The sequence below is a fragment of the Amycolatopsis kentuckyensis genome, from assembly GCF_041679295.1.
Taxonomy (GTDB): Bacteria; Actinomycetota; Actinomycetes; order Mycobacteriales; family Pseudonocardiaceae; genus Amycolatopsis; species Amycolatopsis kentuckyensis_A.
The window spans coordinates 280,422-335,677 of sequence record NZ_JBGDMD010000009.1 but is presented as its reverse complement, the minus strand read 5'-3'; the positions used below and the strand labels follow the sequence as shown (position 1 = coordinate 335,677).

The following is a 55,256-nucleotide window of genomic DNA, read 5'->3' as shown; positions in this document are numbered from 1 at the left end:
TCACGACGGCGGCCTCGAAGGCCCGCGACACCGGATCCCAGCTGGCCATGATCGGCATCCTGCCGACGTTGAAGCACGACCACTTCGACCAGAAGTGGCTGACCAACAAGGCCCGCTACACGACGCTGAACGACCAGATCTTCGCCGCGCGCGGCGAACGCACGGTGCTCGCGATGGAAGGCGCGGCGCTGCCGGGCCGGCAGCCTGAACGCCTGCGCAGCTACGCGGAGTCGATCCTGCCGGAGGCCGCCTGCACCAGCGTGCAGCTGCACCTCCAGGTCGCGCCCGAGGAGTTCGCGGCGCACTGGAACGCGGCGCAGTGCCTGGCCGGGCCGCAGATCGCGCTCGCGACGAACTCGCCGTTCCTGCTGGGCAAGGCACTTTGGCACGAAACGCGCATCCCGCTGTTCCTGCAGGCGACCGACACCCGGCCCGAGGAGCTGAAGAACCAGGGCGTGCGGCCGCGCGTCTGGTTCGGCGAGCGCTGGATCACGTCGATCTTCGACCTGTTCGAGGAGAACGTCCGCTACTTCCCCGGCCTGCTCCCGGAAACCGACGCCGAAGACCCGATCGAGGCGCTCGACGCGGGACAGGCGCCGAAGCTCACCGAGCTGCGCATGCACAACGGGACGATCTGGCGCTGGAACCGCCCGGTGTACGACGTCGTCGACGGCCTGCCGCACCTGCGCGTGGAGAACCGGGTGCTGCCCGCCGGGCCGACGGTCGTCGACACGGTCGCGAACGCGGCGTTCTTCTACGGCGCCCAGCGCGCGCTCGCCGAGGCGGAACGCCCGGTGTGGAGCCAGATGTCGTTCCAGGCGGCGGAGGAGAACCTCTACGCCGGCGCCCGCCGCGGCTTCGAGGCGCAGCTGTACTGGCCGGGCATCGGCTGGATCCCGCCGGACGAGCTGGCGCTGCGCGTGCTGCTCCCGCTCGCCCACGAGGGCCTGCGCCGCTCCGACGTCTCCGACGAAGCCCGCGAGCGCTACCTCGGGATCATCGAGCGGCGGTGCCTCGCGCGGCGGACGGGCGCGACCTGGCAGCGTGACTACGTCTTGCGCGCGCAGGAACGCGGGCTCGACCGGGAAGAGGCGCTGAACCGCATGCTGGGCCGCTACTTGGAGCTTTCGGAGTCCGGCGAGCCGGTGCACACCTGGCAGCTCGGTGATTGAGCGCTAGCCTGAGCCGATGCCGAAGATTCTCGGTGAGTCGCTGGAGGCGCACCGGCGCGAAGTCCGCACGCGGGTCTTCGAAGTCCTGCGCGCCCAGCTCTACGAACGCGGGTTCGACGCGATCACGCTCGCCGGCGTCGCCTCGGCGGCGGGCGTCGGCCGGACCGCGCTCTACAACCACTTCCCCGACAAGGAAAGCCTGCTCGTCGCGTTCGTCGAGGACGAGGCGGCGCGGTACGTCACGCGGCTGACCGAAGCCGTCGAAGCGCAGGCCGACCCGGTCGGCCAGCTCGCGACGTTCGTCCGGCTCCAGCTGCGCGTGCTGGCCGAGTTCCACATGCCGCCGGGGACGGCGCTCGCGTCGGCGCTGGCGCCCGCGGCCTACCGCCGGATCAGCGCGCACGCCGACCCGATCACCGACCGGCTGCGCGCGATCCTGGCCGGCGGCGTCGACCTCGGGCGCTGGCCCGCCGAGGACCCGGACGTCCTGATCCCGATGATCACCGCCGCCCTGGGCAACCGGGCGCTCGTCGACGGGCCCCCCGAGCAGCTGGAAGACGTCGTCGAAGCCGCCGTCCGGTTCGTGCTTCGCGCCGTCGGAGCGTCGGTTTAGGGTAGCCTAACCCAGAAATATGCCCTACGATCTTTCTGACAGCGTGTCAGATCGATCGCCGGGAGGCCTGCCCCATGACGGTGACCACGGACGCTCGCCCGTTCTCGGCGACCCTGCGCGCGTCGACGCTCGAGGTGCACGAGAAGGCGAACTACTCGACGTACATGCGCGCCCTGCTCGGCGGCGAGCTGACGCAGGAGGGCTACACCCAGCTCGCGATCCAGTACTACTTCGTCTACGGCGCGATCGAAGCGGCGAGCGACCGCATGGCGGGCGACCCGGTCGGCGGCAAGTTCGTCTTCGACGAGCTGCGCCGGCTGCCGAACCTGGAGCGCGACCTGGCCCACCTGGTCGGCCCGGACTGGCGCTCGACGATCTCGCCGCTCGCCTCCACCCAGGCGTACGTTGCGCGAGTCGAGGAAGCGTCGTCGTGGGCCGGCGGGTACGTGGCCCACCACTACACGCGCTACCTGGGCGACATCGCGGGCGGCCAGGCCATCCGGCGGCTGCTGGAGCGCCAGTACGACGTCGCCGAGGCGGGCACGCTCTTCTACCACTTCGAGGGGATCGGCAGCGCCCCGCGGTTCCGCGATCAGTACCGCGCGAAGCTGGACAACGCGCCGTGGGACGAGGCCGGCCGCGCGCGGGTCATCGACGAGACGCTGGTGGCGTTCGAGTGCAACGTCGCCGTCTTCGACGAGCTGGCCCTGCGCCTCGACGAGTTCCGTGCCTGATCTCACAGCTCGTTGACCTCCAGTTAAGTCGAGGTAGCAGGCTCGGTTTCGGGTGGCGGACCCTCGGGTACGCCACCTACGGAGCCGCCGTCCCACGCAGTGACGGCCACCCGCCCCCGCTCGCCGCGAGGGGTGGTGTGCTACTAGGTTCGGTACCGGAAACTTGTGTCGAAGACAGAAGGAGGGCCAATGGCCCGCTACGAGCTGCCCGATCTCGACTACGACTACGGCGCCCTCGCGCCGCACATCTCCGGCGAGATCAACGAGCTGCACCACAGCAAGCACCACGCGACCTACGTCAAGGGCGCGAACGACACGCTCGACAAGCTCGAAGCCGCCCGCGAAGCGAACGACTTCGGCTCGATCGTCGGCCTGGAGACCACGCTGGCCTTCAACCTGGCCGGCCACGCCAACCACGTCGTGTGGTGGAAGATCCTGTCGCCGGAAGGCGGCGACAAGCCGACCGGCGAGCTGGCCGCGGCGATCGACGAGGCGTTCGGCTCCTTCGACAAGTTCAAGGCGCAGTTCACCGCCGTCTCGACCACGATCCAGGGCAACGGCTGGGGCGCGCTCTCCTGGGACCCGATCGGCAAGACGCTGATCACCCAGCAGCTGCGCGACCACCACAACAACCTGATCCTGCCGACCGTGCCGATCCTGCTGGTCGACGTCTGGGAGCACGCGTTCTACCTGGACTACAAGAACGTGAAGCCGGACTACGTCAAGGCCCTGTGGAACATCTTCAACTGGGCCGAGATCAGCAAGCGGTTCGACAACGCGGTCGCGGGCGGCAACGGCCTGCTGCTCGGCTGAGTTCTTCGCGCGAACGGGGTCCTTCCTGCGGGAAGGGCCCCGTTTTTCGTCGGCGGGTGAAATCGCTTGACCTCGAGTGCGGTCGAGGTGTTTGAGTGGTCGTCATGGATGTCGACGCGTACCTGAACCGACTCGGCGTCGCGTGGCCGGCGGAGCCCGACCTCGCGACGCTGCGCCACCTTCAGGAACGGCACCTGGCCGCGGTGCCGTTCGAAAACCTGAGCATCCACCTCGGCGAGCCGATCGAGCTGACCGAAGACGCGTTGTTCGGCAAGATCGTGCGCCGTCGCCGCGGCGGGTTCTGCTACGAGCTCAACGGCCTCTTCGCGGCACTGCTGCGTTCGCTGGGGTACGACGCTTCGCTGCACGCGGCGCAGGTGTTCCGCCCGGACGGCACGCTCGGCCCGCCCCTGGACCACGCGGCGATCGTCGTTTCCCTGGACGAGGACTGGCTGGTCGACGTCGGCTTCGGCCGATTCTCCCGGCACCCGCTGCGGCTGTCCGGCGTGGACGCGCAGTCCGATCCGGACGGTGAGTTCCTCGTCCTGGACGCACCCCACGGCGACCTCGACGTCCTGCAGGACGGCAAGCCGCAGTACCGGTTGGAACGCCGTCCGCGCCCGCTGTCGGACTTCATCCCGATGGCGTGGTGGCAGTCGACGTCCCCGTCGTCGCACTTCACGAAGTCGTTGACGTGCTCCCGCCCGACGTCCCAGGGCCGCGTGACGCTCTCGGGCGATCGCCTGATCGAGACGGTCGACGGCGTGCGGCACGAAGTGGTTTTGGAGTCCCAGGCGGCGATCCGGCTGGCGTATCGCGTCTACTTCGGCCTGGCACTGACCCGGCTGCCCACGCCACCGGGTGAGAGTCCCTTGACGAGCGGCGAACTCAGCCCGACACTGCCGTGAAGTGAACGAAGCCCCGGCCTGGGTTCCCAGGGCCGGGGCTCCGTCCGTTCCCGAACTGACTGCCGCTCCCACCACGAAGCGGACATGTATGAGGTTAGCCTAACCTCATCTCTCCCGGCAAGGGGTCTCATCCAGAGACCCCGATCTCACCCTTTCGAGTGACACCGGGGTCTCTGGATCGCCATTTTTGTCGGTGGGCGCCGCTACGGTCGCGCTGTGAACACGAACCGATACTCGCCGTCAGACCTTCGCCCGCTTGAGCACCCGAAGCCCGAACCCGCGCTGAACCGGCCAGGAAACCCCACCCCGCCGGATCAGCACCACCGCGCACACGACCGCGGCCACCGCCGAAACCGCCCCGCCGATGTAGAAGGGAGACCGCCCGCCGAACGCCTGCGCCATCCACCCCACCATCGGCCCGCCGATCGGGTTGCCGCCGATGAGCACCAGCACGTACAGCCCCATCACGCGGCCGCGCATCTCGGGGCTGACCGACGTCTGCACCAGCGCGTTGGCCGTGTTGAGGAACGTCATCGTGGCGAAGCCGAGCGGGATCAGGCCGAGGCCGAACGTCAGGTACGTCGGCATGAACGCCGTGATCAGCTCGAACACGCCGAGGAAGAACGCGGACACCAGCATCAGCCGCACCCGCGGCCGGCCCTTCGTGCCGCGGCGGGCGGACATCACCGCGCCGGTGAACGTGCCGACCGCGACCAGCGTCGACAGCAGGCCGTAGCCGTCGGCCGCGGTATGGAAGACGTTCGCCGCGACGATCGGGAGGGAGCTGAAGTACGTGATGCCGAACGTGCTGACGAACAGCACCAGCACCATCACCGTCATCAGGTCCGAGCGCCGCCGGACGTAGCGCAGGCCCTCGACCAGCTGCCCCTTTTCGCGCGGCACCGCCGCGACGCGGAACAGCTTGTCCGGGTTCATCAGGACCAGCCCGATGATCACCGCGATCGTGCTCAGCGCGTTCGCGATGAACAGCCAGCCGGTGCCGATCCACGTGATCGCGAACCCGGCGATCGCCGGCCCGACGATCCGCGCCATATTGAAGATCGACGAGTTGAGCGCGACGGCGTTCGCGACCTGGTCGCGGCCCACCATCTCGGCGACGAACGACTGCCGCGTCGGCACTTCGAGCGCGGCCGTCACGCCGAGGGTGAAGCACAGGACGTAGACGTGCCACAGCGCGGCGATCCCGCTCAGGTCGAGCACGCCGAGGACGACGGCCTGCGAACACGCCGCCACCTGGATCCAGGTCAGCAGCCGCCGCTTGTCGACACGATCGGCGAGGACGCCGGCCCACAGCGAGAGGAACAGCGTCGGCGCGAACTGCAGCGCGACGGCGATGCCGAGGGCGATCGGGTTGTTGCCACTGAGGGTGAACACCAGCCAGTCCTGGGCGATGCGCTGCATCCAGGTGCCGATGTTCGAGATGACCTGGCCGGTGAAGAACAGCCGGTAGTTTCGGACGCGCAGCGAGGCGAACATGCTGCGGCGTGGCTTCGGCTGGGACGGTGGCGAGGCGGACGGCGGTGAAGCCGTCTCCCGGGTAGCAGTGGTCTCGATCGAACGCTTCGTCTCGCTACCCGTGGCCGTCACCGTGGTTAGTTCCCCGCCATCCTGTCTATGATTTCGGCGGCTTTCGAGAGCACTTCGCGCTCTTCGTCGCCGAGTTCCGCCAATTGCCGGTCCAGCCACGCCTCCCGCACGGAGATGGCCTTGCGAACGTAGGCCAGCCCGCTCTCGGACAGCTCGACGATGGCTTGCCTGCCATCGGTCGGGTGGGGGCGCCGCTCGACGAAACGCATCTCCTCGAGCGCGGCGATCACCCTCGTCATCGAGGGCGGCTGGACGCCTTCCTTCGCGGCGAGCTGCCCCGGGGTCAGCGCACCGCACTTGTGCAAGGTGGACAGCGCGGCGACCTGAGTCAGCGTGAGGTCGTCCCCGACGCGCTGTGCCCGCAGCCGGCGGTTGAGCCGGACCACCGCGAGACGCAGACGGCTCGCCAAGGAGCGTTCGTGCGTGTCGCCGGACATATAGTTAGCATACCTTACGAAACTTCGGTCGAATGGGTGATCTCCACCGCAACCCCCGCGAACCCCGTGCGTCCTCTCCTCGGAGAAGCCTGGGGGTCAGATGAACAAGAAGCTGGTGGGCTCGGCCGTGGTCGGCGCGGCGGTCCTCGCGATCGTGGTGGCCCAGCTCGCGGGCGGCGGCGACCCACCACCCGCGGCCGCCCCGCCGACTGCCACGGCACCACCGAGCACGCAAGTCGGCCACCTGCAGGTCTACCGGTCGCCCGACGCCGCCGACGGCGGCGGCTGGGACTTCGAGATCCCGGTCCCGGACTGGGCGGTGGCGAACGTCGACGAGCGCGCCACCCGCACCGATCCGACCGGCCAGCTGGTGCTGGAAACAAACCGGATCCCCCTCACCCAGGAGGATCCGGTCAGCGGCCTGCGCGCCCTGGAGCACTCCGCCCACCACGAGTCCGGCTACCACCTCACGTCGGTCGGCGAGCACGCGCCGGTCGGCGGCTGCGACGCCGCCGAGTGGGACTACACCTACGACCGCGCCGGGGTCGCGCGGCAGGTGAGCCTGGTCGCCGTGGGTATCGGCGACACCATGGTCACCATCGGCTTCGACGCGCCCTTGGCGGACTTCGCCGCGAACCGGTCCGTCCTCGACCGCGCCCTCGAAGTCAGCGACGCGGGCTGATCAGCGGAACGCCGCCTGGAGCGGCCCGACCGCGAAGTAGGCGACGAAGGCCAGCGCGATCACCCACATCAGCGGGTGAACCTGGCGGGCCTTGCCGGTGGCGGCGCGGATCACGACGTAGCTGACGAAGCCGGCGCCGATGCCGTTGGCGATCGAGTAGGTGAACGGCATGACGACGATGGTCAGGAACGCCGGCAACGCGATCGAGTAGTCGGTGAAGTCGATGTCGCGGACCTGCGACATCAGCATCGCGCCGACCACGACCAGCGCCGGCGCGGCCGCCTCGACCGGCACCACCTGGTAGAGCGGCGTCAGGAACATCGCGGCGATGAACAGCACGCCGGTGACGACGTTCGCGAGCCCCGTCCGCGCGCCTTCGGCGATGCCGGACGCCGACTCGACGAACACCGTGTTCGAGCTGGCCGAGCCGAAGCCGCCCGCCGCGCCCGCGAGGCCCTCGACGAACAGCGCCTTGCCGACGTTGGGCAGCTGGCCGTCCTTCGGCAGCAGGTCGGCCTCCTTCGCGAGACCGGTCATGGTGCCCATCGCGTCGAAGAAGTCGGCCAGGACCAGCGTGAACACCAGCAGGCAGACGGTGATGATCGGCAGCCGCGTCCAGGCGCCGAACGAGACGTCGCCGACCAGCGAAAGGTTCGGCAGGCCGACGACCTGGTCCGGCAGCGCCGGGTAGCCGAGGTTCCAGCCCTTCGGGTTCGTGCCCTGCGACGGCCCGGCCTTGACGATCGCCTCGACGACGATGGCCAGCACGGTCGACGCCAGCACGCCGATCAGGATCGCGCCCTTGACCTTGCGCACGACCAGGATGCCGGTGAGCAGCAGGCCGACGACGAACACCGCGGTCGGCCAGGAGGCGATGGAGCCGTTGATGCCCAGGCCGACCGGGACGGTCGTGTGCGCGGCGTCCGGCAGCCGGCGCACGAACCCGGCGTCGACCAGGCCGATCAGGCAGATGAACACGCCGATGCCGACGGCGATCGCGGACTTGAGCGCGGCGGGCACGGCCCGGAAGACCGCGGTCCGGAAGCCGGTGAGCACCAGCAGGACGATGATCACGCCCTCGATGACGACCAGGCCCATCGCCTCGGGCCAGGTCATCTGCGGGGCGATGGTGACCGCGACCAGGCTGTTGATGCCGAGACCGGTCGCGATGGCGAACGGGTAGTTCGCGACCAGGCCCATCAGGATGGTCATGACGCCGGCGACGAGCGCCGTCACCGCGGCGACCTGCGGCACGGGCAGGATGCCGCCGAGGAGGTCCTTGTGCGCGCCCGCGTCGTCGGCGGAAAAGCTGCCGATGATCAGTGGGTTCAGCACCACGATGTAGGCCATCGTGACGAAGGTGACCAGGCCGCCGCGCAGCTCGCGCGGGACGGTCGAACCCCGTTCGGTGATCTTGAAGAACCGGTCCAGTGTGGACGTCCCGGTGCGGGTCGTCTCCTGCTCCGCCATTGGCCTGCCCATTCTGTCGCTGCTGCGGAGTACCCTTCACCACGTGAGTGAACCGATCAATCCACCGGAGGTTACGGGCTCGTTGCGGCACACGCCGGAGCTGCCCAAGAGGCTGACCGACCTGACGCCGGTGGTGATCGTAGGCACCTCGATCTGGGCTGTCGCGCTGGTGGTGCTCTTCTTCACGACTTCGGGGCTGTGGGTGCAGACGGCGCTGTCCGGGTTCGTGCTCGGGTTCGTCGGCCTGGCGATCATCGGCTGGCAGCGCGCCGCCGCCCGCCGGGGCTCGAAGTCGGCCCAGCGGCTCTAAGCCAGCAGGGTCCGCGGCGAGGGGTCGTCGAGGAGCGCCGTGATGAGGTGCCGGTCCGGCCAGCGGCCGGCCGCCCAGGCGAACGCGCGGGCCAGGCCTTCCGAGGTGTCGGCCGCGTGCAGCCGGCCGTCGGACCACCACTGGACGTCGTGCTCGCCGCCCTGGATCCGCACGGTGAGCGGGTCGTGCACCAGGACACCGCCCTCGGGCAGCCGGACGCCCAGCTGGTCCGCGACGAGCTTCAACGCGGGCAGCTCGGCCCACGGCGCGTACTCGCCTTCGCTGGTGACCTGGGCATCTTCGGTGCTGGCGAGCGGGAGGTCGAGCAGCGTGGCCAACCGGTCAGCGTCTTCCGGGGCGACGAGGTACTGGTCGGGCGCCAAGGCCCCGGCAACCCACGGCACGTCGAGGACGAGTGCACCGTCCACAACGGACCCATCGGCGGCCCGAACACCTTCTGGCGGCTCAGGTTCGAACCCGGACTCGACGACGGCGTCGTAGGCGCGGGTGGCCAGTCCGGGCGAGACCGTCCGATCCGGATCCCCGAGCCGCTTCAGGACGTCGGCGGCCTCGTCCACACTGGACAGGCCGAGGTCGGTCCGCACACCCGCTGCCCGCAGAAGATCTTCGCTCAGGCCGAGGTCCGGAACCTCGTCGTAAAGACCGGCCAGATCGGCGCCGGCCAGCCGCCATTCGTTCGGCGCGAGCCCCCCGAGCACGGCGTACTGCGCGATCCACCACCGCGCATGCCCCTGCGGCGCACGCAGGGCATGCCAGGTCTCGGGCCGCGCGGCAAGCAGCCGCAGGGCTGCGGGCCAGGAGTCATCGGCAACGAGGTCGAGGTCCCGGACTGCGACGAGTGTTGACGGCGGCTCGGATAGCGAGTCCCACCAGGCTTCCTCGTCGGGCAGATCGTGGTCGGGTTCGTGCGGTTCGTCATCGACGACGAGCGCGAACGAGTCGAGCACCCCGGCAGCTTCGAGTGTGCTTTGCGGCCAGTCCTCGGCGAAGTCCTCGTCGAGGACGTCGAGCGCGCCGTCTTCCTCGAAGACTTCTTCGTCGAAGACGTCCAGCAGCGGCGACGTCGGCAGCACCAGTTCGTCGGCGCGTCGCCAGGCGTCGGTGGCAGGCAGGGCTAGAGCGCCAACCCAACGCGGGGCGTCGTCCCCCCAGTCGGCGATCAGTCGAAGAACGGCACCCGCGAGAGTTGTACCGTCCAATCCGGACCGGACGTCCTCAACACTTCGCTCGACGGCGTCGCGAAGCTGATCGGCATTGAGCAGCTCACGGGCGTCAGCCTGCTTGGCACCCAACCGTTCCAGCAGCGGATGCGACGCGACGGGGTGCACCAGTCGCAGCCCAGGAATGTCCACATCGGACAGCAGTTCGAGCAGCTCAGCCGAGCCCTCGACGAGCAGACACCCTCGCGCCCCAGGCAACGTCCGGCCGTCGGAGAGCGGAACGGGCAGGCCATCCAGCCTCTCACTCGCGAGCGCGTGAGACTCGACAGCCTTGGCGAGCGCCGCGTAGACGTCGTGCCACCAGGTCGGTTCCCGGTCGGTGCCGGTAAGCGTTTCCAGCACCTCTTCGATGCTGATCACTTGAACGGCAACGGCTTTCAGCACACTGGCCGGCGCGGCGCCCTTGATCAGCCCTGGAACGACGTCAGCGATGAGCTCAGGAAGCCCCTCGACATCGACGTCGAGAACTTTCGCCTGCCTACCGGCGACGTCACGACCATCCTGAGTGGACAGCCAAGGTTCGACGCTGAGGCTGGCGACGACTTCGTCGCGCAGCTGTGCGTCCACAGTAGACTTCGGAAACCCGGGCGCGGGCACGAGCGCGAACCGCTGTTCAGCCGGCAGCAACCTCACCAGCTGCACGTACTCGGCAGCGGCGTTCTTGAGCGAGGCGGTCAGCTCAGCCCCGGGAAGCGCCCGACGACGCGACGGTTCGACCGGAACGGAAGCAAGAAGTCTTGCGGGCAGCGAAAGCCCGTCGTCGGTCGGGGTGGGAGCGTGGAGAACGTCTTCGTCGAGAGGCTTCGGAAGACCGTGCTGGTCAACCGGAACAGCCCAGACGACGTCGCCACGATGAGTCAGCCACCGGGTTTCCCTTCCCGGACCCCGAATCTCGACAACATCACCGTGGTCCTGCCGAGTCCAAACGCGACCGTCCACATCGGCCTCGTTCAACCACGGCAGGGCAAGAAGAAGATCGCCGATGTCCTCGGCAAGCTGATCGAGCAGAGCCCGCCCGTCGACGTCATCCCTGAGCGGCAGCCGAACTTCGGTGTCAAAGCCTTCCGGAACCTCAGCCGTCACCGGCCAGGGCAGCCGGAGAACAGGAACCTCGCCTTCGGTTCCCACGGCTTCACGAGTCTTCTCGGAGGAGAAGAGGACCCCACCGCTCGTCGAAACCACGGTGGGCGCATCGGAAACGGTGCGAACAGCGGCAAAACCAACACCGAAGCGCCCAACTGTGTCACCGGTCTTACCGGAGGCCCGCAGCGAGGCAAGGGAGGCAACACCCCTGGCGTCGAGGGGAGCACCGGTGTTGGCGAACCGAAGTTCCCGATCCACAAGGGACACCCGGATCTTCCCAGGCGTCCCCTGCGCCATGGCGGCATCGGCGGCATTCTGGGCAAGCTCGACGAAGAGCCGATCCCGATAGGCCCCAACGCGCAAATCCCGCTCGACGTTGGTGTCCTCGGTCAGCCTCGTGGGCGAGTCCCGCCAGGCGCGCAGGGTGGACTCACGGAGCCGCGCGGTACCAAAAGGATCACCGGCGGCCCCGTCGAGATCAGAGATCCCGCTGCTCACGAGCGGCTTCACCAGGGGTATCGATCCGAGCTTGAGCCTCATCAGCAGCGTCCGCATCGGTCGGCGCGGACTCACCCTCACCGGCCCCGGCCTGGTGGGGCTCCGCCTCAACGGCATCGTGCTGAGCAGACGCCACCTCACCAGGCACCGTGGTCAGACCAGTTTCGCTCCCATCAGCGGCAACCGGTTCACCCGTCTCGGTGACCACAGAGTCGGTGAGGGCAGCGGCAGGCAGCTCCTCGACAGGCTCAGCCTCACCCGCAGCCGGCTCGGCAACCGCGTCGGTCACCTCAGCCTGGCTCAGCTCAGCACCAGCGGGCTCACCCGCAGCAAAATCGCCCGGCGCCGAAGCAGACTCACCGACCTCCGCGGCAGTCACCTCACCCTGGCCCGGCTCAGCCGCAGCAACATCACCCTGCAGGGGTGCCGACTCACCGACCGCAGTTCCACCGGCCTCCGACTCAGCAACGGCAGGCCCACCCACCGCAACATCACCCGGCGCCGATTCACCCGCCGGAGACTCACCGGCCTCCGGCCCGGTCACCTCAGCCTGGCTCGGCTCGGCCACGGCAGTCTCGGCAACCGCATCGGTCACCTCAGCCTGAGTCGGCTCAGGCACAACCGGCTCGCCGGCCGCAGCGTCACCCTGCGCCAGTTCACCCGCGCCGGACTCAACCACCGCGGGCTCCGCCACCTCAGCCTGGGACGGCTCGGCCGCAACCGGCCCGCCCGCCACAACGTCGCCTTGGGCCGATTCACCCGTAGCGGACTCAACGGCGGCGGGCTCGGCAACCGCATCGGTCACCTCAGCCTGCGTGGGCTCCGCCTCGGCCGGCTCGGGAACATCAGTCTCGACGGGAGCCTCGGCCGCTTCCGGCTGGGCAGTTGCATCGGCTTGAGCCGGCTCAGCCTCCACCGGCGCGGCAACCTCGGCCGCCTCTGGCTCGGCATCGGCAACGGCCGCGCCACTGTGCTCGGGCTCCGTCGCCGCTGCCTGTGGCTCAGCAACCGCATCGGCCTGCGCCGCGACCGGCTCGGACTCCGCTGCGCCCTCGGCAGCAGCCACCTCGGCCTGCGGCGACCCGACCTCGACCGGCTCCTCCGCCACGTCGGTCTGCGCGGCCCCGGCTGCAACGGGCGCTTCGACCTGCGCCGATTCGGGCTCGGCAGCCGCAGCCTCCGGCTCGGCATCCGTAACGGCCGCGGCAGTGTGCTCGGGCTCCGTCACCGCTGCCTGCGGCTCAGCAACCGCATCGGTCTCCGCCGCGACCGGCTCGGCGGTCGCAACCTCGGCCCGCTCCTCCGCCACATCGGTCTGCGCGGCCTCGGCCAGCTCGGTTCCGGCGGCAACGGGAGCTTCCACCTGCGCTGATTCGGGCTCGGCAGTCGCAGCCTCCGGCTCGGCGATCGCGCTGGCCGCCTCAGCCGCTTCCGGTTCGCCAACCACGCCGGCCGCTTCCGCCTGCGCCGACTCCTCCTCAACCGCGATCGGCTCCGCAACCACGCCGACAGCCTCGGTCTGGGCCGACTCAGGCTCGGCCGCAACCGTCTGCGCCGACTCCCCGTCAGCCGCAACCGCATCCGCCACCTCGACCTGCACTGCCTCAGGCTCGGCAGCAACCTCAGCCGCCTCGGTTGCGAGGTCCAGCTCCACCTCCGCCGGCGACACATCCGACTCCGCGACCGCCGTCTCCGGCTCGGCCGCCGCTGTCTCCGTCACCTCCGACGGAACCGGCGTGAAGTCCAACAACGAATCGTCGTAAACCAGCTCCGCCACCGGGACCGACGAAGTCACCTCGACCTCGACCTCCGAGTGCGCTCCACACCCGTACTCGACGTCCACCACATGCCCGTCCGCCGGGGCGATGTCGTTGCTGCACACCCCGAACACCCCGCGCAACGAACCCGCCAGCGGCACGAAGAACCCGCACGTCCCGCACACGTCCGGGGCGCTGCGGGCCATGTCCGACCGGGGGCCGAACTCGCCGCCGTGCCAACGCGCCGCTGCCTCCGTGCGGCCGAAGCGGGACAACACGTGGACCCGGCCCAGGCCCGCTTCGCGCGAGACCTCCTCCACCGCCGGGTCGTCCGACTGCAGGTACGCCGGGGCCAGGCGGGGGTCGTTCTCGTCCGTCGGGAAGATGTCGCCGACGCCCAGGTCGCCCGCGCGGACCCGGCGCTCCCACGGCACCCACGCCGGGGCGATCAGCGCCGACGGGCCCGGCACCAGGACGACCTCGCTGACCGTCACCGGCTCGTCGTCGCCAGCCAGGGCCACCGTCACCGACCAGCGCCAGCCGCGGTACCCGGGGACCTGGGCCTCGAACAGGTGACTCGCCGTGACCGCGTCCTCGCGCGTGACACCCACGTGGGTGCCGATCTGCTCCTCGGGGGTTTCTTCGAGCACCGCCGCGCGCGCGAACTCCACCGCATCGGCGAGCTTGCGCTGCACGGAACCGTCGTCGAGGGTCAGCAGCAGCGTCATGCGGCCAATTGTGCCGCACGCCTCCCCGGCGCCCGTGCCAGGCTGTTCATCGTGCGCACGCCGATCGTCACCACCCTGCTGGCAGCCGCCGCGCTGAGCGGCTGTGCCGCCGCCCCCGCCCAGGAGACCGCCCCCGAACAGCTCACCGTCCAGGTCGTCACGACCCTGCCGCACGACCCCACCGCCTTCACCGAAGGCCTCGAGTTCGCCGGCGACACCCTCTACGAGAGCACCGGCCTCGCCGGGCAGTCGACGCTCACCGCGGGCCCGCCCGGCGGCCCGCCCACCACCAAAGCCACCCTCCCCGCTCCGCTCTTCGGCGAAGGCGTCACCGTCCTCGGGCCGAAGCTCTGGCAGCTCACCTGGCAGGACGGCGTCGCCATCGAACGCGACGCCAAAACCCTCGCCGAGCTGCGTCGCGTCAAGTACGACGGCGAAGGCTGGGGCCTCTGCCACCAGGAGAACGGCCGGCTCGTGATGAGCAACGGCTCGTCCAAGCTCACCTTCCGCGACCCGGCGACCTTCGCCGTCACCGGGAGCGTCGACGTCGGACGCGACCAGCTCAACGAGCTCGAATGCGTTGGCGGCGACGTCTACGCAAACGTTTGGCACACCGACACCGTCCTGCGGATCGACGCTGCCACCGGGCACGTCACCGGGACGATCGACGCAGGTCAGCTGCGTGCTCAGGTGAACGCAACCGGCGCCGAGGACGTCCTCAATGGCATAGCGGCCGTTCCCGGCACCGACGAATATCTGCTCACCGGGAAGCAGTGGCCGGTCACGTTCCGGGTGAGGTTCGTCCCGAAGAACGCGTAAAGCACGGATGAGCAGGCGGAACCGACCCCCGGTAAGGCAGGATTGAGACGTGGCACTCTTCGGCTCCCGCTCCGACGGCTCCGGCTCGCAGCCGCGCGGCCGGAAGTCGAAGCGACGCTGGACGCCGGAGCCGGGCGCCGGCCAGGCCAAGCCGTGGCGGGAAGCCGTCGCGCCGCAGCCGACCCGCGTCGAGCACCGCAGCGCCCCGCCGCCCACCCGCGTCGAACGGCCCGCGCCGTCGCGAGGCGAGTACTACGACGGCCCGCCGCGCGCCGCGTACTACGACGCGAACGAGGCCCCGACCGCCGCCGCGCCCACCGGGCACCGGCCGCCACCCCCGCCACCACGCGGCGCGCGGCCGTACCCGCCGCACGACCCGAACCGCACCGAGCCGGTCCGCCGCGAGCCGCCCGGCTTCTACCAGGGCGAACGCCGCCCCGGCAGCGGTGAGTACGAGCACTACGACACCGGCGGCTACGCGGGCGAGCCGCGCCCGCCGGAGCCGGCAGCCCAGCCCCTGCCGCCGCGGGAAGAACCGCGGACGCCGGGTGGCACGCCGAAGCTGCCGAAGAAGATCACCGTCACGCGGGTCGCGGCGATGCGCAGCCGGCAGCTGACCGGCCAGGCCGTCGGCGCCTTCCAGCGCGCGACGAAGGCCGACGGCGCCGAAAAGTCCGGCCTGACCTCGCTGACCTACGCCGTGATGCTGAACTACGCCAGCGACGCGGCGATGGCGATCGCGCTGGCCAACACCCTCTTCTTCGCCGCGACCAGCGGTGAGAGCAAGGGCAAGGTCGCGCTCTACCTGCTCATCACGATCGCGCCGTTCGCGCTGGTCGCGCCGGTGATCGGGCCGGCGCTCGACCGCGTGCAGCGCGGCCGGCGGCTGGCGATGTGCGCGTCGTCGGTCGGCCAGGGGCTGATGGCCGTCGTGATGGCGCTGCACTTCGACGACTGGCTGCTCTACCCGGCCGCGCTCGGGATGATGGTGCTGTCCAAGTCGTTCACCGTGCTCAAGGCCGCCGTGACGCCCCGGGTGCTGCCGTCGGAGATCACGCTCTCCAAGACGAACGCCCGGCTGACGACGTTCGGCCTGGTCGCCGCGGGCGCGTTCGGCGCGCTGGCCAGCGGCATCAACGCGATCTCCGGGTCGGCGGGCGCGCTGTGGTTCACGGCGCTGATCTGCGTCGCCGCCGCCGTGCAGTCGATGCGGATCCCGGCCTGGGTGGAGGCGACCGAGGGCGAGGTCCCGACGTCGCTTTCCGCGCACCCGACCGAGAAGAAGCGCCGCCAGCCGCTGGGGCGCCACATCGTCGTAGCCCTGTGGGGCAACGGCTCGGTGCGCGTCCTCACCGGCTTCCTCATGATGTTCGCCGCGTTCGCGGTCAAGGCCCAGACCGAAGGCAGCGGGCAGACGCCGTTCATGCAGCTGCTGCTGCTCGGCGTGATCGGCGCCGCGGCGGGCGCCGGCGGTTTCCTCGGCAACGCGCTGGGCTCGCGCCTGCACTTCGGCAGCCCCGACCAGGTGATCGTCGGGTGCGTGGCGGGCTGCGTGCTCGCCGCGCTGGTCGCGACGATCCTGCCCGGCCTCGCGACGGCCGCGATCGTCGGCCTGATCGGCGCGACGGCCAGCGCGCTCGCCAAGATCAGCCTCGACGCCGTCATCCAGGAAGACCTGCCCGAGGAGTCGCGCGCGTCGGCGTTCGGCCGCTCGGAGACCGTGCTGCAGCTGGCCTGGTGCCTGGGCGGCGCGGTCGGCCTGCTGCTGCCGCCGACGTACTGGATCGGCTTCCTGGTGATCACGATCGTGCTGGCCGTCGGCCTCACGCAGACTTACCTGGTGCGCCGCGGCGGTTCGCTCGTGCCGGGCCTCGGCGGCGACCGGCCGCTGCGCCCCGAGCCGACCGGCAGCTTCCCGGCCCAGGGCCTGCCCAGGGACCCGGCACCCCGCCGGTAGGCTCCGGAACCATGCGACGTTCCCGGGTGGTGGCCCTGCTTGCGGCCGGTGGGTTCGCGGTGGCCGGCTGCTCGGCACCCGGCCCGGCCGAGGTCACGTTCTACGCCGACGGCCACACGATCAACACCACGCCGGTGCTCTCGTGCGACTACTCCCAGCAGCTCGCGCAGCCGTGCAGCGCCAAGGGCGACACGCGCACGCTGAAGGTCCGCCCGGGCAAGCCCGTGCAGATCTCCGTGCCCGGCGAGGTCGCCGAAGCGCCGTGGCAGATCGTCTACGAGTACGTGACCCCGCAGGGCGAGTACAAGCAGAGCGACCCGATCCCGTTCACGTCGCTGGACCGCTACGCCTACACCGTGACGCCGCCGACGCCCGCCGACCGCATTTCCGCGGTGGACGTGCAGAAGTACACGGCCGTGCTCAACTCGAGCACCGGCGAGTCGGGCCTGCTGCCCAGCGACGTCTGGGGCCTGCGCCTGGAGGCGTAGGGATCTGCTTTAGGGATCGATGTCCCGGGCGACCGCGCGCATGATCTCGGCGATCTGCTTGGTGTGCTTGCGGTCCGGGTAGCGGTTGCGCCGCAGGTCCGGCTGCACCTTCAGCTCGAGGAGCTTGATCATGTCCTCGATCAGGCCGTGCAGCTCCTCCGCGGGGCGACGGCGCGCCTCGGCGACGGACGGCGGCGGGTCGAGCAGCCGGACGGAGAGCGCCTGCGGCCCGCGACGGCCGTCGGCGACGCCGAACTCCAGCCGCTGCCCGGCTTTGAGCCCCTCGACGCCCTGCGGCAGCGCGGCCTTGCGAATGTAGACGTCGGCGCCACCGTCCTGCGTGACGAACCCGAACCCCTTCTCCGCGTCGTACCACTTGACCTTGCCGGTCGGCACTTCCCTCACCAGTCCTTCTGTGTCCCGCTCACGACGAACGCGCCCGGGGGCGTACCCAGGGCGCGCTGGGTAAAGGGTATCTCGCCACATGCCCTGGGGAGAAGTCGATACCGCCGGATACCCTCTGCTCCATGAGTAAGGCGACGAAGGAGGCCGCCGTGGCCGCCACCGGCAAACCGTTCCTGATGCGCGTCGGCATCGGCTTGTTCGGCATCGGCATGCTCGCGGTGCTCACCGTGTTCATCCTGTTCGCCGCCGGCCTCGAGAACCTGCCGATCTGGCTGTCCGTCGGCGCCGGTGTCGTCACGCCCCTGGGCCTCCTGCTGGGCTTGATCGCGCTGGTCCGCGAGGCACGCGCCAAGAACTAAGGTACGGCCGCGAACGTCTTCTCGAACCACTCCGGGAACTCCGTCAGCGAGTCGAACACCACCTCCGCTCCTTCGCTCAGCAGGAGCGTGCGGTCGCACGGCCCGGTGGTGACGCCGACCGCGATCGCCCCGGCGGCCAGCGCGCCGCGGATGTCACCCGCGTGATCTCCGACATACACGCGCGCGTCGTGCGCCAAGAGCGCCTCGGCCTTCCGCGTCGACCACAGCTCGCCGACGACTTCGTCGACGTCCAAGCCGAGCGCGTCCACGTGCAGTTGCGCGTTGGGCCCGTACTTGCCGGTGACGACCAGCGTGCGCCCGCCCGCGGCCCGCACCGCCCGGAGCGACTCGACCGCGCCCGGTAGCGCGACCGTGCTCGGCACGACCACTTCGGGGTACATCGCGCGGAACCGGTCGACGAGCCCGGGGATGCGTTCTTCCGGAGCTTCGAAGCCGCGCAGGATGTCGTCGAGTGGCGGGCCGAGGTTGGCCGCGAACGCGTCGCCGTCCAGCGGCAGGCCGGATTCGGCGCCGAGCGCGTTCATCGCCGCGGCCATGCCCGGCCGCGCGTCGATCAGTGTCATGTCGAGGTCGAACCCCACCGTGATGCCCACGACCGACACGTTAGCCGGAGGCACCGACAGTTTTACACATCAGCCGATTATGTACAGCGTCTTGACAGCAGTCCCATTTGTGTCAAGGTGAGGGTGTGACCAGCTTCACTGACCGGACGAAGGCGTCCCTGCGGGAAGCGCTTCTCGACGCCGCCGCCGACCTGCTGCCGGACCGCGGTAGCGCGGGCCTGCGGATGGCCGATGTCGCGGCAAAAGCGGGCGTGAGCAGGCAGACCGTCTACAACGAGTTCGGCAACAAGGCGGCGCTGACCCAGGCGGTGGCGCTGCGGACCGCGGCGGAGTTCCTCGACGGGATCCGGCAGCGGTTCGAAACGGCGGACGGGCTGCTCGCGGGCATCCACCACGCCGTCGTCTACACGATCGAGCACGCTCGGGAGAACCGCCTGGTCGCGGCGGCGCTCGGCACCGAAGCGGGCGAGGACCTGCTGCCGCTGCTCACGAGCCGGGGCGAGCCGATCCTGACCGCGGCCGCGGACCTCGCCGCCGAGCAGTACCGCGAATTCGAACCGGGGCTCTCGGCCGGAGCCGCCGCCTTGCTCGCGGAGACCGTCGTGCGGCTTTCCCTGTCGCACCTGGTGCTCCCGACACACTCGGCGACGGAGGCGGCCGACGCCGTCACCGCCGTGCTCGAACCCGCCATCCGCCAATTCGTCCACAATGGAGTGACACGATGACCGACACCCTCTCCGAGCTGCGGACCGGCTTCTCCTCGCTGCGCAAGGGCGGGCTGAACTGGGACTCGTTCCCGCTGCGCCTGTTCGTCAAGGGCAACAAGAAGTTCTGGAACCCGGCCGACATCGACTTCAGCCGCGAGCGCGAGGGCTGGGACACGCTCAACGACGAGCAGAAGCGTTCGACGACGTACCTGGTCGCGCAGTTCATCGCCGGCGAAGAGGCCGTCACCGAGGACATCCAGCCGTTCATGCGGGCGATGTCGGCGACCGGCCGGTTCGGCGACGAGATGTACCTGACGCAGTTCTGCTTCGAGGAAGCCAAGCACACGGAAGTGTTCCGGCGCTGGATGGACGCGGTCGGGCTGACCGAGGACCTCCACCCGTACGTCGCCGAGAACCCGCACTACCGCAAGCTGTTCTACGAAGAACTACCCCAGTCGCTGCGGGCGCTGGAGGACGATCCCAGCCCGCTCAACCAGATCCGTGCGAGCGTGACGTACAACCACGTCATCGAGGGCAGCCTCGCGCTGACGGGGTACTACTCGTGGCAGCTGATCTGCACCCAGCACGACATCCTGCCGGGCATGCAGGAACTGGTCCGCCGCATCGGCGACGACGAGCGCCGCCACATGGCGTGGGGGACGTTCACGTGCCGCCGCCACGTCGCCGCGGACGACTCGCTGTGGGACGCGGTCCAGCAGCGGATGGGCGAACTGCTGCCGCACGCGCTGAACATGATCCAGTGGGTGCAGGACCAGTTCGAGGAACTGCCGTTCGACAACGACCCGCAGGAGATCATCCAGTACGCGGCCGACCGGGCGCAGCGGCGCCTGGGCGCGATCGAGTCGGCGCGCGGGATGCCGGTGGCGCAGATCGACCTGGACTACTCGCCGGAGCACTTGGAGGACACGTTCGGCGAGGAGGACGCGAAGGCGATCGCGGAGGCCGCCGCGGCGGTCTCCTGAGGACGCTCGCTCGTGAAGGCCGCCCGCAAGCGGCCTTCACGAGCTTTCAGCAGCTCACCAATCCCAGCTGAGGATGATCATCACTCGCCCTCCCTTCGCGAAGTCGCGAAGGGTCCACGCCCGGACGGCCCGCGCGGTTTAGGCGTGCTTGGCCGACGCCGCCTTTTCCAGGCCCAGCAGGCTGATCGACTTCTCGCGCATCTCGACCTTGCGGACCTTGCCCGTCACCGTCATCGGGAACTCCTCGACGACGTGCACGTACCGCGGCACCTTGTAGCGCGCCAGCTTGCCTTCGCAGAACTCGCGCACCTTCTCCGCGGTCAACGGCTCCGCGCCTTCGCGCATCCGGATCCAGGCCATCAGCTCTTCGCCGTACTTCTCGTCCGGGACGCCGATGACCTGCGCGTCGAGGATGTCCGGGTGCGTGTAGAGGAACTCCTCGATCTCGCGCGGGTACAGGTTTTCGCCGCCGCGGATGACCATGTCCTTGATGCGGCCGGTGATGTTGAGGTAGCCGTCGCCGTCCATGATCGCCAGGTCGCCCGTGTGCATCCAGCGCGCCCGGTCGATCGCTTCGGCCGTCTTGTCCGGCTGCTCCCAGTACCCGAGCATCACCGAATACCCGCGCGTGCACAGCTCGCCCGGCTCGCCGCGCGGCACCGTCAGGCCGGTCTCCGGGTCGACGACCTTGACCTCCAGGTGCGGCCCGACCCGCCCGACGGTCGACACGCGGCGCTCGATCGAGTCGTCCGCGCGGGTCTGCGTCGACACCGGCGACGTCTCGGTCATGCCGTAGCAGATCGACACCTCACCCATGCCCATCCGGTCGATGACCTGCTTCATCACCTCGACCGGGCACGGCGAGCCGGCCATGATGCCGGTGCGCAGCGACGACAGGTCGAAGCTCGCGAAGTCGGGGTGGTTCAGCTCGGCGATGAACATCGTCGGCACGCCGTAGAGCGACGTGCACTGCTCGGCCGACACCGCTTCGAGCGTCGCTTTCGGGTCGAACGCCGGCGCCGGGATGACCATGCACGAGCCGTGGCTGGTGCACGCGAGGTTGCCCATCACCATGCCGAAGCAGTGGTAGAAGGGCACCGGGATGCAGACCTTGTCGAACTCCGTGTAGCCGCAGAGCTCGCCGACGAAGTAGCCGTTGTTCAGGATGTTGTGGTGGGACAACGTGGCGCCCTTGGGGAAGCCGGTGGTCCCGGAGGTGTACTGGATGTTGATCGGGTCGTCGGCCGAGAGGGCGGCCTGCTTTTCGGCGAGCGTCGCCGGGTCGCCCTGCCAGCCGGCGTCCATCAGCGCCTGCCAGCTTTCGGTGCCCAGGATGACGACGTGGTCGAGCGCGGCGCACTTCTCGCGCACCTCGTCGACCATCGCCGGGTAGTCGGACGTCTTGAACTTGTCGGAGGCGACGAGCAGCCGGATGCCGGCCTGGTTGAGCACGTACTCGAGCTCGTGCGACCGGTAGGCGGGGTTGATGTTGACGAGGATGGCGCCGATCTTGGCCGTGGCGTACTGCAGGAAGGTCCACTCGGCCCGGTTCGGCGACCAGATCCCGACCCGGTCCCCCTTGCCGATGCCCTGCGCGACCAGGCCGAGGGCCAGGGCGTTCACCTCGGCGGCCAGTTCCCGGTAGGTCCACCGGCGGCCGGCGGTCCGGTCGACGAGGGCATCCCGCTCCCCGAACGCGGCCACCGTCCGGTCGAAGTTGTCCCCGATGGTGTCCCCGAGCAGCGGGACCTCGGAGATTCCCGAGGCGTAGCTCGGCAGGGCGGGCGCGTCAGGCATGGTGCCTCCTGAAGTCGGCGGTGACCAGCAGAGTCTAGGAAGCCGGGCACCGGACAGCCAGCTGCGCACCGAGATCCCGCGTGCCCGTAACGAAGTCCGGAACGGCCGCGACCTCCTCACCGCACTGTGCCGATACCCGAGATGGGCGGAAATCCTTGAGCAGGGAACTAGTCGGTTTCGAGAACGGCCGGATCGTGTTCGGGCAGGCGGTTTCCCACCTGGCCGAGGCGCTGAACCCACTGGGGGCGGCCGCCCGCATCTTCGCCGAGTCGTGCGCCTGCGCCGTCGAAATGCGCGAGCTCAACGTCGAAGGTCGCCGGATCGACGCGGCCAAGGTCGAGCGGCTCACCGCGCTGGCTGATCGGCGCGTCGCCGTCGGCGAGTCGTTGAAGAGCATGCACGACCGGGTCGGTCACGCCGAGCTCAACGCGAAGGACCTCCGGAAGAACATGGGCGAAATGCAGCTGCACCTGGTGAAGCCCGGCGTTTCACTCGCGGAGAAGCAGCTGTACCTGGAAGCGTTGAGGTTCCTCACCGAAAACCTGGTCAACCAGCATTCGGTGCACGGCGACGAACTCGTCCGCCACGTCGATTCGGTGCTCGGCCGCGCCCCCACGCCGACGGCGCTGCCCACCGGCACCAGGCCTCGCCGGCGGCGGCGATGACGTCGTCCGGTCTCGGAGCCTGACCTGATGCCGGCACGCAGATCCGGTGGCACCGGGTGCGGCTGCCTGCTGTTCGCCCTCTTCGGGCTCCCCTTCGCCGGCGGGCTGCTCGGCGCCGTCTGCCTGGCGCTGGCGGCGCCCGCGGTGGTGGGCTACCTCCTGCTCAACGAGCCCGCCCAGTTCGCCCAGAGCCGGACCCAGTGGCTGGTCGCCCTGGCCATGGCGCCGCTCGTGGCGTTCGTGCTGAGCGTCCGGGCCGGCACACCGCTCACCCGGAGGGGGCGCCGGCTCGCCCCGGCATCGGCGGGCAAGCGTGGACCGGTCGTCCGGAGGGGGCTGCTCCGCAGCGTGTTCCTCCTGCTCGTCACCAACACGACCGCGGCCGCGCTGCTGCTCGCGGGCAACACCGCGCACGGCCCCCGGGCGGCCGAGCAGACCTTCACCGTCGTGGGTGGCACCGGCGCGGCCGCGGTGGTCGTCGTCCTGCTGTACCGCCTGTGGGACCGGTGGTTCCCACCCGGTGCGCGGCCGAGGGCGGTCACCGTCGAATCGGTGCGCGCGGCCACCGTCCGGGCGGACCGGGCCGTCCGGCAGGTACGGGCGCAGAACGAGCAGGTCTCCCGGCTCGGCCGGGAGATCGACGCCCGGCTTCGCCAGGCCCGTTCGGAAGTCGACTTCGTGGCGTTGCGTGACCTGCACTTCGCGTCGTTCGGGTGCGCGGACGGCGCGTACCGGCACTACCGCTCCTCGGGCGACTCGCTGCGGGCGATGTCGCGAATGCTCGCCGACGTCCGGGTCACCATCGCGCTGCGCCTGCGCGCGAAGAACGCCAACGGCCGGCGGCAACGGCCGGACCGCCAGGCGCTCGACGCCGCAGCCGGGACCCTCGCGCGGTCCCGGAGCCTCCTGGCCGCCGAGGTCGACCGCGGGCTCACCCTGGTCCGCGACCTCAACACCAACACCGCCACCCTGAAGCACCTGATCCGGGACAACTGCGGTCAGCGTGGCCGTCAGTGGTACGACTCCCTGCAGGAACGCGTCCGGGCGCACCGCCGTGAAGAGCGAAGTGCGGCTCGGTGATCTCCCCGCTCCCCGATCGGAGCGCTGGTAAGGTCCGGACGGACTTCGAGGGGGCGATCGATGGCCGGCCAGGGGTTTCGCGATGAGCTGACCCAATTGCTGCAGGCGCGCTACCCGCTGCTGGTCGTCGAGACGCACGAAGAGCAGCGGGTGCTGCGGGAGATCCGCGCCGTCGCCGAAGACCAGCAGCGGCTTCGCACGCCGCGGCGGGTCTACGTCTGGTCCTCCACCAGCGGGCTCGCCCCCGCCGGGGGGCCGCCCATCAGCGAGACCCGCAGTGCCGCCGCCGCGCTCGAACGGATCTACGGCTGGGGTGAGCCCGCCGTCTTCGTCTTCGCCGATCTGCACCCGTCGCTCGTCTCCGAAGGTGGGCACCGGCCCGATCCCGACGTCGTCCGGCGGCTGCGGGAGCTCGCCGCCGCGTTCAAGACGCGGCCCGTACCACTGAGTCTCATCCTCGTGTCGCCGTCGCTGCCCGTGCCGCCGGAGCTGGAGCACGACGCCAGCGTCGTCGACTTCCCGCTGCCCGACCAGCGCCAGATCGGCGAACTGCTGGACGGCATGGTCGCCGCGCACCGGCAGAACGTCCGGATCAGCATCGACCGCGACGACCGGGACATGATCGTCGCCGCCGCGCGCGGCCTCACGCTGCCCGAAGCCGAAAACGCGTTCGCTCGGGCGCTCGTCGAAGGCGGCGGCCTCGACCCCAGCGACCTCGAGCTGATCCTCGCCGAGAAGCGCCAGGCCGTCCGCCGGTCCGGGATGCTCGACATCGTGCCCGCGGAGACGAGCTTCGACGCCGTCGGCGGCCTCGACCGGCTCAAGCGGTGGCTGACCAAGCGCACCGGCACCTGGACACCCGCCGCGTCGGCGTACAACCTCGCCGCGCCGAAGGGACTGCTGCTCACCGGCGTCCCCGGCTGCGGCAAGAGCCTGTCCGCGGTGTGCGTCGCGAACATGTGGCGGCTGCCGCTGCTGCGCCTCGACCTGGGCCGCGTCTTCGCCGGCCTGGTCGGCTCCAGCGAGAAGAACATCCGCACGGTCATCCGCACCGCGGAGGGCATCGCGCCGTGCGTGCTGTGGGTCGACGAGATCGAGAAGGGCCTGGCCGGCGCGGGCGGCGGTGGCGACGGCGGCACCGCGCGGCGCGTCTTCGGCACGTTCCTCTCGTGGATGCAGGAGAAGTCGGCGCCGGTGTTCGTGATGGCCACCGCGAACCAGGTCGACTCGCTGCCGCCGGAGTTCCTCCGCAAGGGCCGGTTCGACGAGATCTTCTTCGTCGACCTGCCTTCCGGTCCCGAGCGCGCCGCGATCTGGCGGATCCACCTGCGCAAGCGCGTCACCGACACGTTCGTGGCGAGCGAACTGCGCCTCGACGACGCGCTGTTCGCCGAGCTCGCCGACGTCAGCGCGGGCTACAGCGGCGCCGAGATCGAGCAGGCTGTGCTGGCCGGCCTGGTCGACGCGTTCGCCGAGAAGCGGCCCTTGCGCCGCGACGACCTCGTGCGCGCGGTGAAGTCGACCGTGCCGCTGTCGGTCACCCAGGCCGACGAAATCCTGGCCATCCGGAACTGGGCGGAGACCCGGGCCGTCGCAGCGACGGACACTTCCGACGACGTCACCGAGGCGCCCGTCGCACCACCGCGGCCGGAGTCCCCGAGGGGAAGGACGATCGACGTATGACGCACCGCGTGACCGTCACCATCGGCAAGGACGGCTCGATCAGCGCCGAAACGCACGGCGTGACCGGGTCCAAGTGCCTCGACTACATCCCGCTGCTCGAGGACCTGCTCGGCGCGGAGACCGTGACGTCGGAGTTCACCGAGGACTACCGGCGCACGTCGGCTTCCGTCGAGAACACGGCGTCGCAGCAGCAGTCGCAATGGAACTCCTGAACCTCCACCGGATCGTCGACGTCACCGCGGCCGAAGGGCCGGGCCTGCGGTGCGCGGTGTGGACGCAGGGGTGCTCGGTGCGCTGCCCCGGCTGCTTCAACCCGCAGACGTGGACGACCCGCGGCGGCACTCTTCTGCCCTGGCAGGACCTGGTGTCGCGCGTTCTGGACATCAAGGGCATCGAAGGCGTCACGCTGCTGGGCGGCGAACCGTTCGACCAGCCGGGGCCGCTGGGGCTCTTCGCTTCCGCGGTCCGTTCCGAGGGCCTGTCGGTGATGACGTTCACCGGGCACGTCTTGGAGGACCTGCCGCCGTCTCAGCTGCTGGATTCGACGGATCTGCTGGTGGACGGGCCTTTCCTGGCCGACAAGCCGGAGACCTCGCGCCCGTGGGTCGGCTCGGTGAACCAGCGGTTCCACTTCCTCACCGACCGCTACGACGAGTCGATCTTCACGACCCCGAACCGCCTGGAACTGACGATCTCGCCCGAAGGCGCGATCGAGCTGAACGGCTTCGCCACCACCGAAGTGCTCGAAGCGCTGCTCGAAAGGGAGCCCCGATGAGTGTCACGCTCAAGCTGCGCAGCGAGGCGCTGGCCCAGCTCAACGCCGCGACGATCGCGGCGCACCTGCAGGCCGGCGTGGTCACCGTGCGGACGCGGATGCGCCACCGCGACCTCCTCGCTCGCGCGCTCACCGGGCTGCGGGCGCAGGTGACGGATGACGGCAACTCCGTCGTCGCCGCTTGGGAGGGGCGCCGGATCACGTTCGGCTACGGCGCCGAGGGCGTTCAGATGGCGCACGTCGACGGGCCCGGCCTGGCCGAAGCCGAGGCCCAGCGGCTGGTGCTGTCGGTCGACGAAGCGTATGCGGCGGAGGTGCAGCGCTCGGTGCTCGCGCGGTTGAAGGAGCGCGCGGCGCGGTCCGGCATGGTCATCGAGTCCGAGCGCGTCAACGCCGACCAGTCGATCAGCGTCACCCTGGCCGCCACGTCGTGACCGAGGTCAGGGTCGGGCTGATCGAGTTCGGCAAGGCGCTCAACGACTCGGTCGCCCTCCCCGGCCTCGGGGAGCTGCCCGGCGGGCAGGTGAGCATCGGGCGCGCCGTCCGCGGCGCCCGCGCGCGGCTGCTGCGCGGCGACCGGATCCTGGCGGACAACCTGCGCCTCGGGATCATGGTGCGGAAGAAGTTCTTCTCCAGCGACGTCGAGCCGGTGACCGACGCGGGGTTCCTCAAGGACGTCTTCGTCGCGGTCGGCCGTAGCGACCTCGGGAGCGGCGACTCGCTGGAGCTGTACACCGACGCCACCGTCGGCCCGGATCTGAGTCAGCCGGAAGGCGTTGCCCAGGTCGTCGCGCCGGCCTACGACCAGCTGACCGGCTTCCACGTCCAGGTGGCCGTCCGCGACGGCGTCCTGCGGTTCGGTTCGCTGGTCTCGCTGTCCCGGGGCGGCCAGCCGATGCGGGTGCTCGGGGTGTTCGGCCCCGGACCGGTTTCGGAGCTGCAGGCCGGGCAGCAGGGCACGGTGCTGCTGGGCTTCCAGTGCGACGTGCCGCCGATGGCCGGCGACGGGCTGACCGCGTTCCAGGAGCCGTCGCACGACCACTTGGAGCGGCGCGAGGGCGTCGCCGTCGTGCACGGGCTGAACGACCTGGGCAACGGGTCGGTGGTGGCGGCGGTCGAGGTTCCGGAGGGGCGCGGGTCGCTGTTCACCGTCGGCACGCGGGCGCGGGTGCTGCGGCCGATGGGGACGACGTTCAACGAGCGGAGCACGGTCGTGGCGTCGGACCTGCGGATCCTGTCGCTGGCGCGGGGCGGGGTCGCGGTGCGGACGAACGGCGGCGTCCGGACGTTCACGGTCGGGTTGGCGTTCCGGGACCTGCGACAGAACGACACGATCGAGGCTTACGTGCCCGCTGATGCCGTCGCGCTGGCGCCTCCGCCGTTGCCTGCGCCGGTGGCGGTGTCGTTGGTGGACGTCAATTCGGCTTCCGGGCCGGAGCTGGCGCGGGTGCTGACCCCGGAGCAGGTGACCAAGGCGCTGGAGCTGCGTCAGCGGCAGGGCGGGTTCCCGGACGTGGAGGCGTTCGGCGTCGCGGTCGGGTTGCAGCCGCACGAAATCGTCCGCTTGCGCAAACAGGCGACGGCCGGCCGGGTGACGTTCCGCGAGACGGGCGTGCGGCAGCTCGACATCTGAGCGCGCGGTGGCCGTTCCGCTACGCTCGGGGACGTGCCGGAGGAATTCTCACTGGGCCTGGCTGAGGTCGACACGGCGGTCCGGCGTACCGGCCTTCCGGCGAACTGGCACCCGTTCGAAATCCGCAGCCCGGGGCGGACCCTGCTCGAAAACGAGCGCATCGCGGCGGCGTCGTGGGAGTCGATGCGGGCGCGCGGCCTGGCGGGTCCGGACAAGCTGGACATCGAGGTCGAGCAGACGCTGCGGGCGTGGACCCAGCCGGACGTGCTGATCATCGTCCGCGCGGCGGAGGAGGGCCGCCAGGTGTTCTACCGCGCGGCGATCGGGCACGGGCTGGGGGTGTTCTCGGAGCTGGCGGGCGAGCAGATCGTGTTCGCCCAGACCCGCCCGGACCGGCTGGTCGACCTGGTGGTCGGCATGCTCCCGGCGTACCGCCCGGTCCCGTTGGCCGAGCTGACGTTCATCGAGCCGGGCACCCGCCGCGACGCCGACGCGGCGACGGAGTTCTCGGCATGGCCGTTGCACCGGTACGGGACGTTCGAGCTGTCGGTCCGGTTTTCCGGGGCGTTGAAGCCGGTCGGGACGGTGACGTTCGTCGACAACGAGGGCGGCCGGTTCCTGATGTTCAGCGAGTCGCTACCGGGCAATGAGACGCGGGTGACGTTCACCCCATCGGATGGTTCTCACCTGCGGACGTGGCTGCTGGAGCGTGGCCGGAACCACTGACGCGGCCGGTTCGTCACTAGTACAGTGCGAGAGGGCCACGCAGTGTGGTGGACGACGGCTGGGAGGGCGTCATGGGCGGATCGCAGTTCGGCGCACCGGGGTCGTTCACACCCCCACCGGCGGCCGGTGATGCCGGGTCGAACTTTCTCTCGGGGCTGCTCACCGGGCCCGTCGATACAGCAGCCGCGGAGAAGGTGAGCACCGGTGGCAGTCACCTGAAATCACTCGCGGAAAGCGGCCAGTTCGCGGTGAACGAAGAGGGGTTCCAGGCCTACATCAAGGCCTGCGACTTCTTCTTGGACGGCTTCACCACACTACTCATCAACGTCAATACACTGGCGAATCCGGCTCAGATGGGTGGTAGCGACTACGCCAAGGCTGTCGCCAGCTTCAACGTGCAGGTCGCCAACGGCGACCCGGAGTCGCTGATACCCAACCTCGAAAAGATGCGAGACGGTATCGAGCAAGCTCGCGAGGCGATGGTGATCGCGCGCAAGAACTACCGCGAGACCGAGGACGCCCACAGCATGACTTTTGCCAAGTTGAACGAAGGGCTGCAGGAGAAGTGATCGCACGACGCGTTCAGGCCGCGATCGCCGCTCTGGTCCTCGGGCTTGGCTCCGCCGCTTGCACAAGTGCAGTCGGCGGACAAGCCACTCCGAGTTCGCAGACTTCCGCTACGACCAGCACGCCGGCTGATTCGAACGATCCCTTCGCAGGCCTGAGCCCCTGCACAATCCTGGATCAAGCCCTTACCGGGGAGGGCTTTCCCCAGGCAGTGCCGACCGTTGCGTCCCCTGAGCACAGCTGCCACTCCTTCAAGCCCACGTCTGGCGACACACCCGGCATGGACATCGGACTGGTCCTTCAAGCCGGCGGGAACTACCGGGACAACGTGAACAATCCCAGCAAAGCCAGCGAAGGAAAGGTGAACGACCGCCCGGCGATCGAGGAGCAGGAACCCCTGCAGGCCAAGGGGCAATGTTCCATCCGATTCAAAGTACGGGATTCACGAGCCCTGATGTCGCTCGCCTTCGGATCGGATACTGCCGCCGCCTGCAAGAAGATCGAAAGCCTCGCTCCGAAAGTCGAGCCTCTGCTGCCGAAGAACAACTGATACGGAGTCCAGCCATGAGTCAGCCACACCGGGCGCAGCACCGCCAGTCCGAGGGTGACTACTACGCGGCCACCGAACAGAAGCTCCAAGGCCACGGCGCCGACGCACAGGGGATCACCCAGAAAGCGGCGTCGGACTATTCGGTCGCCCAGGGAAAGCTCTTGCAGGAAGGGCAAACCCTGCGCGCAGGGGCTCCGGCGCCTGAGGAGAACTACGCGAACCAGCCGCACGAAGTGCTGTACGACATGGTCCACAAGAATCTCAACCTCGAGGACCTGAACGACCGCAGCAGGGTGGCGAACGTCTACGGCAACTGGCTCGCCGACGCCTCCAACCAGTTCCGCGATGCCGCCACCGCCGCTGGGGGCTCATGGCAAGGGCCGGCCGCGGACCAGGCGAACACGTTTTTCCAGAGCACAGCCGGGCACACCGAACAAACCGGTAATGCCATGCAGCTCGCCTCAAACCACTATTCCCAGCAGTCCGCAGCTGCCCACTACGCCAAGACCAACATGCCCGAGCCCACCGGCTTCAATCAGCAAGCCGAGCTCGACAAGGCCAAACAGCAGTACAACTCCGGCAACCTCATCGGCATGAGCAGCACCATGGCCGGCATCCAGGCCAAGCAGCAACAAGCCGACGCCGCTCACCAACAAGCCGTTCAAGTCCTGCAAAACCTCGACGGTACCTACCACGAAACCGCCAGCTCCCAACCCACCTACGCACCGCCACCCCAGCTCGGCGGCGGTAACGACTCCACCTCCGTCTCCGGGTTCCACGGCACCAGCAGCACCGGCTTCACCGGCACCCCCACCATCGGAGGCGGCACCACGGGCACCGGCGGTACCAGCGGCACCTTCGTCCCCGGCGGCGGCACCACCCCACCCGGCGTGACCCCACCCGGCACCACGCCGCCGCCGAACTTCGTGCAGCCTGGAGTCACCAGTGGTACCGGCAACAACTTCACCGGCGGCAACACGAACTTCCGCGGCACACCCGCTCCCAGCTCTTTCCCGCGCATGACTCCCGACGGCCTCGCCATGCCCGGCACCACCGCGGGCAGCACCAACGCAGGCGGAGACACCGTCCGCGGCAAGTCCGGCGCCGGGCGCGCCGGGAGTGGGTTTGCCGGCTCGCGCGTCTCCGGTGGGGGCTACACCGGTACCCCGAAAGAAGCAGCCGAAGGCGGCAAGACCGGGGGTGGGAAAGCCACCGGCGAACGGCTCGAGCGCGGCGCCACCGCCGCCGCGGCCGCCAAGGGCAAGGGCTCAGGCGCAAATGCCGGGGCCGCGGGTGCCGCCGGGAAGAAGAAAGAAGACGACAAGGACCACAAGAACAAGTACGCCGTCGAGGAGGATGTCTTCGACCTCAAGCCCGAACGCGGGCCCGATGGCGAAAAGATCGTCAAGCCCACCATCGGGGAGTAGTAAGGGTCAACCCCGGAATCTCCCTGAGAAATGATCAACACCCCGAAGCCGCGGGCTACATTGGGAGCATGCGCTTCTTCGTCGTCGACGCCTTCACCGACCGGGCCTTCGCCGGGAACTCCGCCGGGGTCGTCCTGCTCGACGAGCCTGCCGATCCCGGCTGGATGCAGGCCGTCGCCACCGAAATGAAGCACGCCGAGACCGCCTTCGTCGTCACCACGCAAGAAGGCCCCAAATCACTCCGGTGGTTCACCCCCGCGGTCGAGGTCGCGCTCTGCGGGCACGCCACCGTCGCCGCCACCCACGTTCTCGGCGGCGAACAGACCTACACCACGAAGAGCGGCGAGCTGCGTGCCAAAGCACAAGACGGCTGGGTCGAACTGGACTTCCCCTCCGACCCGCCGACCCCGACCGACGACGACCTCTCCGAAATCCTTCCCGGCATCGAGATCGAGTACGTCGGACGCGGCGTCGAAAACCTCTTCGCGGTCCTCAAGGACGCCGAAACGGTCAAGAACCTCGAACCCGACCTCGCCAAGCTCAAGCACACCTGGACCGGCCGTCTGCTGGTGACCGCACGAGGTGACAAAACAGACTACGTCAGCCGCTTCTTCGCGCCGGGCGTCGGCATCGACGAAGACCCCGTCACCGGCTCGGCGCACTGCATCCTGTCGCCCTACTGGTCCGGGAAGCTCCAGAAAACCGAGCTCACCGGCCACCAGATTTCGCAACGCGGCGGCATCGTCCGGACCCGCCAGGACGGCGACCGCGTCCACCTCGCCGGCCAGGCCGTCACCATCGTGAGTGGGGAGCTGCACGTCTGATGCGCACGCTGCTGAACATCATCTGGCTCGTCCTGTGCGGCTTCTGGATGGCCCTCGGCTACCTGCTCGCCGGCGTCGTCTGCTGCATCCTGATCATCACCATCCCGTTCGGGCTGGCGTCGTTCCGGATCGCGAACTACGCGCTCTGGCCGTTCGGCCGCACGGTCGTCGACCGCCGTGACGCCGGCGCCGCGTCCTTCATCGGCAACGTCATCTGGTTCATCTTCGCCGGGCTCTGGCTGGCCATCGGGCACATCTTCACCGGCATCGCCCTGTGCATCACGATCATCGGCATCCCGCTGGGCGTGGCGAACTTCAAGATGATCCCGGTGTCCCTCATGCCGCTCGGCAAGGAGATCGTCGAGATCCCCTGATCACGACTCCGGCTCGTACGGCAGCTGCACCACCAGGCACGGCCCGCCGACGAACAGCCCGCCGTCGACGCCCAGCGCCTTGCCGCCCGCGTACAGGAACGGTCCCTCGATCTGCGTCGGGTGGATGCCCAGCTGGTCGGCGATGACGCTGTGGCCGTGCACGATCCGGGTCCCGCCGAGGGCGTCCATCAGCTTCTGGGCGTTCTCCTCGCCGTCCGGGCCGCGGAACGCGTACCGCGTCGTCATCCGGCGCCAGACGTCCCACCACGCTTCGATGTCCGAACCGGCGAGGATGTCGGCCGCCGCCTCGTTGATCTCCGGGACCGTGGACCCCCAGTCCAGGTACTCCAGCGTGTCCGAGTGCAGGAGCAGGTGGTCGGCCGCCAGCGCTGCCAGCGGCCGCTGCGAAAGCCACTCGATGTGCTCCGGGGTCAGCCGGTCCTGGTCCGACAGCAGGCCCCCGTTGATCTCCCAGCTGCGGGCGAAGCTGCGTGGCCCGAAGTCGGACGGCACCGGCTCGTCGCCGAAGTGGTACATCCCCAGCGCCAGGATCTCGTGGTTGCCCAGCAGCGTCTGGACCTGGCCGCCCGCCTCGGCCGCCTGCTCCTCGAGCCGCATGACCAGGTCGATCGCGCCGACGCCGTCCGGGCCGCGGTCGACGAAGTCCCCCAGGAACCACAGCTGGTCCTCGCCGCCCGACCAGTTGCCCTCGTCGTCCACCAACCCCTCGGCGCGCAGTGCGTCGACCAGCTCGTCGCGGTGGCCGTGCACGTCGCCGACAACGTACGTGGAGTTGCTCATCCGGTGACGATAAGCCCTTCGCCTGCCCGGCCGGTGGTCAGCCTTCGCCGAACGGGTCCAGGGTCCGCCCGATCAGGTCAGCGACCGAGTCGATCACCAGTGTGGGCCGATACGGATAGCGTTCGGCCGACTCCCGGGTGGATATGCCGGTGAGCACCAGGATCGTCTGCAGACCGGCCTCGATGCCCGAGTGCACGTCGGTGTCCATCCGGTCGCCGATCATCAGCGTCGACTCCGAATGCGCACCCAATCGGCGCAACGCCGAGCGCATCATCAGCGGGTTCGGCTTGCCGACGTAGTACGGCGAGCGGCCGGTGGCCTTCTCGATCAGCGCCGCGACGGACCCGGTGGCCGGCATCGAACCCTCGACGCTCGGGCCGGTCGCGTCCGGGTTGGTCGCGATGAACTTCGCGCCGCCCTCGATCAGCCGGATCGCGCGCGTGATGGCGCTGAAGCTGTACGTGCGGGTCTCGCCGAGCACGACGTAGTCCGGGTCGCGCTCGGTCAGGACGTACCCGACCTCGTGCAGCGCCGTCGTGAGGCCCGCTTCGCCGATGACGTACGCCGAGCCGTTCGGCCGCTGCGACGAGAGGAACTTCGCCGTCGCCAGCGCCGACGTCCAGATCGACTCCTCCGGGATGTCGAGCCCGGTGCGCTCCAGCCGGGCCCGCAGGTCGCGCGGGGTGTAGATCGAGTTGTTGGTCAGCACCAGGAAGTCGATGCCGTTCGACTTCAGCTCGGCGAGGAACTCGTCGGCCCCGGGGACGAGGTGCTCCTCCTTGACCAGGACGCCGTCCATGTCGGAGAGGTACGTCCACCGGCGATCGTTCATGCGCGGAACCTATCACGCGCGCGAGACACCTGCGGTCTGCCGCGAAAAGGGTTACAGTGGGAATTGCCGGTACCGCGAGGGGAGTCGCGTTCCCGGCCACCGAGGGGGTTCGGGGGAATACTTTTCGACGTCGCCGGCGCGGGTCGCCGTGGCGCAATTCTTCCTGCCCCCGAACGCGAAGGGGGAGAACAAATGACCGAAATCATCGAACGCCCGGCCGCGGCCACGCCGATCACCGGGCCGAACTGGGGACTCACCAAGTTCCTCGACCCACTGCCGATTCCGCCCGTGTTCCGGGCCCGCAGCCGGGAATTGATCACCATTCCGATGGTGACCAAGCGCCAGCGGCTGCACTCGCAATTGCCGGAAAGTACGTTGTGGACGTACGCGGGCCATTTCCCGGGTCCGACGATCGAAGTGCGCAGCGGCAAGCAGCTGCGGATTTCGTGGTCGAACGAAATCGACGGGGAGTTCCCGCTGGTGGCCGTTCAGGGGCCGGTGACGGACGGGCCGACGAGCCGCCCGGGCCGCGAACTGGACCGCCCGGGTTACTCGATCGTCGACGGCGTCGCCGACCTGCCGGCGTGGACCGTCGTCCACCTGCACGGCGCGCGCACCAACGCGGGCAACGACGGCTGGGCGCACAACGCCGGCCTCAAGGGCACGTCGCAGCTGGCCGAGTACCAGAACCGCCAGCCCGCGATGCCGCTCTGGTACCACGACCACGCCATGGCTATCACGCGCTTCAACGTCCACACCGGCCTGGCCGGGATGTACCTGATCCGCGACGACGAAGAGGACGCGCTCGACCTGCCGCACGGCGACCGCGAGATCCCGCTGATCATCACCGACCGCAACCTCGACACCGACCCGGCGACCGGCGCGCTCACCGGGCAGCTGCTGTTCAAGTTCCCGTACGTCCCGAACGGCCCGATGATCCCGTTCTCCGGGCCGTTCAACCTGGTGAACGGCGTGATCTGGCCGCACCTGGACGTCGACGCGAAGTGGTACCGCTTCCGGCTGCTCAACGCGGCCAACTCGCGGTTCTACACGCTGAACCTGGTCGACGAGAACAACAACCCGGTGAACGACGCCGTCCGCCTGATCGGCACCGACGGCGGCCTCCTGCCGGTGCCGGCCGAGCTGCCCCGCAACGGCCTGACCGTCGCCCCGGCCGAACGCTTCGACGTGCTGATCGACTTCAGCCGGTTCAAGGGGCAGAAGCTCAAGCTGCGCAACGCCGACCCGCGGCTCGGCACCATCGAGCCGGACCTCATGGAGTTCCGGGTGGACGGCCGCGCGAAGCACGACTCGTTCACGCTGCCCGAAAAGGTGTCGCCGTCCTACGTGCGGCTGCAGCACGGCACGACGCTGCCGGAGGACCACGACCACGCCTGGATCGCACTGCTGCTCAACTCCGCCGGCCACCCGGAGATGTGGGACCTCGAGCAGGTCGACGCCGACCCGGGCGGCGAGGGCGTCATCCAGGTCCAGGACCCGTCAGGCGGGCTGAAGACGTTCCGGATGGTCGGCCGGCTCTTCGACGACACCACGGGCATCTTCATCGACCACGACCGCTGGGCGGTGTGGAACATCCTGCACGTCGCGAACGGCGGGCCCGCGCACCCGATCCACATCCACCTGACGGAGTTCCAGGCGCTGTTCCGGCGGGCGTTCACGACGACGTTCGACCAGCCGACGGAACGGACGACGGCGCCGATCAGCGGGTTCACCGACGTCCCGCTGGAGAAGTACGAGGAGGGCTGGAAGGACACGATCATCGTGAACCCCGGCCAGTGGGTGAGCGTCGCCGGCCAGTTCGGCGGCGGCACCGGCCAGTTCATGTTCCACTGCCACATCCTCGACCACGAGGACGAAGGCATGATGCGGCCGTTCGTCGTGCACCCGCCGGAGGTGGCGAAGTTCCACGTCCACCCGGGCGGCGGCCACCACCACGAGGGCTGACCCCCGTCGGCTAGGAGGCCGCGGCCGGGTGCACCACCACGGTCGCGGCCTTCACCGACAGCGTCACCGCCGAGCCGGGCTCCAATGCGAGCTCGGCCACGGCGGCCGGGGTCAGGTCGGCGGTCAGCCCGTGCGCCCAGCCGTCGCCCTCGGCGCGCAGGCGGATCACCGGCCCGTGCGGTTCCAGGGCCGCGACGACGGCGTCGGCCGTGTTGCGCGGGCTGCCGCGGTGCTCGCCGTCGTGGGGGTAGACGGCGACGGCGTTCGGCGGGAACACCGCAACCGCGGGCTCCCCCAGCACGACGTCCTCGGCCGGGATCCCGCTCACCACCTCGTCCGACGGCGTCCTCAGGCCGTCGGGAACCGCGGTGCCGGCGACGAGGTTGAGCCCGGCGATCCGCGCGGTGAACGCCGTCCGCGGTGCGGAAAGCACTTCGCGGGTCGGGCCGCGTTCGACGATCCGGCCGCCGTTCATCACCGCGACGTGGTCGGCGAGCGCGAGCGCGTCCAGGGGGTCGTGCGTCACGAGGACGGTCGTCGGCCCGGTCTTGAGCACCCGCCGCAGCAGGCCGCGGATCGCCGGCGCGGCGTCGACGTCCAGCGCCGCGAACGGCTCGTCGAGCAGCAGCAGGTCCGGCTCGGCGGCCAGCGCCCGGGCGATCGCGACGCGCTGGGCCTGGCCGCCGGAGAGCTGCCCGGGCCGCCGGTCCGCGAGCGCGACGGCGTCCACTTCGGCCAGCCAGTAGAAGGCCCGCTCCCGCGCGGCGCGGCGGCCGGCGCCGGTCGAGCGCGGCGAGAACGCGACGTTGTCGGCCGCGGACAGGTGCGGGAAGAGCAGCGCGTCCTGGGACAGCAGGCCGATCCCACGCCGGTGCGGCGCGACGCCGGCCAGCGCGCGCCCGGCCACGGTGATCTCCGCCGACGTCGGCGTGATGAGCCCGGCGAGGCAGCCCAGCACCGTCGACTTGCCCGAGCCGTTCGGGCCGAGCAGCGCCAGCACGGTTCCGGTGGGCACGTCGAGGTCGACGTCCAGCGAGAACGAGCCGCGGACGGCCTCGATCCGGGCGGTCAGGCTCACCGCAGGCCGCCTTCCCACGAGCGCGGCCGCGCGACGGCGATGACCAGGACCGCCACGACGATGAGCAGCAGCGAGAGCGCGACGGCGCTGTCGATGTCCACTTCGGCCTGGGTGTAGACCTCGAGCGGCAGCGTGCGCGTGACGTCTTCGAGGCTGCCGGCGAAGGTGATCGTCGCGCCGAACTCGCCGAGCGCGCGGGCGAAGCTGAGGACGACGCCGGAGCCGAGCGCGGGCAGCAGCAGGGGCAGCGTGACGCGCCGGAAGACGGTCCACGGGCGGGCGCCGAGGGTCGCGGCGACCTGCTCGTAGCGGTCGCCGGCGCCGCGCAGCGCGCCTTCGAGGCTGACCACGAGGAACGGCATCGCGACGAACGTCTGCGCGATGACCACCGCGGTCGTGGTGAACGGCACCGATTCCCCGGTCAACGTCGTGATCAGCATGCCGAGGAAGCCCTTGCGGCCGAGCAGGTAGAGGAGTGCGAGGCCACCGACGACCGGCGGCAGCACCAGCGGCAGCAACACGATCGAGCGCAGCAGCCTGACCCCGCGGAACCGGGCCCGGGCGAGGACGACGGCCAGCGGCACGCCGAGCAGCACGCAGGCCGAAGTGGACAGAGCGGCCGTGATGAGCGACAGCCGCAGCGCGTGCCACGACGACGGCGTGGCGATCAGCGACGGCAGCCGCGTCAGGTCCGAGCGCACCAGCAGCCCGACGACCGGCAGGACGACGAGAGCCAGCGCGAGGGTGGCCGGGATGCCGAGGACCCACGGAACGCGCGAACGGCCGGCCGGGACGGATCCCGGCCGGCCGCTGGAGAGCCGCTTACTGCGCAGGGCCGAACCCGGCCTTCGTCAGCTCGTTCTTGCCCTCGGTGCCGAGGACGAAGTCGTCGAACTGCTTGGCCAGAGCGCTCTGCCCGCCCTTGACCACGGCGATCGGGTAGTTGTTGATCGCGCCGGACGCCTCGGGGAAGTCGACCTTCTCGACCTTGCCCGCGGCCGAGGTGGCGTCGGTGACGTAGACCAGGCCCGCGTCGGCGTCACCGGAGGCGACCTTGTTCAGCACCTGCTTGACGTCCTGCTCTTCGCTCTTCGGCTTGAGCGTGACGCCGGTGGCGGTCTCGACCTTCTTGGTCGCCGAGCCGCACGGCACCTGCGGCGCGCAGGTGACGACGGTCAGGCCGGCCTTGTTCAGGTCCGCGAAGGACTTGATGCCCTTGGGGTTGCCCGGCGCGACCGCGATGGCGAGCTTGTTCGTCGCGAAGACCGTCGGCTGGCCGTCGATCACGCCGCCCTGGACCGCTTTGTCCATGTTGGCCTGGTCGGCCGAGGCGAAGACATCGGCCTTGGCGCCGTTGGTCAGCTGCTGGACCAGGCCGGACGAGCCCGCGAAGCTGAACTTCACGGTGACGCCGGGGTGCTGGGCTTCGAACTCCTTGCCGAGCGCGGTGAACGACTCGGTGAGGGACGCGGCGGCGAACACGGTGAGCGTGCCGGTGCCGGCGTCGCCGCCGCCCTTCGGCGCGGGCGCGGTGACCGACGACCCGCCGGTCTGCGTGCTGGGCTCGTCCGAGCTGCTGCACGCGCCCGCGAACAGGGCGACGGCCGCGACGGCGAGAGCGAGCTTCTTCATCGACTTCCTTCCGGTGTTTCCACCACGACAGTGGTCGCCTTGACCACCGCGACCGCGAGCACCCCGGGGCGCAGGCCCAGCTCGCGGACGGCTTCCGTACTCATCAGGGACACCACGCGGTGTGCCCCGCACTGCAGTTCCACCTGGGCCATCACCTTGTCGGCGATGACCTCGGTGACCAGCCCGACGAACCGGTTGCGGGCCGAGCGGCCGACGGTGGAGGGGTCCTCGGGGCCGGAGGCCTGGGCCCGGGCGAAGCCCGCGAGCTGGGCGCCGTCGACGACCTTGCGGCCGGCGGCGTCGTCGGTCGCGGTCAGCTGCCCCGCGCGCACCCACCTCCGGACCGTGTCGTCACTGACGCCGAGCAGGCGCGCGGCCTCGGACAACCGAAATTGCGGCATGGCGCTGACATTATCTCCGCAGTTGAGGAAAAGCTACGCAGGGCGCGAATTGTGCATGACTTCGGCGCGCAGCTGTTCGAGGATGACATTCTGATAACGCTCGATCGCTTTCCGCTCGGCCGGGGAGAACTGCGCGAGCGTCTCGCGGAGGGTGTCGAAGGCCGATGCGAAGAGGGGCGCGAAGCGGTCGGCGGCCCCCGGCACGACCTCGACGAGGACCTTGCGCCGGTCCTCCGGATCGCGCACGCGGCGGACCAGACCGACCTTCTCGAGCCGGTCTATGACGCCGGTCACGGCACCGGTGGACAGGCCCGTCAGCTCGGCGATCCGGCCCGCGGTCAACGGTCCGCCCGATTGGATGACCAGGTCGAACGTCTTGTGGTCGGTGCCGGACAGGCCCATCCGCTCGGCGATCCGCGCGTGCCGCAGGACGGTGAACGTGCTGCCCGCGCGGCCCAATTCCGCGAAGCGGAAGAGCTCCTCTTCGGTGACCGGGTAAGTCTTTTCCGTCACAGGCCCTCGTTAGTTCGGCAACTGAACCACTCACTCGGCAAAGGATCCTACTTGGCACGACGGGATCGCGCGTTCCGGAGCTACTCTGTGCGTAATGACAGCAGTGGATCTCGGGTTTCCTCGCGTCCCCGGTACACGAGGGTCATCTCGCGTGCCCAGGCCCGAGAACCCGCACCTCATCGACACCTTCGGCCGGGTGGCCACCGATCTGCGGGTTTCCCTGACGGATCGGTGCAACCTGCGCTGCACCTACTGCATGCCCGCGGAGGGCCTCGACTGGATGCCGGGCGAGCAGGTGCTGAGCGACGACGAGCTGGTCCGGCTCATGCGGATCGCCGTCGAGCAGCTCGGCGTCACCGACATCCGGCTCACCGGCGGCGAACCGCTGCTGCGGCCGGGCCTCGAGGACATCGTCGGGCGGATCACGGCGTTGTCGCCCCGGCCCCGGTTGTCCATGACGACCAACGGGATCGGGCTCGCCCGCCGCGCGGCCGGCCTCGCCGAGGCGGGGTTGAACCGGATCAACGTCTCGCTCGACACGATCGACCCGAAGACGTTCCTCGAGATCACCCGCCGCGACCGGCTCTCGCACGTGCTCGCCGGCATGGCCGCCGCGCGCGACGCCGGGATGTCGCCGGTGAAGGTCAACGCGGTGCTCATGCGGGGCGTCAACGAGACCGAAGCCGTGCCGCTGCTCAAGTTCTGCCTCGCCGAGGGCTACCACCTGCGGTTCATCGAGCAGATGCCGCTGGACGCCCAGCACGGCTGGAACCGCGGCGAGATGATCACCGCGGCGGAGATCCTGTCGATGCTGGAGGGGTCGTTCGAGCTGACGCCGTTCCCGGCGGCGCGGGGTGGCGCGCCGGCCGAGCGCTGGCTGGTCGACGGCGGACCGGGCGACGTCGGCGTGATCGCGTCGGTGACCCGCCCGTTCTGCGCGGCGTGCGAGCGCACGCGGCTGACGGCGGACGGCGCGGTGCGGTCGTGCTTGTTCAGCAATGACGAGACGGACTTGCGCTCCCTCGCGCGCGCGGGCGCGCGTGATGAAGAGATTGCGGACGCCTGGCGGGCGACGATGTGGGGCAAGCTCGCGGGACACGAGATCAACGACGCCGGATTCGCCCAGCCGATCCGGCCGATGAGCGCGATCGGCGGCTGAGATGTCGACTCTGACCATCGTGGTGCGGTACTTCGCCTCGGCGCGAGCCGCGGCGGGCGAAGAAGAGGAGAAGGTCCAGCTACCGGAGGGCGCTTCGGTGGGCGACGCGGTGATCGAGCTGCGGCGGCTGCACCCGGCGGGGTTGCCGCGGGTTCTCGACGCTGCGAGTTATCTGTTGGACGGGGTTGCGGTGCGGGATCTCGGGCGTGGGCTGCGGGACGGTGCCGAGTTGGACGTGCTGCCGCCCTTTGCGGGCGGCTGAGGCCGGTTTCGATGCCTTCTGTGGGGCTGCGAGCCCTGCTGAGGTGCCGGCCCAGCTGAGGCCCCGGAAAGCAGACCCCCACCCATCCCGGGCAGGGCTCCGGCAAAGTCGGGTGGGGCGATGCTCCGCCCGGCACCACAGCCCGCGGAACGCCGGGCCGAAGAGGCGCGTCGGCGGGATGCCGAGCTTCGGTGGTCGTGAACGACTCGTTCATCGCATCTGGCGAGGTGAACGACTCGTTCATGTCATCCGCCGCCTGAACGACTGCGCCTCGTCTCGCCACGCCACAAAAGCCGATGCCAAAGGCGAGAGGCCCCCGAGAACGGGCACCGACGAGGACCCAGACTCCCCCGCACCCCGATCCGAAGCCAGAACACGGCCGGCAGCGCCGGGTCAAGGCATCTTTCCCGCCTTGACGCGGTGTTGCCGGCCGTAGTCACGATGACAGCTTCGGGGTGCCGGAAGGGCTTTGACAGGACAGCTGCCCCGCCCCACCTCACGCGACCCGAATGCACGTCCCCAAGCCCCACCCCTCCCCACACGCCATGACCCATTCCAGTCACCTGACGCCAGGGCTCCACCAGCCGGGCGGGGCGAGCACCACCGCCCGCGGAACGCTGGACCGAAGAGGCACTTCGACAGAATGCCGAGCTTCGATGGCCATCAAGGACTCGTTCAACGCATCCGGCGAGGTAAACGCCCCGTTCATGACGTCACCGGCCCCAGACCGCCCGCACCGATCCGACTATGCCGGGACCCCACCCATCCCGGGGGACGAGCCCCGCTTCAGCGTATCGGGCAGGTCCGCCGAAAAGGCCGAAAAACGAGGGCGGCGGCCCGGATCATCCACATCACGGTCGGCCTGTGGACACCTCGGCCCTCGCTCCGCCCTGCCGGACTGCGGGCCCCTGCCGAGCCGCCACGCCCCTGCCCGGGCCGCCGTCCCTGCCAAGCTGCCGGCGTGTCGTCTGAGCTTGCCCGGCCGCCGCGGCCACCCAGAGCTTCACCCTCCCTATAAACAGCCGACCGCTCGCACTGCGCCGCCGACCGCTCGGCGAACCTCCTCCCGGCCTCGGCGTGGCGCGTCACCAATTCCGGCTGTTCGCGAGAAGCTGGTCCCGCTCCGCCGCCACGCCTTCCGGTGACGCGTTTCGCCTGGTCCGTCGCGGTGCGTGTACTTGACCGGACTCCCGCACGGAGGCGCACGGTTCCGGCAGTGGCGGCAAACCCCACGAACGAGTGGGACTGTTGTGACTCAAGGGGCGCCTGAGGCACAGTTGTCAAGTCTGGCGCAGTCCGGCGAGCAGTCATAAGATGCGCGCTTCAATCGCCGACCGGACGTCGCGAATGGTCCATTCGCTGCGCAAAACACGTGATGCAAGCCTCACGATCCGTGTTTTATCTCGGCAAGGAAACGACCAGATAACGGCCCGCTGACCTGCGCAAACATCCACATCGACGGGGGTTGCGTGCTGTTACTGTGACGTAGGTCACGCCCCGAATAATTTCCGATCACGGCCATCGTTACGTACCGTCGCTTTTCGGTTGGCCCCGACCAACCAGCACGACCGGGAATCCGTAGCGCCTAGCCCTGTCCAACGGATCCCCGGACCCATACCCCGAGCGAAAGCATTTCCGGACAGGGACGAGGGGACGACGAAGACGCGCCGTGCGTCGGACTCGCCCGCCGGTCTGAGACGGCCGGCGCCAGGACCCCGATCCTGACCCTCACCACAGGTTCGTAGGCGCTGGGAAACCGAGAAGCATCCAAATGTCTTACCGAGGCAAGCACCGCAAGATGTCCGCTGCCACCCGCACCGTCGCTCGCGTCGCCATCGCGGGCATTGCGGTCGGCGCGCCCCTCGCCATCGCCGCGACCCCCGCGTCGGCGACCAACTGGGACGCCATCGCGCAGTGTGAGAGCAGCGGCAACTGGAACACCAACACCGGCAACGGCTACTACGGCGGCCTGCAGTTCTCGCAGAGCACGTGGAAGGCCTACGGCGGCACCGGCAGCGCGGCGAACGCTTCGCGCGAGCAGCAGATCGCCGTGGCCGAGCGCGTCCTGCAGGGCCAGGGCATCGGCGCCTGGCCGGTCTGTGGCAAGAAGGGCGGCGGCTCGTCGGCCCCCAAGGCCACCCACAAGACCACCACCAAGCAGTCGACGCCGAAGAAGACCACGGTCGCCCCGAAGAAGGCGGCCCCGGTGGCCCCGGCGGCGACCGGCGTGGCCAGCTCCAACCCGGCCGGTGACTACACCGTCGTGGCGGGCGACACGCTGTCCAAGATCGCCAAGCAGTTCAACGTCCAGGGCGGCTACCAGAAGCTGCAGGACCTGAACGCGAAGTACATCCCGAACGCGGACCTGATCCTCGTCGGCCAGAAGATCGCCACCAAGTGACGATCTCGCGCAGCGATGCGTAAGTCCGGCCTCGAGCCGTGACTGCCAAGCCCTCCACCGCCAATCCCCCGGGCGGTGGAGGGCTTGCGGCGTTTCCGGAGCGCGCCTGCGGGCTGACCGCCACGCCGGCCGGGCATCCGGCTCGATGTGCCGGGCTCGCTGCTGTCTGCCCGCAAAGCGCTCGCTCGATCGAGCCGCACTGCCCGCGCCGCCTCAGCCTCCACGAGGCTGACCGCGCCGTCAGGGCGCCTGCTCGGCCGCCCGACATGCCAGCCGGCCGCCTGAGCGGCCCTCAGAGGCCGTGGATCCGCTCTGCCTCCCTCAGCTGCATCTCCTCACCCCGCCGCAGCACCTCCACAGTGTCGCCGCTGACCGTCGATGGCCGGCGCTACGTCATCGCCGGGCTGCCCCACGGCGATTGGGCGCGCAACGTCCGCGCGCGGGTCATGCGCGCCTTCCCGCGTGAGGCGCCGCACGGGGTGCCGATGTTCGTCAAGCTCGGGCTCGTCGCCAAGGCCGACCCCGACGAGTTCGCCGCGGCCGCCGACCGCGTCGCCGTCTTCCGGGTTACGGCGAGTTGACCCACTCGTCGGTGCCGTCGGTGAAGTGCTGGTGCTTCCAGACCGGCAGCCGCGCCTTGACCTCGTCCACCAGGTCCGAGCACGCCGAGAACGCCTGGCCGCGGTGCTCGGCCGCCACCGCGCACGCCAGCGCCACGTCGCCGATCGCCAGGTGACCGACGCGGTGGCTCACGGCCACCGCCCGGACGCCGGTCCACCGAGTCGACAAGTCGGCCACGACCTCGGCGATCACGTCGCCCGCGCTCGGGTGGCCCTCGTACGTCAGGTCGCGCACGCCCTTGCCGCCGTCGTGGTCGCGGACCACGCCGGCGAACGTCACCACGGCGCCCGCCGCGTCGTCCTCGACCAGCCGCGCGTGCTCCTCGACCGACAGCGTCTCCTCGGTCACCAGGGCCCGCGCCACGCGCACCGGGACCGCCGTGGCGGCGGGACGCGGGTGGTCGCCCCCGGCCAGCTGGTCGACCGCGTGGTCCAGGATGCCGTCCAGGACGCCCAGGCCGTCCTTCACGCCGCCGCTGGAGCCCGGGAGGTTCACGACCAGGGTCCGGCCCGCCACGCCCGCGACGCCGCGCGAGAGCACCGCCGTCGGCACCTTGGGCAGGCCGGCCGCGCGGATCGCGTCGGCGACGCCCGGCAGCTCGTGGTCGAGGACCGCGCGCGTGACGTCCGGCGTGCGGTCGGTCGGCGAGATACCGGTGCCGCCGGTGGTGAGCACGACGGCGACGTCGTCGGCCAGCGCGGCCCGCAGCGCGACGCCCACCGGATCGCCGTCCTCGACGACGACCGGCGCCGGCACGTCGTACCCGCGCCCGGCCAGCCAGGCGACGATCACCGGGCCGGTCTTGTCCTCGTAGACGCCCTTCGCGGCGCGGTTGGACGCCACGATCACGCGTGCGGTGCGCTTCACGGCCGCTCCCAGGTCCCGGTCTTGCCGCCGTCCTTGCGGAGCAGGCGGACGTCGTCGAGCGTCGCCGCCGGGTCGACGGCCTTGATCATGTCGTGCAGGGTCAGCCCGGCCACCGCGACGGCGGTCAGGGCTTCCATCTCGACGCCGGTGACGTCGGTGGTCTTCGCCGTCGCGCGGATGCCGACCTCGGTGTCGCCGAGGGTGAACTCGACCTTGACCCCGGACAGCGCGATCTGGTGGCACAGCGGGATGAGCTCGGGGACGCGCTTGGCGCCCATGATCCCGGCGATGCGCGCGGTGGCGAGGGCGTCGCCTTTGGGCAGACCGTCGGTGGCCAGCAGCCGGAGTACTTCGGCGGTGGTCCGCACGGTGCCGGCGGCGAGCGCGGTGCGCGCGGTGGCGGTCTTGCCGGAGACATCGACCATCCGGGCGGCGCCGGTTTCGTCGACGTGGCTGAGTTCACTCACATGCCGAGGCTACTTCCGAGCGTGTGCGGGGTGGCGGTGGGCACCGGCACCGCACGTTGCCGCAGCCGCGACCGGGCCGCAGTCGGGAGTGACCGGCGGATCGTCGTCGTCGGCGATTGCCGGAGGACGCGCTCGCTCGCGCACGGCCGGCGGAGCTCGCGCGCGCCACCGACTCGGACGGCGATCCCGGCTCAGAACAGGCGAACCGGCAACACCCCCGCCACTGCTGGTGCCTGGCGCGACGGCTCCGCCGCGCACGCCAGATCCCGCGCCGGGCGGACCCCCGTGGTCAAGAACGCCGTCGCCGCGTTGTTTGCGCATGCATTGCCGCCGAACATGTACGTTCCGTGGCCACCCTGATCAGCCGTCACCAGCCGGGCTCGGTTGCCGAATGCCTGGCGCAACCGCGATGCTCCCGTCAACGGTGTTGCCGGGTCGCGGAGGTTCTGGACCATCAGCACGTTCGATGGGCCCCGGTCACCGATCCGCACTGGCGGCTCCGAAGGCTCCGACGGCCAGTACGCGCACGCCCAGACGTTCGCCGCCGCTGGGCCGAACATCGGGTGGCGGGCTCGATCCACTGCCACGTTTCTCTGGTACGTCCACACCGACTCCGGCCAGTCGGAGTCGCCGCACACCACGTACAGCTGGCTCGACAACAAGTTCTCCACGTTCGGGAGCGCGCCGCCCGGGACCGGGGGGATCGGCCGGCTGATATCCAGTGCGTGCCACGCCGTTGCCAGGTACGGCAGCGTGGCGTCGTAGTACAGCATCCCGAACGTCACCTGGCGGAACAGCTTTCCGTCGATGCCCTGGGAATTCGGCTGCGCGTCCAGGCGGGCCGCCAGGTCGGAGTACTTCGCCTTCACCGCCGCCGGTGTTGTGCCCAGGCCGTACTCCGGGTGGGCGGCGGCGAACGCCGCGAAGTCCGGGAAACGGTCCTCGAAACCCCGGCCCAGCAACCGCGAGCCCTCGACGTCCAGGCCGCCCGGACCGGTGTTGCTGTCGAGCACGATGCGATCACTTCGTTGCGGGAACAGCGTTGTGTACACCGCGCCGAGGTACGAACCGTACGAAACCCCGTAGTACGACAGCTTCGGCTCACCCAGCGCCGCGCGGATCCGGTCCATGTCGCGGGCCGTGTTCGCCGTCGTCACGTACGGCAGCATCGACGCCGTCCGTGACGCGCCGCACTGGTGCGCGATGCCCTTCACGTACTCGGCGCGCGCGGTGACGTCCGCCGGGTTCAGCGCGTACGGCGGCACGTTGCTCCGCTGCTGCGCCGGCGTCAAATCACACGTCACCGGTGTGCTGTGGCCGACCCCGCGCGGGTCGAACCCGATGACGTCGTACGTGTCCAGGACGCTTTGCGGCCACCCCAGCAGCTTCAGCTGCGCGGGCAGGTCCAGGCCCGGGCCGCCGGGGCCGCCCGGGTTGGTCAGCAGCACGCCCCGGCGCACCCCCGGGTTCGTGCTCTTCAGCCGCGAGATCGCGACCTGGATGCGTGTGCCGTCCGGTTTCCGGTAGTCCAATGGGACCTCGAGCGTCGAGCACTCCAGGCCCGGCGCCGTGACGTCCGCCGGGCACGCGCCCCACACCAGCGCACCGGGCGCTGCCTGGGCCACTCCCGGCACCACCGATGCCACCACGACGGCCACCGCCGCGACCAGCAAGATCCTCCGCATTCGGCTTCCCCCCAACCGTGTCGGGATTCAGCCTAGGACGGCGGAGGACCGGCGGTCGTCAGCCGAAAGTACGACCCCGGAAGTACGACCCCGGAAGTACGACTCAGCCCTGTTCGGCGCGCACGGCCTTCCGCACGGCCTCGGCGACCGCCGGCGCCACCGCGCTGTCGAAGACGCTCGGCACGATGAACGACGCGTTGAGCTTGCCGTTGTCGACGACGTCGGCGATCGCGTCGGCCGCCGCGAGGAGCATCGAGTCGTCGATGTTGTGCGCGTGCGCGTCCAGCAGGCCGCGGAAGACGCCCGGGAACGCCAGGACGTTGTTGATCTGGTTGGGGAAGTCGCTGCGGCCGGTCGCGACGACGGCCGCGTGCTTCTGCGCTTCCAGGGGGTCGATCTCCGGGTCCGGGTTCGCCAGCGCGAAGACGACGGCGTCCTTGTTCATCGTGGCGACCTGCTCGGCGCCGAACAGGTTCGGCGCGGAGACGCCGATGAAGACGTCCGCGCCGTTCAGCGCCTCGTGCAGGGTGCCGCTGACCTGCTCCTTGTTCGTGTGCGACGCGATCCAGGTCAGGTTGTCGTCGAGGTTGCCGCGCGCGGAGTGGACGACGCCGTCGATGTCCGCGGCGACGATGTCGCCCGGGTTCTTGTGCAGCAGCAGGCGGATGATCGCCGAGCCCGCCGCGCCGACGCCGCTGACCACGATCTTGCAGTCTTCGATGTTCTTCCCGACCACGCGCAGGGCGTTGCGCAGCGCGGCCACGACGACGATCGCCGTGCCGTGCTGGTCGTCGTGGAACACCGGGATGTCCAGCTGCTCGCGGAGGCGCTTCTCGATCTCGAAGCAGCGCGGCGCAGCGATGTCTTCGAGGTTGATGCCCGCGTACACCGGCGCGAGCGCCTTCGCGATGAGGATGATCTCTTCGGTGTCCTGGGTGTCCAGGCAGACCGGCCACGCGTCGACGTCGGCGAACTTCTTGAACAGCGCCGCCTTGCCCTCCATCACCGGCAGCGCGGCGGCGGGGCCGATGTTGCCGAGGCCGAGCACCGCGGAACCGTCGGTGAGCACCGCGACGGTGTTGCGCTTGATGGTCAGCCGGCGCGCGTCCTCGGGGTTGTTCGCGATCGCCTGGCAGACGCGGGCGACACCAGGCGTGTAGGCGCGGGAGAGGTCGTCACGGTTGCGGAGCGCGACCTTGGGCGTGACCTCGATCTTGCCGCCGAGGTGGATCAGGAACGTCCGGTCGGAGACCTTGCGGACCTTGACGCCGGGCAGCGAGTCCAGCGTCTGCGTGATGTCGTTCGCGTGGTTCTCCGACAGCGCGTTGGCGCTGATGTCGACCACGATCGAGTCGGAGTGGGACTCGACGACGTCGAACGCGGTCAGGACGCCGCCGACGCGCCCGACGGCGGTGGTGAGGTCACCGGCCGCGCTGGACGAGGCCGGGGCCTCGACCCGGACGGTGATCGAGTATCCGGGACCGGGAACCGGCATGGCACTTACCCCCGCATGGGAAAGGTCGGGCAGGACGGGAGCGAACCTACTCCCGTGACCGCCCTCACGAGGGGCCGGAACCGGTACTGACCAGTAACTCTGCTGCTGGGTTGCCGCCCCGGCCACAGCCACGGCCATGGCTTGGCGACAGCGCTTACGTACCGCCCCGGGGCCGGCCTGCTTTTGGCCGGGGCGGCAACCGGGCTCAGCGGTTGATCTCGGTCTCGGGGTGCACGTAGGGCACCGAGTCGAGCGGGAACGTGATGTCACCGAACGGCGACAGCGAGCCCTGGCGGTCGGACGCGAGTTCCGTCACGGGGTGCTCACCAGCTTCGCCCGGCCAGGTCGGGTCGATTCCGTTGTTCTTCTTCTCACCCTTGGCCACAACGTCCTCCACAGCCGTTCTCGGTCTTCCGGGGACAGTCTGCCTGAGCCGAGGCGGGCTGTCGCAACCGCCCGGTATCCTGGCCTTCTATGCCCGCGACCTCCTTGGCGGACTGGCTGCGCGCGGAGTCCGACGCCGCACTCGAAGAGCTGCTCCGCACGCGGCGCGACCTCTCCACGCCGCCGCCCTCCGACAGCACGGTGCTGGCCACCCGCGCCGGCACGCCCGGCTCGGTCGCGCGCGCCTGCGAAGACCTCGACACCGTCACCATCGCCGTGCTCGAAGCGTGCCTGCTGGCCGGCGCGGACCGCGACCCGGTGCCGGTCGCCGAGGTCGCGGGCCTGGTCGGCGCCGACATCGCCGGGCCGCTGGCCCGGCTGCGCGCGCGGGCGCTGGCCTGGGGCCCGGACGACGCGCTGCGCGTGCCGCCCGCGGTCCGGGAGGCGCTCGGGCCGTTCCCGGCCGGGCTGGGCGCGTCGTCGCCGTCGCTGGCCGGCGAGGACCTCGCCGCCCGGCTCGCGGACCTGCCCGACGACGAACGCGGTGTCCTGAACGCCCTCGCCGCCGGCCCGCCGATCGGCCGCACCCGTGACGCCGGGCTCGACCTGACGCTCGAGAAGGCCGAGACACCGGTGCAGAAGCTCCTGGCGCGCGGGCTGCTGCTGCGGCGCGACGACCAGACCGTCGAGCTGCCGCGCGAGCTCGGCGTCGCGGTGCGCGGCAGCGTCTTCGCGCCGGGCGCGCTCACCGAACCCGAGCTGCCGGTCCACCGGCACCAGACGTCCACTTTGGACAAGGCGGCGGCCGGCGAGGCGATGGAGTTCCTGCGCCACACCGAATCCCTGCTGCGCTCGTGGTCCGCGACGCCGCCACCGGTGCTCAAGTCGGGCGGCCTCGGCGTGCGCGAGCTGAAGAAGCTGGCCAAGGACCTCGAGATCGACGAGACGCAGGCGGTGCTGCTCGCCGAGCTGGCCGTCGGTGCCGGGCTCGTTGCGGACAGCGAGTCGACCGCGCCCGAGTGGGTGCCGACGACGCTGACCGACTCGTGGCTCGCGTCGCCGACCGCCCAGCGCTGGATGACGCTCGCGCAGGCGTGGCTGGAGCTGCCGCGGCTGCCCGGGCTGGCCGGCGGGCGCGACGCCAAGGACAAGCCCATCGCGCCGCTGTCGGAGGACCTGCGCCGCCCGCTGGCGCCGGTCACGCGGCGGCGGGTCCTCTCCGCGCTGGCCGACTTGCCCGACGGCGCCGGCGTGAAGAGCGTCGACGAGCTCGTCGCGGTGCTGGCCTGGCGGGCCCCGCGACGCGGCGGCCGGCTGCGGGACGAGACCGTCCGCTGGACGATGGCCGAGGCCTCCGCGCTGGGGATCGTCGGGCTCGGCGGCCTCACGACGGCGACGCGCGCCCTGCTGGCCGACGACCGGCCGGGCGCCGTCGAAGCGATCCTGGACGCGCTGCCGGCCCCCGTGGACCACGTGCTGCTGCAGGCCGACCTGACGGTCGTCGCGCCGGGACCGCTGGAGCCGGAGCTGGCGACGGAGATGTCCGCGGTCGCGGACGTCGAATCGGCCGGGCACGCGACGGTCTACCGGATCACCGAGGCGTCCGTGCGGCGGGCGCTGGACACCGGGCGCACGGCCGACGAGCTGCACGCGCTGTTCAAGAAGAAGTCCGCGACGCCGGTCCCGCAGTCCCTGAGCTACCTGGTCGACGACGTCGCCCGCCGGCACGGCCGGTTGCGCGGCGGCGCGGCGGCGTCGTTCCTGCGGTGCGACGACGAGGCTTTACTGGCGGAAGTGCTGGCCAACCCGGTCGCGGCGGAGCACGACCTGCGCCTGATCGCCCCGACGGTCGTGGTCAGCCCGGACCCGCTGCACGAGGTCCTCGCCGGGCTGCGCGCCGCGGGGTTCGCCCCGGCGGCCGAGGGACCGGACGGCCGGGTCGTCGACATCCGCCCGGGCGGGCGCCGGCTGCCGGCGAAGGCCCGCGGACCCCGGCGCAGCCCCGGTGAGCAGGCGGTGCTGACCCCCGACCAGGCGACGCGGATCGTCTCCAACCTGCGCGCGGGCGACGCGGCCTCGGCACGACGGCGGGGATCGGCGGTGCGGGCGCCGGTGGGCGGCGGCGCGGACACGTCGGCGACGCTGGAGCTGCTGTCCCGCGCGACGCTGGAGCGGCGAGAGGTCTGGATCGGCTTCGTCGACTCACGCGGGACGGCCAGCCAGCGGGTGGTCCGGCCGATCCGGGTCGGCGGCGGGGTTCTCGAAGGCGACAACAACGAGCGGTACTCGCTGCACCGCATCACGTCGGCGGCGCTGGTCGAAGACTGACGTCTTGAATGACTCATTCAGGTCGCCGGAGGTCCTGAATGAGTCATTCAAGACCTCGGGGGCGGCGGACTAGAGCGCCCGCAGGCCGGCCAGGACGCGCTCCATGAACTCGCGGGACGAGCGGTCCCCGAGGATCAGCTCCGTCTGGTGGATCAGGACCAGCCCGATGTCGGACATGTCGCCCACCAGCACCTTCACCACGCCCAGCGGCAGCCGCAGGTGCGCCGCGATCTCGGCCACCGAGCGCGTGTCCAGGCAGAGGTCGCAGATGCGGCGGTGCTCGACCGAGCGCACGCCGCGGTAGCGGCGGCCGTCGTCGGACGTCGAGACCAGGGCCTCCAGGGCCAGGTTGTGGTCGGACCTCGTGCGGCCGCCCGTCCGCGTGTACGGGCGGACCCGCGAGCCCGCCGAGGCGACGGGCGACGCGACGCGGGCCGGCTCCTCCCACGGCTCGGGCTGCGGGATCCAGCGGGTTTCCGGGTCCGGCGGGGGTGTCCAGCCGGTGCGCGGGTCGATCGGCGGAGCCCACGACGGCGGGGGCGCCGCCTGGGTTCTGGACACCGGGGGTCTCGGTGCGGGCGGCCGGGGCGCCGGCGGTGCCGGGGGCCGCGGCGGGGCCGGCGGCCGGGCGCCGCGCGGAGGCGTCCACGCCGGCTCGAGCGGCGGGGGCTCCGGCTCGTAGCGCTCCTCGTCCTGCCACTCCGGCTCGTCGGGGTCGTAACCGTCGTCGTAGTCGTCTTCGGCCGCCGAGGACCCCCACTCCCGGGTGTCCTCGTCGGTGTAGCCCTGCGGATCCGGCTGGGGCCGCGCCGGCTTGCGCTTGGGCATGATCATCGACAACGTCGACATGTCGAACTTGCTGGGCGAATCGAAACCCTCGCGCTCGGTGCCGCGGTGCAGCGCGTCCCAGCCGCTGGAGTCCGGATCGTCGAATCCCGAAATCCTCATCGTGTCCTACCCACGCACGCCACCCTGCAGCTGGGCGCGCAGCTCGGGGGTGATCTGCTGGCCCACGCGCTCGACGAGCAGCGTCATCTCGTACGCGACCGTGCCGATGTCGCACGTCGGCGCGGCCAGCACCGCCAGCGACGAACCGTCCGAAACGGACATCAGGAACAAGTAGCCGCGCTCCATCTCCACCACGGTCTGGTTGACGCCGCCCGCTTCGAAGCAGCGCGCGGCGCCGTAGGTCAGGCTGATCAGCCCGGACGCGACCGCGGACAGCTGCTCGGCGCGCTCCTGGGGCAGCCCTTCCGACGGCGCGAGGAGCAGCCCGTCCGCGGACACCAGAACGGCGTGCGCGGCGCCGGGTACCCGGCGCACGAAGTCCGTGATGAGCCAGCCGAACGAACCCTGGCCGGAAGCCGTCACTACTGCCCCTCCTTGCTCCTGCGGCGCCGCGCGCCGCACTCCGGAGTGGCCGGCACGGCCCACGCTCAAGCGTATTCGCCCCGCCGGAAGTGTCGAGTCGACCACCGGCCGGCCGCTGCGCACCCTACGTGTGCGCCCGGCCGCGCTCCGCGCCGGCCCGGTCCGGGCGGCGCGGGCGGAGCTCATCCCCCGACCCGCCACGGCGGGCTGTCCGCGCAGGTCAGACCGGCGGACGGCAGGCCGCGCCGTCACCGGTACCGGACAGCGGCGGCCGTTCCGTCCTCCGGACGGCGGCAAGGCTCCGCGAAGTGGGTGAAGCCCGTGGAGTTCACTCCAACGGCCGCATCCGGTCCGGGGCGTCATACCCTCAGCCCGCGCGCAGCGCCGTATCGTGCGCGATCGCGTGCTGGACGACGGAGATCAGCACCTGCTTGGCGGAGTCGCGCTCACGCGCGTCGCACGCCATGATCGGGACCGACGGCGCGATGGTGAGCGCGTGCCGCACGTCCTCGATCTGGTGGTGCAGCAGCCGGTCGAAGCAGTTGATCGCCACGACGTAGGGCAGCTTCCGGTTCTCGAAGAAGTCGATCGAGGGGAACGCGTCGGCGAGCCGCCGCGTGTCCACCAGCACGACCGCCCCGATGGCGCCGACCGCGAGGTCGTCCCACATGAACCAGAACCGGTGCTGACCCGGCGTGCCGAACACGTACAGCACGAGGTCCGAGTCCAGGGAGATGCGCCCGAAGTCCATCGCCACGGTGGTGGTGGTCTTGTTGGGCGTGGCCGAGGTGTCGTCGTGCCCGACGCTCGCCTCGGTCATCATGGCCTCGGTGGTCAGCGGGTCGATCTCGGAGATCGCCCCGACCAGCGTTGTCTTCCCCGAACCGAACCCGCCGGCGACCACGATCTTGGCCGACGAGGTCGGACCCGTCACCTGCGGCGCGTTCGCGTCGGAGTCAAATTCTCCGAAGCCCACTGAGCACCCTTTCCATGAACTCGATACTCGGGCGGTCGCCCACCGTCTGGTTGCTGGAGTGCACCAGCACCAGGCCGAGGCCCGCCACGTCACCAATCAACACCCGCACCACGCCGAGCGGCAGCCGCAGCAGCGCCGCCACTTCGGCCACCGACCGGGTGTCGAGGCACAGGTCGCAGATCGACCGGTGCTCGGGCACCCGGACCCGGTCGAGCATCCGGCCCTGTTCGCTGGTCGAGATCAGCGCCTCGATCGCCAGGTCGAGCGTCGCCTTCGTCCGTCCTCGGGTCCGGAAGTACGGCCGGACCAGGCCGGACGTCTCCATCTCCGTCGGCGGCGGCGCGTCGACGTACTCCTGGTGGGCCTGCTGCGGCAGCGCCGCCGCGAGCTCACCGGAGTCCGGGCCCGACGAGAAGTCGCGCTCGGTGCTGTACGCGGCGAAGTCACGCGCGTCGTACAGCGGCCCGCTCGACCCGCCGAACAACTCCGCTCCCGGTCCGCCCAGCAGCCGGTCGCGGTACTCACCGCTGCCCGCCTGGATCGGCCGGATCGGCTCCTGACCGGCATTGCTGTCGGTCAGCCAGTTCGGCGGTTCCCGCACGGGGTCGCTGTCGGAGGCCTGCACCCGGCGCGACCGCCACTCGCGGTCGACCCGCTCCCGGAACGACTGCCAGTCCTCGCGGCCGTCGTCCGAGTGCTCGGACCACCCGCTGGAGAAGTCGTCACCGAGCCGGCCATCGCCCCTCAAGCGCCCGTCGTCCACGGCTCTCTCCTCGGTTCCCGGGTCCTCAGCGGCGGATCGCCGCACCCTGCAGTTGCGCCCGCATCTCCGGAGTCAGCTGCTGGCCGACCCGCTCCACCAGCAGGGTCATCTCGTAGACGACCAAGCCGATGTCACTCTCCGGCGAACCGAGGACCGCCAGGCACGAACCGTCGGAAACCGACATGAGGAAGAGGAAGCCGTTCGCCATTTCGACGACCGTCTGCGCGACCGTCCCGCCTTCGAACACCTTGGCCGCACCGCGCGCGAGGCTCGTGAGCCCCGACGCCACCGCGGCCAGCTGGTCCGCCCGGTCCTTCGGCAGACCACGCGAAGCCGCCAGGAGCAGGCCGTCGGCCGACACCACGACCGCGTGGGCCGCGCCGGGCACCCGGTGCACGAAATCCGTGATCAGCCAAGCGAAGCTGCCGGCATTGTTCGCCTTGGCATGCGCCTGGCCGTTCGGCTGCGCGGAGCCACCCGGCTGCATTGCACCCGCCCGTGTCACTTTCACTCCTCACTGCTGTCTGTGGTGTTGCCACGCCCCGGAACCCTGCTGGTTTCCAGCTGTTCTTCGCCCGGGAGTTCCTTCAACGCGTGCCGTCCCGAGGTGTAGCCCCGCTGGAAGCTTGCCATCCGGCTCCGCGCCGCGGACGCCGAGCGGGTGATCGCACCCGTTCCGGGCATGCCCGCGGTGTTGTCCGCGAAGCTGTTCTGCGCCGGCGCTTCGGCCGAAGGGCTGTTGATCGACCCCGGGACCAGGTACTGGTTCGGGACGCGCTTGGGCAGCCCGGCCGGGGT

Annotated in this window: 58 protein-coding genes (2 of these 58 cut by a window edge); 32 read left to right on the top strand and 26 right to left on the bottom strand. The window is 70.3% G+C overall.

Going from position 1 to position 55,256, the window contains the following annotated elements:
* From ACERZO_RS35830 to ACERZO_RS35810, 5 genes are all read left to right on the top strand, one after another.
* A protein-coding gene (locus tag ACERZO_RS35830) for a glutamate--cysteine ligase (protein ID WP_372670311.1) crosses the window boundary here: on the top strand, positions 1–1,172 show its 3' portion. It extends 325 nt beyond the left edge of the window; 1,172 of the gene's 1,497 nt are visible here — the last part of the coding sequence; the start codon falls outside the window, past its left edge; the stop codon is at positions 1,170–1,172.
* A 16-nt stretch (positions 1,173–1,188) separates the two neighbouring features.
* Positions 1,189–1,785, top strand: a complete 597-nt coding sequence (locus tag ACERZO_RS35825; RefSeq protein WP_372670310.1) for a TetR/AcrR family transcriptional regulator — start codon at positions 1,189–1,191, stop codon at positions 1,783–1,785.
* A gap of 74 nt (positions 1,786–1,859) precedes the next feature.
* Entirely contained in the window at positions 1,860–2,519 is a 660-nt protein-coding gene (locus ACERZO_RS35820; protein WP_372670309.1) for a biliverdin-producing heme oxygenase, read from the top strand.
* A 189-nt stretch (positions 2,520–2,708) separates the two neighbouring features.
* Entirely contained in the window at positions 2,709–3,332 is a 624-nt protein-coding gene (locus ACERZO_RS35815; protein ID WP_003088226.1) for a superoxide dismutase, read from the top strand.
* 104 nt (positions 3,333–3,436) lie between these two features.
* Positions 3,437–4,240, top strand: coding sequence for an arylamine N-acetyltransferase family protein (locus ACERZO_RS35810; protein ID WP_372670307.1), 804 nt, complete (start codon positions 3,437–3,439; stop codon positions 4,238–4,240).
* A gap of 240 nt (positions 4,241–4,480) precedes the next feature.
* Here ACERZO_RS35810 and ACERZO_RS35805 read toward each other — a convergent pair whose 3' ends face one another.
* The gene (locus tag ACERZO_RS35805; protein WP_372670415.1) at positions 4,481–5,737 is read right to left on the bottom strand and encodes an MFS transporter; all 1,257 of its coding nucleotides are present in this window, start codon (positions 5,735–5,737) and stop codon (positions 4,481–4,483) included.
* Positions 5,738–5,853: 116 nt separating this feature from the next.
* The gene (locus ACERZO_RS35800; RefSeq protein WP_125307987.1) at positions 5,854–6,285 is read right to left on the bottom strand and encodes a MarR family winged helix-turn-helix transcriptional regulator; all 432 of its coding nucleotides are present in this window, start codon (positions 6,283–6,285) and stop codon (positions 5,854–5,856) included.
* Between the two features lie 100 nt (positions 6,286–6,385).
* Here ACERZO_RS35800 and ACERZO_RS35795 point away from each other — a divergent pair, with 100 nt between their 5' ends.
* Positions 6,386–6,967, top strand: coding sequence for a hypothetical protein (locus ACERZO_RS35795; protein WP_372670306.1), 582 nt, complete (start codon positions 6,386–6,388; stop codon positions 6,965–6,967).
* Here ACERZO_RS35795 and ACERZO_RS35790 read toward each other — a convergent pair whose 3' ends face one another.
* Positions 6,968–8,437 (bottom strand): NCS2 family permease, encoded by a 1,470-nt coding sequence (locus ACERZO_RS35790; protein WP_372670414.1) that lies wholly within the window; start codon positions 8,435–8,437, stop codon positions 6,968–6,970.
* Positions 8,438–8,519: 82 nt separating this feature from the next.
* Between ACERZO_RS35790 and ACERZO_RS35785 the strand changes: the two genes are divergently transcribed.
* A complete protein-coding gene (locus tag ACERZO_RS35785) occupies positions 8,520–8,747 on the top strand; it encodes a DUF2530 domain-containing protein (RefSeq protein WP_155544164.1) in 228 nt (75 codons plus the stop codon).
* Here the strand turns inward: ACERZO_RS35785 and ACERZO_RS35780 are convergent.
* Complete coding sequence (locus ACERZO_RS35780; protein WP_372670305.1) at positions 8,744–11,626, bottom strand: sacsin N-terminal ATP-binding-like domain-containing protein; 2,883 nt, start codon at positions 11,624–11,626, stop codon at positions 8,744–8,746. The two genes, ACERZO_RS35785 and ACERZO_RS35780, sit on opposite strands and share 4 nt — an antisense overlap.
* Entirely contained in the window at positions 11,550–14,054 is a 2,505-nt protein-coding gene (locus ACERZO_RS35775; RefSeq protein WP_372670304.1) for a DUF3027 domain-containing protein, read from the bottom strand. Before ACERZO_RS35775 ends, ACERZO_RS35780 begins: the two co-directional genes overlap by 77 nt.
* A gap of 51 nt (positions 14,055–14,105) precedes the next feature.
* Between ACERZO_RS35775 and ACERZO_RS35770 the strand changes: the two genes are divergently transcribed.
* From ACERZO_RS35770 to ACERZO_RS35760, 3 genes are read left to right on the top strand one after another with little or no spacing between them, the layout of a single operon-like run.
* A complete protein-coding gene (locus tag ACERZO_RS35770; protein WP_372670303.1) occupies positions 14,106–14,873 on the top strand; it encodes a glutaminyl-peptide cyclotransferase in 768 nt (255 codons plus the stop codon).
* A gap of 49 nt (positions 14,874–14,922) precedes the next feature.
* Positions 14,923–16,830 carry an MFS transporter gene (locus ACERZO_RS35765; RefSeq protein WP_372670302.1) on the top strand — a complete coding sequence of 636 codons (1,908 nt, stop codon included), beginning with the start codon at positions 14,923–14,925 and terminating at the stop codon, positions 16,828–16,830.
* A gap of 11 nt (positions 16,831–16,841) precedes the next feature.
* Positions 16,842–17,318 carry a DUF2771 family protein gene (locus ACERZO_RS35760; protein ID WP_372670301.1) on the top strand — a complete coding sequence of 159 codons (477 nt, stop codon included), beginning with the start codon at positions 16,842–16,844 and terminating at the stop codon, positions 17,316–17,318.
* A gap of 9 nt (positions 17,319–17,327) precedes the next feature.
* Here ACERZO_RS35760 and ACERZO_RS35755 read toward each other — a convergent pair whose 3' ends face one another.
* Positions 17,328–17,714, bottom strand: coding sequence for a cold-shock protein (locus ACERZO_RS35755; RefSeq protein WP_013230216.1), 387 nt, complete (start codon positions 17,712–17,714; stop codon positions 17,328–17,330).
* A gap of 131 nt (positions 17,715–17,845) precedes the next feature.
* Between ACERZO_RS35755 and ACERZO_RS35750 the strand changes: the two genes are divergently transcribed.
* Positions 17,846–18,082 (top strand): hypothetical protein, encoded by a 237-nt coding sequence (locus ACERZO_RS35750; protein ID WP_372670300.1) that lies wholly within the window; start codon positions 17,846–17,848, stop codon positions 18,080–18,082.
* Here ACERZO_RS35750 and ACERZO_RS35745 read toward each other — a convergent pair.
* Positions 18,079–18,696 carry an HAD family hydrolase gene (locus ACERZO_RS35745; protein ID WP_372670299.1) on the bottom strand — a complete coding sequence of 206 codons (618 nt, stop codon included), beginning with the start codon at positions 18,694–18,696 and terminating at the stop codon, positions 18,079–18,081. The genes ACERZO_RS35750 and ACERZO_RS35745 overlap by 4 nt on opposite strands.
* A 95-nt stretch (positions 18,697–18,791) precedes the next feature.
* Between ACERZO_RS35745 and ACERZO_RS35740 the strand changes: the two genes are divergently transcribed.
* A complete protein-coding gene (locus tag ACERZO_RS35740; RefSeq protein ID WP_372670298.1) occupies positions 18,792–19,391 on the top strand; it encodes a TetR/AcrR family transcriptional regulator in 600 nt (199 codons plus the stop codon).
* On the top strand, positions 19,388–20,356 hold the full coding sequence (locus ACERZO_RS35735; RefSeq protein ID WP_372670297.1) for a R2-like ligand-binding oxidase: 969 nt from the start codon (positions 19,388–19,390) through the stop codon (positions 20,354–20,356). Before ACERZO_RS35740 ends, ACERZO_RS35735 begins: the two co-directional genes overlap by 4 nt.
* A gap of 138 nt (positions 20,357–20,494) precedes the next feature.
* Here ACERZO_RS35735 and ACERZO_RS35730 read toward each other — a convergent pair whose 3' ends face one another.
* A complete protein-coding gene (locus ACERZO_RS35730; protein WP_372670296.1) occupies positions 20,495–22,153 on the bottom strand; it encodes an AMP-binding protein in 1,659 nt (552 codons plus the stop codon).
* A gap of 155 nt (positions 22,154–22,308) precedes the next feature.
* On the opposite strand from ACERZO_RS35730, the gene ACERZO_RS35725 reads away from it, so the two are divergent.
* The 13 genes from ACERZO_RS35725 to ACERZO_RS35665 all read left to right on the top strand — a co-directional run bounded on the left by ACERZO_RS35725 (position 22,309) and on the right by ACERZO_RS35665 (position 32,457).
* Positions 22,309–22,818, top strand: a complete 510-nt coding sequence (locus ACERZO_RS35725; protein WP_372670295.1) for a hypothetical protein — start codon at positions 22,309–22,311, stop codon at positions 22,816–22,818.
* Positions 22,819–22,845: 27 nt separating this feature from the next.
* Positions 22,846–23,898 carry a hypothetical protein gene (locus tag ACERZO_RS35720; protein WP_372670293.1) on the top strand — a complete coding sequence of 351 codons (1,053 nt, stop codon included), beginning with the start codon at positions 22,846–22,848 and terminating at the stop codon, positions 23,896–23,898.
* Between the two features lie 60 nt (positions 23,899–23,958).
* A complete protein-coding gene (locus tag ACERZO_RS35715; RefSeq protein WP_372670292.1) occupies positions 23,959–25,581 on the top strand; it encodes an AAA family ATPase in 1,623 nt (540 codons plus the stop codon).
* Positions 25,578–25,793, top strand: coding sequence for a DUF2997 domain-containing protein (locus ACERZO_RS35710; protein WP_372670291.1), 216 nt, complete (start codon positions 25,578–25,580; stop codon positions 25,791–25,793). The genes ACERZO_RS35715 and ACERZO_RS35710 overlap by 4 nt, the downstream gene beginning before the upstream one ends.
* Positions 25,781–26,356: a 4Fe-4S single cluster domain-containing protein gene (locus ACERZO_RS35705; RefSeq protein WP_372670290.1), complete on the top strand. Its 576-nt coding sequence runs from the start codon at positions 25,781–25,783 to the stop codon at positions 26,354–26,356. Before ACERZO_RS35710 ends, ACERZO_RS35705 begins: the two co-directional genes overlap by 13 nt.
* Positions 26,353–26,790, top strand: coding sequence for a hypothetical protein (locus tag ACERZO_RS35700; RefSeq protein WP_372670289.1), 438 nt, complete (start codon positions 26,353–26,355; stop codon positions 26,788–26,790). The genes ACERZO_RS35705 and ACERZO_RS35700 overlap by 4 nt, the downstream gene beginning before the upstream one ends.
* Positions 26,787–27,989: a hypothetical protein gene (locus tag ACERZO_RS35695; RefSeq protein ID WP_372670288.1), complete on the top strand. Its 1,203-nt coding sequence runs from the start codon at positions 26,787–26,789 to the stop codon at positions 27,987–27,989. Before ACERZO_RS35700 ends, ACERZO_RS35695 begins: the two co-directional genes overlap by 4 nt.
* Positions 27,990–28,022: 33 nt before the next feature.
* A complete protein-coding gene (locus ACERZO_RS35690; protein ID WP_372670286.1) occupies positions 28,023–28,715 on the top strand; it encodes an ESX secretion-associated protein EspG in 693 nt (230 codons plus the stop codon).
* A gap of 47 nt (positions 28,716–28,762) precedes the next feature.
* A complete protein-coding gene (locus ACERZO_RS35685; RefSeq protein WP_372670285.1) occupies positions 28,763–29,284 on the top strand; it encodes a hypothetical protein in 522 nt (173 codons plus the stop codon).
* Complete coding sequence (locus ACERZO_RS35680; RefSeq protein WP_372670284.1) at positions 29,281–29,832, top strand: DUF3558 family protein; 552 nt, start codon at positions 29,281–29,283, stop codon at positions 29,830–29,832. The genes ACERZO_RS35685 and ACERZO_RS35680 overlap by 4 nt, the downstream gene beginning before the upstream one ends.
* Before the next feature lie 14 nt (positions 29,833–29,846).
* Positions 29,847–31,259: a hypothetical protein gene (locus ACERZO_RS35675; RefSeq protein WP_372670283.1), complete on the top strand. Its 1,413-nt coding sequence runs from the start codon at positions 29,847–29,849 to the stop codon at positions 31,257–31,259.
* A 68-nt stretch (positions 31,260–31,327) separates the two neighbouring features.
* Positions 31,328–32,083 (top strand): PhzF family phenazine biosynthesis protein, encoded by a 756-nt coding sequence (locus tag ACERZO_RS35670; RefSeq protein WP_372670282.1) that lies wholly within the window; start codon positions 31,328–31,330, stop codon positions 32,081–32,083.
* Complete coding sequence (locus ACERZO_RS35665) at positions 32,083–32,457, top strand: YccF domain-containing protein (protein ID WP_372670281.1); 375 nt, start codon at positions 32,083–32,085, stop codon at positions 32,455–32,457. Before ACERZO_RS35670 ends, ACERZO_RS35665 begins: the two co-directional genes overlap by 1 nt.
* Here the strand turns inward: ACERZO_RS35665 and ACERZO_RS35660 are convergent, their stop codons facing one another.
* Entirely contained in the window at positions 32,458–33,258 is an 801-nt protein-coding gene (locus ACERZO_RS35660; protein WP_372670280.1) for a metallophosphoesterase, read from the bottom strand.
* Positions 33,259–33,295: 37 nt separating this feature from the next.
* Positions 33,296–34,090 (bottom strand): HAD-IIA family hydrolase, encoded by a 795-nt coding sequence (locus ACERZO_RS35655; RefSeq protein WP_372670279.1) that lies wholly within the window; start codon positions 34,088–34,090, stop codon positions 33,296–33,298.
* A gap of 192 nt (positions 34,091–34,282) precedes the next feature.
* On the opposite strand from ACERZO_RS35655, the gene ACERZO_RS35650 reads away from it, so the two are divergent.
* Positions 34,283–36,055 (top strand): multicopper oxidase family protein, encoded by a 1,773-nt coding sequence (locus ACERZO_RS35650; RefSeq protein ID WP_372670278.1) that lies wholly within the window; start codon positions 34,283–34,285, stop codon positions 36,053–36,055.
* A 10-nt stretch (positions 36,056–36,065) separates the two neighbouring features.
* On the opposite strand, the gene ACERZO_RS35645 is transcribed toward ACERZO_RS35650, so the two are convergent.
* The 5 genes from ACERZO_RS35645 to ACERZO_RS35625 all read right to left on the bottom strand — a co-directional run bounded on the left by ACERZO_RS35645 (position 36,066) and on the right by ACERZO_RS35625 (position 39,679).
* Positions 36,066–37,133 carry a sulfate/molybdate ABC transporter ATP-binding protein gene (locus tag ACERZO_RS35645; protein WP_372670277.1) on the bottom strand — a complete coding sequence of 356 codons (1,068 nt, stop codon included), beginning with the start codon at positions 37,131–37,133 and terminating at the stop codon, positions 36,066–36,068.
* The gene (locus ACERZO_RS35640) at positions 37,130–37,888 is read right to left on the bottom strand and encodes an ABC transporter permease (protein WP_372670413.1); all 759 of its coding nucleotides are present in this window, start codon (positions 37,886–37,888) and stop codon (positions 37,130–37,132) included. Before ACERZO_RS35640 ends, ACERZO_RS35645 begins: the two co-directional genes overlap by 4 nt.
* Before the next feature lie 67 nt (positions 37,889–37,955).
* Complete coding sequence (modA, locus tag ACERZO_RS35635; protein ID WP_372670276.1) at positions 37,956–38,765, bottom strand: molybdate ABC transporter substrate-binding protein; 810 nt, start codon at positions 38,763–38,765, stop codon at positions 37,956–37,958.
* A complete protein-coding gene (locus ACERZO_RS35630) occupies positions 38,762–39,166 on the bottom strand; it encodes a TOBE domain-containing protein (protein ID WP_086675206.1) in 405 nt (134 codons plus the stop codon). The genes modA and ACERZO_RS35630 overlap by 4 nt, the downstream gene beginning before the upstream one ends.
* A gap of 33 nt (positions 39,167–39,199) precedes the next feature.
* On the bottom strand, positions 39,200–39,679 hold the full coding sequence (locus ACERZO_RS35625; protein WP_372670275.1) for a MarR family winged helix-turn-helix transcriptional regulator: 480 nt from the start codon (positions 39,677–39,679) through the stop codon (positions 39,200–39,202).
* A 151-nt stretch (positions 39,680–39,830) separates the two neighbouring features.
* On the opposite strand from ACERZO_RS35625, the gene moaA reads away from it, so the two are divergent.
* From moaA to ACERZO_RS35605, 4 genes are all read left to right on the top strand, one after another.
* Entirely contained in the window at positions 39,831–40,838 is a 1,008-nt protein-coding gene (gene moaA / locus ACERZO_RS35620; protein WP_372670274.1) for a GTP 3',8-cyclase MoaA, read from the top strand.
* Between the two features lies 1 nt (position 40,839).
* Positions 40,840–41,100: a MoaD/ThiS family protein gene (locus tag ACERZO_RS35615; protein WP_372670273.1), complete on the top strand. Its 261-nt coding sequence runs from the start codon at positions 40,840–40,842 to the stop codon at positions 41,098–41,100.
* Positions 41,101–42,871: 1,771 nt separating this feature from the next.
* Entirely contained in the window at positions 42,872–43,501 is a 630-nt protein-coding gene (locus ACERZO_RS35610; protein WP_372670271.1) for a transglycosylase family protein, read from the top strand.
* A gap of 359 nt (positions 43,502–43,860) precedes the next feature.
* The gene (locus ACERZO_RS35605; RefSeq protein WP_372670270.1) at positions 43,861–44,082 is read left to right on the top strand and encodes a hypothetical protein; all 222 of its coding nucleotides are present in this window, start codon (positions 43,861–43,863) and stop codon (positions 44,080–44,082) included.
* Here ACERZO_RS35605 and ACERZO_RS35600 read toward each other — a convergent pair.
* The 5 genes from ACERZO_RS35600 to ACERZO_RS35580 all read right to left on the bottom strand — a co-directional run bounded on the left by ACERZO_RS35600 (position 44,069) and on the right by ACERZO_RS35580 (position 49,021).
* Positions 44,069–44,989, bottom strand: a complete 921-nt coding sequence (locus ACERZO_RS35600) for a molybdenum cofactor biosynthesis protein MoaE (protein WP_372670269.1) — start codon at positions 44,987–44,989, stop codon at positions 44,069–44,071. The genes ACERZO_RS35605 and ACERZO_RS35600 overlap by 14 nt on opposite strands.
* Positions 44,986–45,456, bottom strand: a complete 471-nt coding sequence (gene moaC / locus ACERZO_RS35595) for a cyclic pyranopterin monophosphate synthase MoaC (protein ID WP_372670267.1) — start codon at positions 45,454–45,456, stop codon at positions 44,986–44,988. Before moaC ends, ACERZO_RS35600 begins: the two co-directional genes overlap by 4 nt.
* A 191-nt stretch (positions 45,457–45,647) precedes the next feature.
* Positions 45,648–47,141: an alpha/beta hydrolase gene (locus tag ACERZO_RS35590; protein ID WP_372670266.1), complete on the bottom strand. Its 1,494-nt coding sequence runs from the start codon at positions 47,139–47,141 to the stop codon at positions 45,648–45,650.
* A gap of 103 nt (positions 47,142–47,244) precedes the next feature.
* Complete coding sequence (locus tag ACERZO_RS35585) at positions 47,245–48,636, bottom strand: NAD-dependent malic enzyme (protein WP_372670265.1); 1,392 nt, start codon at positions 48,634–48,636, stop codon at positions 47,245–47,247.
* A gap of 205 nt (positions 48,637–48,841) precedes the next feature.
* Complete coding sequence (locus tag ACERZO_RS35580) at positions 48,842–49,021, bottom strand: hypothetical protein (RefSeq protein WP_372670264.1); 180 nt, start codon at positions 49,019–49,021, stop codon at positions 48,842–48,844.
* An 89-nt stretch (positions 49,022–49,110) separates the two neighbouring features.
* Here ACERZO_RS35580 and ACERZO_RS35575 point away from each other — a divergent pair, with 89 nt between their 5' ends.
* The gene (locus ACERZO_RS35575) at positions 49,111–51,348 is read left to right on the top strand and encodes a helicase-associated domain-containing protein (protein WP_372670262.1); all 2,238 of its coding nucleotides are present in this window, start codon (positions 49,111–49,113) and stop codon (positions 51,346–51,348) included.
* Positions 51,349–51,417: 69 nt separating this feature from the next.
* Here the strand turns inward: ACERZO_RS35575 and ACERZO_RS35570 are convergent, their stop codons facing one another.
* The 6 genes from ACERZO_RS35570 to ACERZO_RS35545 all read right to left on the bottom strand — a co-directional run.
* Positions 51,418–52,296, bottom strand: coding sequence for a DUF742 domain-containing protein (locus ACERZO_RS35570; protein ID WP_372670261.1), 879 nt, complete (start codon positions 52,294–52,296; stop codon positions 51,418–51,420).
* Positions 52,297–52,302: 6 nt separating this feature from the next.
* Positions 52,303–52,719: a roadblock/LC7 domain-containing protein gene (locus ACERZO_RS35565; RefSeq protein ID WP_372670260.1), complete on the bottom strand. Its 417-nt coding sequence runs from the start codon at positions 52,717–52,719 to the stop codon at positions 52,303–52,305.
* 367 nt (positions 52,720–53,086) lie between these two features.
* A complete protein-coding gene (locus tag ACERZO_RS35560; protein WP_086676271.1) occupies positions 53,087–53,695 on the bottom strand; it encodes a GTP-binding protein in 609 nt (202 codons plus the stop codon).
* Positions 53,676–54,458, bottom strand: a complete 783-nt coding sequence (locus tag ACERZO_RS35555; protein WP_372670259.1) for a DUF742 domain-containing protein — start codon at positions 54,456–54,458, stop codon at positions 53,676–53,678. The genes ACERZO_RS35560 and ACERZO_RS35555 overlap by 20 nt, the downstream gene beginning before the upstream one ends.
* A gap of 25 nt (positions 54,459–54,483) precedes the next feature.
* Positions 54,484–54,945, bottom strand: coding sequence for a roadblock/LC7 domain-containing protein (locus ACERZO_RS35550; RefSeq protein ID WP_086676266.1), 462 nt, complete (start codon positions 54,943–54,945; stop codon positions 54,484–54,486).
* 20 nt (positions 54,946–54,965) lie between these two features.
* A protein-coding gene (locus ACERZO_RS35545) for a sensor histidine kinase (RefSeq protein ID WP_372670257.1) crosses the window boundary here: on the bottom strand, positions 54,966–55,256 show its 3' portion. The gene runs 2,856 nt beyond the window's last position; the window shows 291 of its 3,147 coding nt (coding positions 2,857–3,147); the start codon falls outside the window, past its right edge; its stop codon occupies positions 54,966–54,968.

What these genes read in the sequence shown, in the direction of transcription:
- ACERZO_RS35825 (WP_372670310.1), top strand. Translation starts at nt 1,189, where the DNA reads ATGCCGAAGATTCTCGGTGAGTCGCTGGAGGCGCACCGGCGCGAAGTC.
- ACERZO_RS35820 (WP_372670309.1), top strand. Translation starts at nt 1,860, where the DNA reads ATGACGGTGACCACGGACGCTCGCCCGTTCTCGGCGACCCTGCGCGCG.
- ACERZO_RS35815 (WP_003088226.1), top strand. Translation starts at nt 2,709, where the DNA reads ATGGCCCGCTACGAGCTGCCCGATCTCGACTACGACTACGGCGCCCTC.
- ACERZO_RS35810 (WP_372670307.1), top strand. Translation starts at nt 3,437, where the DNA reads ATGGATGTCGACGCGTACCTGAACCGACTCGGCGTCGCGTGGCCGGCG.
- ACERZO_RS35805 (WP_372670415.1), bottom strand. Translation starts at nt 5,737, where the DNA reads ATGTTCGCCTCGCTGCGCGTCCGAAACTACCGGCTGTTCTTCACCGGC.
- ACERZO_RS35800 (WP_125307987.1), bottom strand. Translation starts at nt 6,285, where the DNA reads ATGTCCGGCGACACGCACGAACGCTCCTTGGCGAGCCGTCTGCGTCTC.
- ACERZO_RS35795 (WP_372670306.1), top strand. Translation starts at nt 6,386, where the DNA reads ATGAACAAGAAGCTGGTGGGCTCGGCCGTGGTCGGCGCGGCGGTCCTC.
- ACERZO_RS35790 (WP_372670414.1), bottom strand. Translation starts at nt 8,437, where the DNA reads ATGGCGGAGCAGGAGACGACCCGCACCGGGACGTCCACACTGGACCGG.
- ACERZO_RS35780 (WP_372670305.1), bottom strand. Translation starts at nt 11,626, where the DNA reads ATGCGGACGCTGCTGATGAGGCTCAAGCTCGGATCGATACCCCTGGTG.
- ACERZO_RS35775 (WP_372670304.1), bottom strand. Translation starts at nt 14,054, where the DNA reads ATGACGCTGCTGCTGACCCTCGACGACGGTTCCGTGCAGCGCAAGCTC.
- ACERZO_RS35760 (WP_372670301.1), top strand. Translation starts at nt 16,842, where the DNA reads ATGCGACGTTCCCGGGTGGTGGCCCTGCTTGCGGCCGGTGGGTTCGCG.
- ACERZO_RS35750 (WP_372670300.1), top strand. Translation starts at nt 17,846, where the DNA reads ATGAGTAAGGCGACGAAGGAGGCCGCCGTGGCCGCCACCGGCAAACCG.
- ACERZO_RS35735 (WP_372670297.1), top strand. Translation starts at nt 19,388, where the DNA reads ATGACCGACACCCTCTCCGAGCTGCGGACCGGCTTCTCCTCGCTGCGC.
- ACERZO_RS35730 (WP_372670296.1), bottom strand. Translation starts at nt 22,153, where the DNA reads ATGCCTGACGCGCCCGCCCTGCCGAGCTACGCCTCGGGAATCTCCGAG.
- ACERZO_RS35720 (WP_372670293.1), top strand. Translation starts at nt 22,846, where the DNA reads ATGCCGGCACGCAGATCCGGTGGCACCGGGTGCGGCTGCCTGCTGTTC.
- ACERZO_RS35715 (WP_372670292.1), top strand. Translation starts at nt 23,959, where the DNA reads ATGGCCGGCCAGGGGTTTCGCGATGAGCTGACCCAATTGCTGCAGGCG.
- ACERZO_RS35710 (WP_372670291.1), top strand. Translation starts at nt 25,578, where the DNA reads ATGACGCACCGCGTGACCGTCACCATCGGCAAGGACGGCTCGATCAGC.
- ACERZO_RS35705 (WP_372670290.1), top strand. Translation starts at nt 25,781, where the DNA reads ATGGAACTCCTGAACCTCCACCGGATCGTCGACGTCACCGCGGCCGAA.
- ACERZO_RS35700 (WP_372670289.1), top strand. Translation starts at nt 26,353, where the DNA reads ATGAGTGTCACGCTCAAGCTGCGCAGCGAGGCGCTGGCCCAGCTCAAC.
- ACERZO_RS35675 (WP_372670283.1), top strand. Translation starts at nt 29,847, where the DNA reads ATGAGTCAGCCACACCGGGCGCAGCACCGCCAGTCCGAGGGTGACTAC.
- ACERZO_RS35670 (WP_372670282.1), top strand. Translation starts at nt 31,328, where the DNA reads ATGCGCTTCTTCGTCGTCGACGCCTTCACCGACCGGGCCTTCGCCGGG.
- ACERZO_RS35665 (WP_372670281.1), top strand. Translation starts at nt 32,083, where the DNA reads ATGCGCACGCTGCTGAACATCATCTGGCTCGTCCTGTGCGGCTTCTGG.
- ACERZO_RS35660 (WP_372670280.1), bottom strand. Translation starts at nt 33,258, where the DNA reads ATGAGCAACTCCACGTACGTTGTCGGCGACGTGCACGGCCACCGCGAC.
- ACERZO_RS35655 (WP_372670279.1), bottom strand. Translation starts at nt 34,090, where the DNA reads ATGAACGATCGCCGGTGGACGTACCTCTCCGACATGGACGGCGTCCTG.
- ACERZO_RS35650 (WP_372670278.1), top strand. Translation starts at nt 34,283, where the DNA reads ATGACCGAAATCATCGAACGCCCGGCCGCGGCCACGCCGATCACCGGG.
- modA (WP_372670276.1), bottom strand. Translation starts at nt 38,765, where the DNA reads ATGAAGAAGCTCGCTCTCGCCGTCGCGGCCGTCGCCCTGTTCGCGGGC.
- ACERZO_RS35630 (WP_086675206.1), bottom strand. Translation starts at nt 39,166, where the DNA reads ATGCCGCAATTTCGGTTGTCCGAGGCCGCGCGCCTGCTCGGCGTCAGT.
- ACERZO_RS35615 (WP_372670273.1), top strand. Translation starts at nt 40,840, where the DNA reads ATGTCGACTCTGACCATCGTGGTGCGGTACTTCGCCTCGGCGCGAGCC.
- ACERZO_RS35610 (WP_372670271.1), top strand. Translation starts at nt 42,872, where the DNA reads ATGTCTTACCGAGGCAAGCACCGCAAGATGTCCGCTGCCACCCGCACC.
- ACERZO_RS35590 (WP_372670266.1), bottom strand. Translation starts at nt 47,141, where the DNA reads ATGCGGAGGATCTTGCTGGTCGCGGCGGTGGCCGTCGTGGTGGCATCG.
- ACERZO_RS35585 (WP_372670265.1), bottom strand. Translation starts at nt 48,636, where the DNA reads ATGCCGGTTCCCGGTCCCGGATACTCGATCACCGTCCGGGTCGAGGCC.
- ACERZO_RS35575 (WP_372670262.1), top strand. Translation starts at nt 49,111, where the DNA reads ATGCCCGCGACCTCCTTGGCGGACTGGCTGCGCGCGGAGTCCGACGCC.
- ACERZO_RS35570 (WP_372670261.1), bottom strand. Translation starts at nt 52,296, where the DNA reads ATGAGGATTTCGGGATTCGACGATCCGGACTCCAGCGGCTGGGACGCG.
- ACERZO_RS35550 (WP_086676266.1), bottom strand. Translation starts at nt 54,945, where the DNA reads ATGCAGCCGGGTGGCTCCGCGCAGCCGAACGGCCAGGCGCATGCCAAG.